Here is a 44,589-nt window from a genome sequence, read left to right as displayed (position 1 = left end):
TGTGTCATTCAATAGAGATGTTGAATGACACACCGCTATCGCGAGCAGGCTCACTCCTACAGGGGACAAACACATAAAAAAAGGGCCTGCATTTGCAGGCCCTTTTTCATTTTCTGAATTGTCTTACGGCTTGTGCGCCCGCGAAAGGAACTCGTGGGACTGCATTTCCAGCAGGCGGCTGAGGGTACGCTGGAACTCGAAGTTCAAACGACCGCCGGTGTAGAGGTCTTTGAGCTCGACTTCAGCGGAAATGATCAGCTTCACGTTGCGGTCGTAGAACTCGTCGACCATGTTGATAAAGCGTCGGGCGATGTCGTCGGTGGTGACGCTCATCTGCTCGACACCGCTAAGCAACACGGCATGGAAGATCTTGCCCAGTTCGATGTAATCGTTCTGGCTGCGCGGGCCGTCGCACAGTTCGCGGAAGTCGAACCAGGCCACGTCATCGCAAGTGCGCAAGGCGCGGATTTCGCGATTCTCGATGATCAGCACATCGTTTTCGATGGCCGCAGTGCATTCCGGCGTCAGCGCGCGGAAGCTCTTGCGCAGGCTTTCGTGGGACGCTTCGTCCAGCGGAAAGTGGAACAACTCCGCTTGTTCGAGGTGACGCAGACGATAATCAACGCCGCTGTCGACGTTGACGATCTCGGTGTTCTGCTTGATCAGCGCGATGGCCGGCAGGAAGCGCGCACGCTGCAAGCCGTCTTTGTACAGACCGTCCGGGACGATGTTCGACGTCGCGACCAGGGTCACGCCGTTCTTGAACAGTTCTTCCATCAGCGTGCCGAGGATCATCGCGTCGGTGATATCAGACACGAAGAATTCGTCGAAGCAGATCACCCGGGCTTCGTCGGAGAAACGCTTGGCGATGATGGTCAGCGGGTTTTTCTCGCCGCCGAGGGTCTTCATCTCTTCGTGCACGCGCTTCATGAAGCGGTGGAAGTGCGTCCGGACTTTTTCCTTGAACGGCAGCGCTTCGAAGAAGGTGTCGACCAGGTAAGTCTTGCCACGGCCCACGCCGCCCCAGAAGTACAGGCCCTTGACTGGCGCCTGCTCTTTCTTGCCAAACAGTTTGCCGAACAGGCCCGGTTTGCTCTCCGAGGCCGCGACCAGATCGTCGTACAGGCGCTGCAAATGGCGCACGGCCGTTTCCTGCGCGGCGTCATGGAAGAATTCCGGGCGTTTCAGATCAGCTTGATATCGTTCTAGGGGCGTCATAATTCGTTAGCAAGGCAACAAAAACGGGCCGTCACTGTAGCGATGGCCCGTGAGAATGGCAATCGGCCCTTGGTCGGACCGAGCCGCTGATTATTCCTGAACCGGCGTCAGAGCAACTCGAAGAGCGTCGATGGCAACGTCACGAGCCGCGCTGTCGGCGAAGGCCGGACTGTCGGCAACGCACTCGCCTTCCAGCCAGACACTGAAGCTCAGGTCTTCACTGCGCACATCCAGAGGCTGGCCCGCTTGCAGTTGCTTGGTCACCTGACCTGCGGTTTTGCCGTCAGCGAAGTTGCGCGACAACAGCAGTTGCTCGCCGTCGGCCGCCAGCAGACGGAAGCGGAAGCTGCCATCGTCTTCACGGAAACTGACGAAACGCGCGGCTTTCACGGCTTTCTTCTTGGTCGTGGCAGCGACTTGGGTCTGGGCGACGAAAGAACGCAGGCCAACCGCTTCGCGCAGTTCGTGGAGGAACGGCGTCGCCACGGAACGGGCCTTTTTGGCGCCGATCTGCAGGATGTCTTCCAGGTCTGCCGGGCGTTCGATCAACTGGTGATAACGCTCGCGGGATTCTCCCAGCTCGCTGTCCAGCAACTGGAACAGGCGATTCTTCGCCTCGCCCCAACCCAGGCCCTGCAACAGTTCGCTGCGGAACTCGTCGGACTGCGCCGGGGTGGCGAATGCCTGGAACAACGTGAACAGGTGCGAATTGTCCGGATCCTTGGCTTCGCCCGGCGCGCGGGAGTCGGTGACGATCCGCGAGATCGCGTCTTTCATTTCCTTGGCGCTGCTGAACAACGGAATGGTGTTGTCGTAGCTTTTCGACATCTTGCGACCGTCGAGACCTGGCAACGTGGCGACGCTTTCTTCGATCAGCGCCTCGGGCATGGTGAAGAATTCTTTGCCTTGGCCAAACAGGTGATTGAAGCGCTGGCCAATGTCGCGGGCCATTTCAACGTGCTGGATCTGGTCGCGACCGACCGGCACCTTGTGGGCGTTGAACATCAGAATGTCCGCCGCCATCAGCACCGGGTAGCTGTACAAACCCATGGTGATGCCGGCGTCCGGGTCTTCGCCGGTTTCGACGTTCTTGTCCACCGACGCCTTGTAGGCGTGGGCGCGATTGAGCAGGCCCTTGGCGGCAACGCACGTCAGCAGCCAGGTCAGTTCGGGGATTTCCGGAATGTCGGACTGTCGGTAAAAGGTCACGCGATCCACATCCAGGCCACCGGCCAGCCAGGTCGCAGCGATTTCCAGACGCGAGCGCTGGATGCGCAGCGGGTCATCGCATTTGATCAGGGCGTGGTAGTCGGCCAGGAAGTAGAACGAATCGGCATTGCTGTCGCGGCTGGCCAGGATCGCCGGACGGATGGCGCCGGCGTAGTTGCCCAGGTGCGGCGTGCCGGTGGTGGTAATGCCGGTGAGGATACGGGTACGAGTCGTCATGGGTAATCGCTTGTCAGACTGCAATCAATTCGAAAGACGCGGCAGGATCAGATCCTTGAGATCGGTCAGCTTGCCATGAAAAAAGTGTCCGCATTCTGCCACTTTCAGCAGCTCATGGGGGCGCTGGAGTTGTTCGGACCAGTCGTAGACGGCTTGCGGATCGATGACTTCGTCGGTTTCTGGCTGAATCAGGGTCAGTTCGCCCTGCTGGGGCAATTGATCGTACCCTCCCAGGCGCATTACCGCCGGGGCCACCATGAACAAATGCTTGAGCTGCTCGCCCTTCGCTTCCAGGCGTCCGCCGAGACTCGCTGCAACAAATCCACCAAAGGAGAAACCGAACAGGGTCAACGGCAAGTCGGGATGTTTCGCCCGCAGCCACGCGGCCGCTGCCTGAGCGTCGTCGACCTCACCGGTGCCCATGTCGTGCGAGCCTTCGCTGGCGCCGACGCCCCGGTAGTTGAAACGCAAGGTAATCAAACCGGCATCGCGCGCGGTGCGCTGAAGGGTCGAGACCACTTTATTGAGCATGGTGCCGCCCTGCACCGGATTGGGATGGCAGATCAGCGCCAGGCCGCGGGGCTGCTCATTGTCCAGATAAAGGGCTTCCAGTTGACCCACCGGGCCATCAATCACTACAGGGGTTTCGCGCATAAGCAAGGAAGGAACTCCGTGACCTCAAATCGGGTCGACTCGTCTAGCAAATTGTCTGTGCCAATCTATTGCGAGTGAATCGCGGTATACAGCGCAGGTTCGAGCCGTTAACGTAAAGCAAAGCCGTTTATAGAGGAAGGACTCGTGGAACACTCGCTCTTAGTTTGGTTGTTGCCGACTCTTGCCCTGGTTGTGGGTGTCGCCATTGGTTTCCTGATCGCTCGCCTGGTGCCGAACGCCGCGCCGAGCAGCACCCAGCGTCAGCTGGATGACATTCAGGAACGTTTCGACAGTTATCAGAACGAGGTGGTCACCCACTTCAACAGCACTGCCACCCTGGTCAAGAAACTGACTCAGAGCTATCAGGAAGTGCAGGATCATCTCGCCGAGGGCGCCAACCGCCTGGCGCTGGACGAGCAGACTCGCCAACGCCTGCTGGCCTCCCTGCACGCCGACGCGGCAGTGGCCCCACGGGAACGCCTGACGCCACCGCGCAACCAGGAACCGCCTCGCGACTACGCACCGAAAGCCCCGAACGCGCCGGGCATGCTCGACGAGCATTACGGCCTGAAGAAGTAATCAGGTTTAGCGCGCCATGAAAAAGCCCCAGGATGAGTGATTGTCCGGGGGCTTTTTTGTTTCTGAGGATTTTTTGTTGTCTGGACTGACGCCATCGCGAGCAGGCTCGCTCCCACAATTGGAATGCATTCCCCTGTAGGAGTGAGCCTGCTCGCGATGAGGCCAAAACAAACGACACAAAAAAAACCGCCCGATCTCCCACAGTTGGAATGCATTCCAACTGTGGGAGTGAGCCTGCTCGCGATGAGGCCAGAACAAACACACAAAAAAAACCGCCCGATCTGTTGAGGATCGGGCGGTTCTTTTTTACGTCTGGGGTTCAGTCAGAGGTAAAGGGGCTGCGCTTACTGCTGTGGATACTGCTGGCCAGGAATCGCCTTCAGGTTGACCTCAACGCGACGGTTCTGCGCCCGGCCATTGACGTCAGCGTTGCTGGCAATCGGGTTATCCGGACCGGCACCACGCGCCGACAGGTTGGCACCGCTCACGCCTTGCGAGGTCAGGTAAGTCGCCACGCTCTGCGCACGACGCTGAGAGAGGTCCATGTTGTGCTGACGGCTGCCGGTGCTGTCGGTGTAGCCAACGATTTCGATCTGGTTCTGGCTGAATTCCTTGAGCGAACCCGCCAGGCTGTTCAGCGGCTGGTAGAAGCTCGAGGCGATATTCGCCGAATCGGTGGCGAACGTGATGTTACCCGGCATGATCAGCTTGATCTGATCGCCCTGGCGCTGCACTTCGACACCGGTGTTGGCCATGCTGGCGCGCAGTTTTTTCTCTTGCTGGTCGGCGTAGTAACCGTAACCGGCGGCAGAAGCACCCACCACCGCGGCGCCGATCAGCGCGCCCTTGCCACGGTTATCGTGGTTGATGGCGGCACCGGCCAACGCACCGGCAAGAGCGCCGAGACCGCCGTACTTGGCGGTTTTGCTCATCCCCTGGGAGCCGCTGTCGGCTTGTCCCTGGCTGTCGTAAGGGTTAGGCGAGGCGCAGCCAGATAACAAGGCGACTGCCGTAGCGACAATTATCAAAGGACGCATGGTGAACATGAAGAGCTCCTACTTTTTGCATTCTGTGGTGCAACGGACTCAGGCATCGGGCCTTTGCGGGCGTTGGATCGTTTCAGACCAAAAAAATTCCGCGCGCCTGTTCACATCGACAGATCAGGCCCGAACAAAAGGGTTTTCGCGCATTTCATCGCCCAGACGTGTATCGGGGCCATGCCCGGTCACGACCGTCGCCTCCTCATCGAGGGTGTACAGCCGCTGCTTGATCGAACGCACGATGGTCGCCTGATCGCCACCCCACAAATCCGTGCGCCCTACCCCGCGACGAAACAGCGTGTCACCGGCAATCAGCAGCTTAGCCTCTTCAAACCAAAAGCTCATGGAACCGGGTGTATGACCGGGTGTGTGCAACGCTACGCCGCAGCCCCAGGCCAGTTCTTCATCGTCGGCCAGCCAGCGATCCGGCGATGGCACCGGCGTGTAAGGCACGCCGAACATCTGGCACTGCATTTCCAGGTTGTCCCACAGAAATTGATCTTCTTTGTGCAGGTGCAGGGTTGCGCCGGTTTTCTCCTTGAGCTGGCCGGAGGCCAGGAAGTGGTCCAGGTGCGCATGGGTATGAATGATGCTGACCACCTTCAGGCCCAGTGCGTCGAGCCGCGCCAGAATCAGCTCATGATTGCCACCCGGATCGACCACAATGGCCTTTTTCGTCACGGGATCGCCGATGATCGTGCAGTTGCACTGCAACGGGCCGACGGGGAAAGTTTCGCGAATAAGGGTAGGCTGCAGGGACATGGGGCACACTCTGGAAAAATCTGGATGGCCAATTCTGGCATAAAATTGCGGCAGCCCCTCTGCGGTCACCGCGCAAATCCCTAACCCAACACACCCAATTCCTTGGCCCGCGCTACGGCTTGCGTGCGCCGTTCTACCCCAAGCTTGCTGTTGATGTGACTGGCATGGGTTTTCACGGTGTGGAGGGAGATGAACAGCTGGTCGCTGATTTCCTGGTTGGAGCAGCCCTGTGCAATCAACCGCAGGACGGCCAGTTCCCGTGTGCTGAGTTGTTCCGCCGCCGACGCTGACTCCAGCGCCGGACGGCATGCCATGATCGGAAGTTTTTCGCACAGGCTCTGCGAAATAGTGGTTGGCGCATTGAGCTGGAGTTGTCCGCGCAGCCAGTCCGGGTGTTCGGCCAACAACCCCTCAAAGGGTTGCAAGATGCCCCCGGCCGCGGCTTCCAGCGCCAGACTCAAAGCCTTGCGTGCTTCAGGCTCACGCCCGCGACCCAGCAATAACGTTACTTTCTGCGCCAGCGCCATGACACTGAGCATTTGCCTGCCCGTTTGCTGGCCATTCTCGAGCAGCGCATTCAATCGCCCTTCGGCCAGCATCGGCTGGTTCTGAATAACGTCGAGCAAGGCCTGCTGCAATTCGATGTGTAACGGCAACTGCGGATGAAACTCCGGGGGGGCTGCCGCGTGCTCGCCCGTGTAGGTCTGGCCCAGTCGCGCCAACCAGGCCTCGGCCAGATCCGTGCGGCCCTGGGCCAGCCAGAGTTCGCATTTGACCAGGGTAATCATCGCCAGGTAGTAGATCGGCGGCACGTCCCAGATGTGCATCAGTCGTTCGGCTTCGGCGAGTTCGGCGAACGCCTTGGCATACTCCCCGCTGCTGCCTTCAAGCCTGGCGATCACACAATGGCCGATCAATACGCTGATATCGCGACAGGCGCGTGCCTCATTCAAACCGATCTGCAGCCGTATCCGGGCGGCATGGGGTTGCAGACGCATGGCCAGCAGGAACCCCTCGTACAGGGTCAGTCGAGCGCGCACCGCGTAAAGCCGTTGCGGGGATAACCCCTGCAAACGCTGCTGCCCCTGTCGGACTTCATCGAGCGAACGCAGGACTTCGCCGCGCGCTTGCAGCACCCGGGCGCGGTCGTAATGGGCCAGCGCTTCGAACAGCGGGTTACCGACCCGCTGCGCCAATTCCAGGGAGTCGCGATTCAACGCGCGGGCTCGCCACAAGTCGCCGTCGGCAATGGCCAGGTTGGACAGAGTCGAGAGGCACATCAGCCGCTGACCGTAACGCTTGGCCGGAAGGCTCTCCAGCGCTTCGGTGCAATAGAGCAGCGTCAGTTCGCGATTGCCGCGACCGCGCGCGACGATGCCACTCAAGGCCAGCCATTGCGCCAGCATGGATTTCTGCGCGGTGGCGGATGGCGCCGGCAGGAAGCGGCTCAAGTGGCTGGCCAACTCCTCGGCGGCGTCCAGCTGGCAAGCCAGTCCCAACGCCCAGCTGTAGAGCACGATCAGCCGTGGAGTGCTGATCAGCAGGCTGTCAGGCAAATCCATTTTCCAGCGCAGCAGCATGCCGACGTTTTGTTCGGCCAGCAGCTGTTCTTCAGAAAGGTTTTGCACCAGGTTCGCCGCGACATCCAGGTGCCCGGCGCGCAACGCCTGTTCGACCGCTTCATCGAGCAGCCCCTGGGCATTGAACCAGCGGCAGGCGCGCAGGTGCAGGCTGGCTGCCGGCACTATCGCCTGAGCTGTCGGCCGGGTGCGCAGCAGGTCGGAGAACAGATGGTGATAACGATACCAGTGACCGTTTTCGTCCAGCGGCACCAGGAACACTTGATGGGCCAGCAGGAATCGCAGGATCTCGGCGCTGTCGTGGGCTTCGCGAACGGCGTCGCACAGCTCGCTGCAAAAACGCTCCTGCGGGGCCGTGTCGTACAGGAAGGACTGCACTTCCGGAGGCAGGCAATCGATCACTTCTTCGAGCAGGTAATCGCGAATCAGCCCTTCCCCACCGTGCAACGCCTGGGGCAATGCACCCTGGGTGCCTGCTTCGGAGGCCGCCAGCAGCCAGAAACGCAACCCGGCGACCCAGCCTTCACTGCGCTGGATCAAGCTCTCCAGTGCTTCGCCGCGCAGGGAGCTGCTATGCCGATCGAGCAGGGTCAGGGCTTCGTCATGGGTCAGGCGCAGGTCCTGCTCATTCAATTCCAGCAGTTGCCGTGACAGACGCAAACGCGCGAGATGCCAGTCCGGGCGCTGGCGGCTGGTGACCATCACCAGCAAGCCATCGGGCAAATGATTGAGGAAAAATTGCAGGCAGCGATCCAGCACCGGGCCTTGGGCCAGATGGTAGTCATCGAGTACCAGCAGCAGTGGCGCCGTCGGCAGCAAATGCACGGCCAGCTCATCGAGCAAACCGTCCAGCCATTCTTCAAAGGCGAACGGTTGATGTCGCTGGCGCATTTTCAGCAGCCCGAGGGATTGCCGACCGAGCTGCGGAAAATAGTCCTGAAGGCCTTCGAGCAAGCGCTCAAGAAAGCGACCCGGGTCGCTGTCCCGTGGACTCAACCCCAGCCAAAGACTTTGCCAATGCGCCGGCAGGCTCTGACAGAACTCCACCGCCAATGAGCTCTTGCCGAACCCCGCCGGAGCGCTGACCAGCAACAACCTGCCACCGAGACCGGCACTCAGGCGCTCGCACAGGCGAGGCCGCAGCACATGGCCGTCGGGCAACGGAGGCCGAAAAAAGCGTCCGTCCAGTGCCGCGACGGCGATGCTTGCAGGGCCCGGAAGTGGGGACAGATCAGTCATGGCCGGCTCTTGTTTGGATTGCTGTTGGCGGCGTTGCAGATGTCCGCAGACTAGCGGTAAACGAAGAGGGAATGAAGGTTATTGCTACAAATGGCTACAAAAAGTCTACACACCCCGGATTGGAGCGATGCAGACCGTAGCAGCTGTCGAGCTTGCGAGGCTGCGTTGGGCTCGGTCCGGCATGGCGACTGCTTCGCAGTCGGACGCAGCCTCGCGGGCTCGGCAGCTGCTACAAGGAGGGATGTGATACAAAAAAAACCCCGAACCAGTCGGGGCTTTTTTCGAGGATGCGGCCTCGGTCAGTGCTGGTTAGCGAACACCATCCTGACGCAATGCCGCCGGGGTGAAGTCGCTGGTGGTAGCGGTGAAGCCGAAGTCATACGCGGACTTCTCTTCGTTCTTCATACCCAGTGCCAGGTAACGACCCGATTGCAGGTCGTACAAGGTTTCCAGGGTGTACCACGGCACTTGAACGTTGTAGTAGTTCTGGGAGTGAGCTTCTGCCACGCGCCAGAGTTGATTGCGACCGTCGTAGTGGTCGATCACCGCCGCCTGCCAGGTGTCTTCGTCGATGTAGAAGTCACGCTTGGCGTAGATGTGGCGCTGACCTTCCTTCAGGGTTGCAACCACATGCCAGACCCGGCGCAGCTCGTAACGAGCCAGGTCCTGGTTGATGTGGCCGGCCTTGATGATGTCGTCGTACTTGAGTTGCGGCGAGTCGAGCTTGTAGCTGTCGGAGGCGATATACATCTCTTTCTTGCCTTCGAGCTTCCAGTCGTAACGATCCGGCGCACCGTTGTACATGTCCAGGTTGTCGGAGGTACGCAGGCCATCGGCAGCGGTACCTGGCCCGTCATAGGACACTTGCGGCGCACGGCGTACACGACGCTGACCGGCGTTGTAGACCCACGCCGAACGCGGCTCCTTCACCTGGTCGAGGGTTTCGTGCACCAGCAGCACACCACCGGCCAGACGTGCCGGCGCGGTCACTTTCTGCTTGAAGTAGAACAGGATATTGCCCGGGTTCTTCGGATCGTAGTCCTTCATCTTGTCGCGGAACACGAACTGGTCCTGGAAATACACCAGGCTGTACGAGCCGTTCGGCTGCGGGGTCGCCTGGGTCACCAGACGGGTCACGCTGCCGCCGCGATAGCGGGTGATGTGGTTCCAGATGACTTCTACGCCGGTTTTCGGAATCGGGAACGGAACGGCGGTTTCGAAGTTTTCCAGCCCGTTGCCACCCGAAATCAGGTTGGTAGTGGTGGCGTTCTTCTTGATGGCGGCAAAGACGTCATCCGGCACGGTGGCGCCGCGATGGGACGGGTAGACCGGCATCTTGAAGGTTTCCGGGTAGCGCTTGAACATCGCGTACTGGCCCGGAGCAAGTTTGTCTTTGTACTGGTCGACGTTCTGCGCCGTGATGGTGAACAGCGGTTTTTCACTGGCGTACGGGTCGGACAGGAAACCTTTGCTGTCGACCGAACCGGCATTTTTCGGCAACGGTTTCCAGGCAGGAATAGAACCGTCGGCATTACCCGCCATTTCGGCGCCCATTGGCGTCAGGCTCTTGCCCAGCTTGTCCGCTTCGGCCGCAGGAACCGCCGCCATGACACCGGTCGCCAGCAGCGAAAGCCCCAGAACACCGGCGTGGAACAGACTCTTTGTTGTTTTCATAGGTGTGTTCGTCCTGAAAATACAGTGCTTAGAAGTTCACGCCGACGCTGAGCGCGACGAAGTCACGGTCATCCACGGTGGTGTACTTGCCGTCGAAGAAGTTGGTGTAGGCCAGGCTGGCGGTGTAGGTGTTCTGGTACTCGGCGTCGACACCCAGGCTGACCGCTTTGCGACCTTCCTCGAAGTTGCCGCCAGGGCCAGGCGAGTAACCGTCCACGTCATGCTGCCAGGCGATGTTCGGCTTCAGGTTCACACCCGAGAACACGTCGTTGTATTCCCAGATGGCACGAGCGCGATAGCCCCAGGAATCCGACGTGGTGAAGCCATCGTTTTCGCAGTAGCGGCTGACGTTGTTTTGCGGACCGCCCGCCAGGGTCGAGGCGTTCAAAGTCTGGCACTGACCGCCTGGCAATGGGCCCGGGCCGTAGCTCGGGTCACGGCCGTAACGGGCTTTGGAAGTGCTTTCCAGGCCACCGACGTGAGTCCAGCCCACCTCGCCCACCACGGTCAATCGCTCGGCACCCATCACCTGATCGAAGAAGTGGGTGAAGGTCGTTTGCAGCTGGCTCACTTCCTTGCGGCGATAGCCATGCTGATCCTGTCCTGGCTGCCCTTGCAGTACCGAAACGTTAGGGTTCAGTGGCGTCAGGCCGGAGAAGAGGATGTCAGTGGTGTTGAGCTGGACCGGTGCGTTCGGACGGTAGCTGAATTCACCACTCCACGCGGTACCGGAAGGCAACGTGGTGGAGAAGCTCAGGCCATACAGCCGAATGTCTTCAGGGTATTCGACGAAGTAGCTGGAGTTACCCGCGACCACCAATGGCACGGTCTGCGCCGCGAGGCCGTTCGCGCCACCCACAATGCCAGGCACGGCGGCAGCCGGAATGCCCGCACCAACCAGTGCGCCGCCTAACGCGCCACCCAGTGCCGTCGTGTTATAGGCGCTCGCCGGGGCCCCTTTGCCACTGAAAATCGGCGCACGGCTGTGGTAATTCATCATGTAGGCACCGAATTCGGTGTCCAGCGGCTCGAACATGTACTTGAAGGACAGACCAAACTGGCCGCTGTCACGCGCATCGCGATCCGGACCACGGGCAACGATCGCACCTTCATCCGGGTTGCCCCAGTTCACGCCCCGTGCAGCCAGCGTGTTGAGGACCGCGGTACGCGCCCCGGCTGGCAGACGAGCGGCCGCCAATGCGTTGTTGAGCCCGTTACGGGTTCTCAGTACGGCCAGGTTGTTGTCGCAGCCGTCGGCGATCACGTCCGGTTGCGAGAAGAACGTGCCGCAGTTGTCGACAACGGTCTGGTCCCATTCCAGTTGGTAGAACGCTTCGGTCGAGAGGTTCTCGGTGAGGCTTTGGGACACGTAGAACATGTTGACCGGGATCAGGCCTTCCTTGATCTCGGCACCTGGACGGCGGAACGCGGAAACGTCGATCGGGTTGATCGAGTTGATGCCGCCGCCGATGAAGGTACTTTCACCCCAGCTCACGACCTGCTTGCCCAGACGCACGGAACCCGGCTGATCGGCAATGGCGTAGTTGTGGTAGATGAAGGCGTCGAGGATCTGACCACCGGAAGACTTGGCGCCTTCCTTGCGGTTGTCGTTGCTGATGTTCTTGAATTCCAGGTCTTCGTCTTGCAGTACGAAGTCGTACCAGTATTTGCCCCGTACAAATACACCGGTGTCGCCGTACTTCAGTTCCAGGTCGTGGATACCCTTGAAGATTTTCGAGAAGGCTTGCCCGCTCTTGAAGTTCAAGTGACCGTCATCGGACGTCTGGGACAGGCCACGGCCTCCGTTGTTGACACCAATCAGGTTCTTGTTCGGCTGCTGGGTCGACACACTCATACCCAGGGAGAGCGACGAATCGAACTGACCTTCGATTTCACCAACGTTGAAACTGACGCCGAATGCTGGCCCGGCGAGCGTAGAAGCAAGACTGATCGCCAGAGGCAGTTTCGCCCGGCGCCAGAACTGGTTTACTGATGTCATCGACGCTACTCCATGTGCATTATTGTTATGGCATTGAGCACTTCTAAAAACGCTGTGGATGACTGGGAGCCAAGGTGTCCCTAAGTCATGCCAAAGTTGCATCGCCCCGAGTTGTGCGTTTGCTCCGTTCTTAAAAATCCTTGAGCGGACTATAGCCAGCAGGTAGTAGTGCTTGATCCCTCTAAAGTGTGATTTGCAGCTGCCGACCACTCTGGAACAGTCCTTTGCCAAGCCGACACCCGTCGGCCCGGCAAGGATGGCTGAAATTTTCGATTTAACAAGCCAAGCGCTTGCTTGGTGGGGCTGGCGTGCCATTTCTGGCACGCCGGAGGGCGCTTAAAGCGTCGAGAGGAAGGTGCTGTTGGTGGCCTGCCATTCGCTGATGTCGACGCGAATGCGCTTCTTGTCGAGCTTGCCGACACTGGTCTTGGGAATTTCAGTAACAAGGGCGATCTGGCTCGGGATTGCCCACTTGCTCAAGTGCCCCAATTCCACAAACGGCTTGAGGTGTTCCTTGAGTTCCTTGGCCCCAATCACGTGGCCTTCGCGGATCACCAGCAGTGCAAAGGGGCGCTCGCCCCACTGTGGATCGGCAATGCCCACCACTGCTACTTCGCGTACCGCCACGTGGCGACTGATGAGGTCTTCGAGGTCCAGGGACGAGATCCACTCGCCGCCCGTCTTGATCACATCCTTGATCCGGTCGCGAATGTCGATCACGCCCATGCTGTCCAGGGTCGCCACGTCACCGGTGTGCAGCCAGCCGCCGGCCCAGAGCTCGGCGCCCTTCTGTGGCTCGTTGAAATAACCCTCGGTGAGCCACGGCGCACGCAGTACCAACTCGCCCTGAGTCTCGCCGTCGGCGGGGAGGAAGTTGCCGTCGGGGTCGACGATCGCGGCCTCAACCAGGGGTCCCGGCACGCCGGCCTTGATCCGGTACGTTGTGCGCTCGTCTTCGGTGCCGGCCATCAGTTCATCGTTGAGGTGAGCGCAAGACACCAGCGGGCCGGTTTCCGACATGCCGTACGCGGCGGTCAGCTGAATGCCCTTGGCTTTTGCGGCTTCGTACAGCGTACGGTTCAGCGCGCTGCCGCCGATAACGATTTTCCAGCCACCGAAATCGGTGTTTTGCGCGGCCTTGGAATTGAGGACCATCTGCAGGATGGTCGGCACGCAATGGGAGAAACTGACCTTCTCCTTGCGCCACAACTCCACCAGGTATTCCGGGTCGTAGCGGCCGGGATACACCTGCTTGAGCCCGAGCATGGTCGCCACGTACGGCAAGCCCCAGGCATGCACGTGGAACATCGGCGTGATGGGCATGTACACGTCGTTGGTGCCCAACAGGCGCACGCTGTCGATGGCACCCATGATGGTCGACACCCCCATGGTATGCAGCACCAGTTGCCGATGGGTGAAATACACGCCTTTGGGATTGCCGGTGGTGCCGGTGGTGTAAAACGTGGTCGCGACCGAGTTCTCGTCGAAATCCTGGAAGTCATATTGCGGGCTCGCGGCCGCCAGCAACTGCTCGTATTCGCCGACGAGGTTTGGCAGGTCAGCGGTTTTTTCCGGCAGGTCGGTCAGCAGCAGGGTTTTCTCGACCGTGGTCAGATGCCCGGCGATTGCCTGGTAGAGCCCCACGAACTCGCTGTTGACCAGCACGAAGCGGTCCTCGGCATGGTTCATCGTGTAGAGGATCTGTTCCGGCGACAGGCGTACGTTGATGGTGTGGATCACGGCGCCGATCATCGGGATGGCGAACATGCACTCCAGGTAACGATGGCTGTCCCAGTCCATCACGGCCACGGTGTCGCCGGGTTTGACGCCGGCCGCCGTCAGTACGTTGGCCAGCCGTGCGACGCGTTCGATCAGGGTTGGATAGCTGTAGCGCAACTGATCGCGGTAGACGATCTCGCGGGTTTTCTCGTAACGAGCGCCAGACATCAATAACCGTTTGATCAGCAGCGGATACTGGTAAGCGCCTTCGGCTGGGGGAATAACGCGAGTCTGCAACATAAGAATCCCTTTTCTGACTACACGGTCGTGGCTGAAAGTAAGCACTTTAGTGCCCTTGTTCGCCAGCCAAATCAGCCAAAGGAATGATTTGCAGAGTCGGATAAATGCTAGCTTTGCGCCAGCATTCACCCGTATTGATTAGCCCGTGCGCCTGATGCGATTAATGCATCTCGGTAAACGCGAGCTTCACGCCGATGGCGATCAGTACCGCGCCCATGGTCCGGTCGAACCAGTGCCCCATGCGGGCGAAACCGGCGCGTACGCGTTGCTGGCTGAAGAGCATGGCCACCAGGCAGAACCAGAGCGCAGTCGCCACCGCGAGGTAAACGCCATAGCCCGCCTGCACCGCCAGTGGCGTGTGCGGATTGATGACGACCGTGAACAGCGACAGGAAAAACAACGTGGCTTTGGGGTTCAGACCGTTGGTCACAAAACCGGAGGTGAAGGCGCCACGCGCGGTGCGCTCACCCACTTCTTTGTGCAGATCGTCCGCCACCGGTTTCGCCGGTTGCGCACGCAGGGCCTTGAAGCCGATGTACAACAGATACGCAGCGGCGGCCCATTTCAGGGCGTTGAACAGTACGATCGACTGCGAGACGATCAGGCCGATGCCGAGCAGCGAATAGCCGACGTGCAGGAAAATCGCCGTACCCACCCCCATCGCCGTCCAGGTACCCGCGCGACGACCGTGGGTCACGCTCTCGCGCACCACCACGGCAAAGTCCGGGCCGGGGCTGGCCACGGCCAGAAGGTGAATCAAGGCAACGGTCAAGAACTCTGTCCAGTACATGCGGGGCTCCTTTGGGGCAGGTCGATCAATAAAAAATTCTGTACCGAACTTCTCACTTGTGGCGAGGGAGCTTGCTCCCGTTCGGTACACCTGACGAAACGCGGTTACAGATCCAGGGGCTGCTGCGCAACCCAGCGGGAGCAAGCTCCCTCGCCACAGGTTTTGTGAATCCAGCCAGTGCGTAACGATTTGTTTCATCTGGTAGGCTCGGCAGATTACGCCTTCAGTTCACCGCACAAAAGGTACAGTTGATGACGAACTCTCGCCGCGCCGTATTTCTCGACCATCCTTCGTTGGACCTTGGCGATCTCGATCTCAGCCCATTGCGCGCCTGCTTCGATGATTTGCAGCTGTTTGCGCAGACCACGCCGGATCAAGTGATCGAGCGCCTCAAGGGCGCCACTGTGGCCATCAGTAACAAGATCCTGATCGATGCCGCCGCCATCGCCGCCAGCCCCGATCTAAAGCTGATCCTGATCACCGCCACCGGCACCAACAATGTCGACCTCGCCGCCGCCCGTGCGCACGGCGTTACCGTTTGCAACTGCCAGGGTTACGGCACCCCATCGGTTGCACAACACACGATCATGCTGTTGCTCAACCTGGCAACGCGCCTGGCCGACTACCAGAAAGCCGTGGGTGAAGGCCGCTGGCAGCAGGCGAAACAGTTCTGCCTGCTGGATTACCCGATTGTCGAACTGGAAGGCAAAACCCTTGGGTTGCTCGGCCATGGCGAATTGGGCGGCGCCGTCGCGCGACTGGCTGAAGCATTTGGCATGCGCGTATTGCTCGGCCAGATTCCGGGACGCCCCGCCCGCCCGGACCGACTGCCGCTGGGTGAGCTGCTGCCGCAAATCGATGCGCTGACCCTGCACTGCCCGCTCAACGAGCACACTCGCCACTTTATCGGTGCCCGTGAACTGGCCTCGATGAAACCCGGCGCTTTCGTGGTCAACACCGCCCGCGGCGGCCTGATCGACGAACAGGCCCTGGCTGACGCCTTGCGCAGCGGTCACCTCGGCGGCGCCGCCACCGACGTATTGAGCGTCGAACCACCGACCGCGGGCAACCCGCTGCTCGCCGCCGACATTCCACGGCTGATCGTCACGCCCCACAATGCCTGGGGCAGCCGCGAGGCGCGGCAGCGGATCGTCGGCCAGTTGACCGAGAACGCGCAGGGATTCTTCAGCGGTAAAGCGCTGCGGGTCGTCAGTTGATAGACTGCGGCACTTTTTTTCAGGGAGCAGGTTATGGATCCGCGCAGTGAAGTACTGCTTCGTCAGGCTGAGTTATTCCAGGGTTCGGTGCTGCTGGCCGGTTTGCCCGCCGATGATCTGCTGGGCCGTTTGCCCGATGCCCACGGCTGGTGCTGGCATGCCGGCGATCAAGCCGCACTGGACGCTCGCTTCCCCGAGCGCAGTCATTTCGGCGTGAACGCCCCTGAGCGCGAGTTCGACAACGCCGTGCTGTTCCTGCCCAAGTCCAAGGACCTGACCGACTACATCCTGAACGCCCTCGCCTCCCGCCTGGCCGGTCGCGAAGTGTTCCTGGTCGGTGAAAAACGCAGCGGCATCGAAGGCGCGGCCAAGCAACTGAACCCCTTTGGCAAACCGCGCAAGCTCGACAGCGCGCGCCATTGCCAGCTCTGGCAGGTCACCGTGGCCAATGCGCCAGAAGCCAAATCCCTGGAAAGCCTGGCCCAGACCTACGAGCTGCCGCTGGCTGAAGGTCCGCTGAAAGTCATCAGCCTGCCGGGCGTGTTCAGCCACGGCCGACTGGATCGCGGCAGTGCGCTGCTGCTGGAGCACCTGGACAAATTGCCAAGCGGCCATTTGCTGGACTTCGGTTGCGGTGCCGGCGTGCTGGGCGCGGCGGTCAAACGTCGCTACCCGCACAACCAGGTGACCTTGCTCGACGTGGACGCCTTCGCCGCCGCCAGCAGTCGCCTGACCCTGGCCGCCAACGGTCTGGAAGCCGACGTGATCACCGGAGACGGAATCGATGCGGCGCCGATGGGTTTGAGTGCGATCCTGAGTAACCCGCCGTTCCATGTCGGCGTGCATACCGATTATTTCGCCACCGAGAATTTGCTGCGAAAAGCGGCCAAACATCTAAAAAACGGCGGCGAACTTCGCCTGGTAGCGAACAGCTTCCTGAAGTACCAACCGCTGATCGAAGAGCACCTCGGCGTGTGTGCGATCAAGGCTGAAGGACAAGGTTTCCGGATCTACCGCGCCAAGCGTGGCTAGCACTTGTTTTTAAAAAGAGGCTTGCTCAATCGGTTTTGCCTAGGCAGAATCCGCTCCGTCCTAGGGGAGTAGTCTCCCACGAGCGCCATGCTCGTCCGGCATACGTCAACATACTTGGTCCTCAGACCATGGCGTATGCGACCCAAGCGTCCGCATCAGACGGATCGCCAGGGTTTGACAAGACCTATGACACGAACACCTTACCCGGGGCGGGAAGGCTGTACGTGTCATAGCCGTGTCGACCCGCCCCTTAGGAAAACCCTGATGCTGGATTCACTTCTCGTTCCCACCGCAATCGTTGCCTTGGCCGAAATCGGCGACAAGACGCAACTGCTCGCGCTCATTCTCGCAGCCCGCTTTCGCAAACCCTGGCCGATCATCGCCGGTATCGTCGCCGCGACCCTGGCCAACCACGCAGCAGCCGGTGCGGTAGGCGCCTGGGTCGGCAGTTTCTTCTCGGACACGATGCTGCACTGGATCCTCGCCGCGAGCTTCACCGCGACCGCGCTGTGGACCCTGGTGCCGGACAAGATGGATGACGACGAAGCCAGCACCGCCCGCAAGTTCGGGCCTTTCCTGACGACGTTGATCGCATTTTTCCTCGCGGAAATCGGCGACAAAACGCAGATCGCGACAGTGATGCTCGCTGCGCAATATCCGGAGTTGTGGCTGGTAATCATCGGCACCACGCTGGGCATGCTGATTGCCAACGTGCCGGTGGTGCTGGCGGGTAACTTCGCAGCGGACAAATTGCCGTTGACGCTGATCCGTCGCCTGGCGGCCTCGGCGTTCTTCATCCTGGCGATTGTGGCGGTGTACAAGGCGATGCAGAGCAGCGGGTGGGTTTGATGCGGTAGGTCGTCAGACCGCGTTATCGTTCATCGCGAGCAGGCTCGCTCCCACAGGATCTGTGTCGATCACAAAACCAGTGTGGGAGCGGGCTTGCCCGCGAAGGCGTCAGTCGCTACATCACAAATCTATTTTTTTGCCTGCTCATACAACGGCATGACTTTCGGAATCGCCGCCTGCAAGGCAGCAGTCCGACTGCTGGAAGACGGGTGAGTGCTCATGAACTCTGGCGGCGCGCCTTCGCTGGCCTTGCTCATCTTGCCCCACAGGCTGATCGCGGCGTTCGGGTTGTAGCCGGCGCGCGCTGCCAGCTCAAGGCCGATCAAATCCGCTTCGTTTTCGTTTTCACGACTGTTGGGTAACGTCATCCCGTAGTTGGCGACCGTGTCCGCCAGCGCCAGGCTGTCCTGGCCCAACCCCAGCAAGGCACCGGCCCCCTGCTTGGCCATCTCGATCCCGTACGCCTTGGACATGGCCTCACGACCGTGCTCGCGCAGGGCGTGGGCGATTTCATGGCCCATGACCGCGGCGATTTCATCGTCGGTGAGTTGCAACTTGTCGATCAACCCGGTGTAAAAAATGATCTTGCCGCCAGGCCCGCAGTTGGCGTTGAGCTCATCGCTCTTGATCAGATTGACTTCCCACTTCCACTGCGCCGCGTCCGGACGGAAATTCGGCGCCTGGGCAATGAGCCGGTCGGCAATGGCCTGAACCCGCTTGGCATCGTTGCTGGTCTTGTCCAGCACACCTTTGCTGGTCGCTTCACCCACGGTCTTCGTATAAGACTGGGCGTACATCTGATTGACCTCTTCCGAGGACAACATGCTGAACATGTACTGTTTGCGCTCAACACCCACGGCACCGCCACTGGTGGTATTGACCGATTGGCAGCCGGCGAGCAGCAGGCTTGCGCTCAAGCCACACAACACCCATATCTTGTTCATTGAAACGCTCCTTGAAAACATGCCCGTATCCTAGGCGTGGAAATGTATCGGCGCCAGATACAACGATCGTATGACGCGCATTTCTGACAAAGCTCTCATCGCGGTACAAAAAAATTCACAAAGCGACAGGAGCCACGTCCGATAACGCCCTGCGATGATTCATTTACGACCTCGACCACGCCAATACAGTCATTTCCCCCGCCCCCGCTCATGCCCGTCGGGCGCCCGGCCGATACACCTCCGCAGACGTCCTCTTGCGTGCGGAGCACCCATGAAATTCAAGTCAATCCAGTTTTCCGTGGCGGCCCTGGCCGGCGCCATCGTTCTCAGTGTCGTGGCAGCGCTGGTGGTCTACGCGCTGTTTTCCGGCGCCCGGACGCAAGACATGGTCCAGGAACGGACCCAGGCGCAATTCGAGCAAGTCATCGAGCAACGCCTGACCTCCCTGGCGCAAACCCAGGTCAGCCAGATCCAGCGTGAACTCGAAGCGCCGCTGCTGATTGCCGGCGGGCTGGTGCGGGTCAACGCCCTGATCGGCACGCCGGGCGCCGATGGCCAGCCGCAGCTGAACTTGAGCCGTGAGCAATTGATCGGCCTGATCAAGGAAAACGTCGCCAAAAACCCGAAAATTCTCGGCACCTACATTGGCTGGGAAAAGAACGCCCTCGACCACAACGATGCGGCCTACGTCGACACCAAAGTGGTCGGCATCGACGCCAGCAACGGGCGCTTCCTGCCGTGGTGGTTCCGCAACGAAGACGGCAGCCTTGGCCTCGACAAACTGGTGGACGTCGACGACCAGAAAACCCTGTCCACCGGCGTGCGCGCCAGCGAGTACTACCTGTGCTCGAAAGAAACCAAAAAATCCTGCGTGATCGACCCGGCGCCTTACAAGGTCGGCGACAAGATCGTCATGCTCGCTTCCTTTATTGAACCCATCATGCTCAACGGCGCCTTTCAGGGCATTGTTGGCGCCGACCTGTCGGTGAACTTCATCCAGGAAATGCTGCTGGGCGCGAATCAGAAGCTGTACGGCGGCTCGGGCGTCATGGCCCTGATCGGCGGCAACGGCCGGATCGTTGCCTATACCAAAGACCCGAGCAAGTTCGGCGAGAAAGTCAGCGACATCCTCGACAGCCAGCAGATCGCCAACATGGCCAATCTCAAGCGCGGCGAAGTCACCTACACCGTCGACAAGGTCCAAGGCCGGATCGAGCTGTACCTGCCGTTCGGCATCGGCCAGACCGACGCCCGCTGGACGCTGATGCTGCAATTGCCGCTGAACGCGGTGATGGCCGACCTGCAAAAACTCCAGGCTGACCTGAACACCCAGCGCAAATCCGACACCTTCGGCATGGCCATGGTCGGCCTGTTGATCGCCGGTATCGGCTTGCTGGTGATTTGGCTGGTGGGCCACGGCATTGCCCGGCCACTCAAGCAGATGGTCGCGATGCTCGATGACATCGCCAAGGGTGAAGGCGATTTGACGCGTCGCCTCACCAGTGATCGCGCCGACGAGCTGGGCTCGATTGCCAAGGGCTTCAACACCTTCCTCGCCAAGTTGCAGGCGATGATCAGTCAGGTGGTGACCTCGGTGCAGAGCGTCAGCGACTCATCGGAACACACGGCCGACATCGCCATCCGCACCAACATTGGCGTGCAGAAACAAATGGCCGAGATCGATCAGGTCGCCACCGCCGTGCAGGAAATGACCGCCACCGCGCAGGACGTTGCGCGTAACGCGACCCAGGCCGCGCAGGCCGCCAGCCATGCCGATCAGGCGGCGGCGCAGGGCATGCAGATTGTGCGGGACACCTCGGATTCCATCGGCGTGCTCGCAATTGAAATCGGCAAGGCGGTTGGCGTGGTTCAAACCCTGGCCAAGGACAGCGAGAACATCAACGCGATCCTCACCGCCATTCGCGGGATCGCCGAGCAGACCAACCTGCTGGCCTTGAACGCGGCCATCGAAGCCGCTCGCGCCGGGGAACAGGGCCGTGGTTTCGCCGTGGTGGCTGATGAGGTGCGCAACCTGGCGCAGAAAACCCAGAAGGCCACTGAAGAAATCCAGAGCATGATCCAGCACTTGCAGCAAGGCACGCGTGATGTGGTGCGGGTGATGGAGGACAGTCAAAACCGCACCGACGAAAGCGTGCAGCATGCGGTGAAAGCGGCTGAAGCGCTGGAGACCATTACCCAGGCAGTGTCGGTGATCAATGACATGAACACACAAATTGCCAGCGCGGCGGAAGAACAGAGTGCGGTGGCGGATGACATCAACCGCAATGTGATCAACATCGGGCAAGTGGCCAATGAAGTGGCCGGTGGCGCGGATGAGTCCAGTGCGGCGAGTGCAGACCTGACCAAGTTGGCGGAGCAGCAGCGGCGGTTGATCAATCAGTTTAAGGTCTGATCCGAAGGCCCCTTCGCGGGCAAGTCGGGTCGCCGCACCGCTCGCTCCTACGGGTTAGGTGATCCCCTGTAGGAGCAAGGCTTGCCCGCGAAGAGGCCGGAACAAACAACTTTTTAGCCGGGGGTCAGGCACTCCGGCCCATTCAACTTCGGATCATTCACCAGATTCGCCAACACCCGCTCACGCAACGCCGCCGGCTCACTGGCGAGCAACGCCTGCAATGCATGCAGAGGAGTCTCGGGATTCAGCCAGGTCTCCTGCCCCGCCGCATCCAGAATCAACGGCCGGCGCTGACTCGCCGCCGATTGCGTGATCACGGCCGTGCTCAGCCACACCTGTTCCTGCACCGGATACGCTTCCCAGATCGCCGCAAAAAACAGCGCCGAGCCCTCCCCCGGCGTCAGCCAATACGGGCGTTTGCGTGTCGTGCCGCGCCATTCATAAAAGCCGTTGGCCGGCAGCAGGCAACGGCGTTCACGCAAGGCCTGGCGAAACATCGGTTGCTCGGCCACGGTTTCGGCGCGGGCATGGGCCGGCGTGCGGGACAGGTCGGTCAGCCACGGCGGCGTCAAACCCCAACGGGCACGGGCCAACTCACGCTGACCCTCGGCGCCTGCTCGCAGCATCAGCACCGAATCATTGGGGGAAATATTCCACTGGGCCTGCTGATCGGCCGGGAAGCCTGGCAGGGCCGCGAAGGCGGGGTTCCAGCGAAACAGGGCATAACGTCCACACATGGGGCAGCACGACTCTTGATAAAACGAACGCCAGCCTAACAGACCAGCGTGCCGGGAAAGCTCTCCGGTTCATCGCCGGGCAGCGGCAGCGCGGCATTGTACGCGGTGATCAACTCCCGCGCGTATTGGGCCTGGTCGTTATCCACTGCCAACCCCAGCAGGCCGAAGATCGGCAATTCGCCGGTGCCGCCAAGCAAATCACGCCCCACCAGGTGCGCTTCGATGCCTTCGCTCGCCAACATGCTTTGCAGCAACTCGCCTTCCATCAGGTTTTCCGGCTCGTAGATTCGCTGCATGGGAGGCCCCTTTCATTCGTTTTCGCTGTGAACTTCAAGTAACCATTCCTGCCCATCGGTCTGGAGCACAAACGTAATGGGGCGACAACAGACCGGACAATCTTCGATATAGGTCTGATCGCCGCCGGACAAGTCCAGTACGGCCTCAGCCTCTTCACCACAATACGGACATTCGTAGCGCTCGGTTTCCAGCATCGCGGTCTCCCAGGTGACTTGTGCGTATAATCGCCGGTCTATTTGCAGGGCTATTTTTGTCTGGCTACCTTTTCAGACCGTGCCCCGTTGGTTTTCGATCAAAACCTTTACTTACCCTAGCCGTTTCTAACAAGAGAGCATGATGGGCGAATTCGATGCCATCCGACCTTACGACGACAGCGAAGTCCCTGCAGTGCTGGACAGGCTGCTCGGCGACAAGGCATTTCTAGATATCCTCATTCACTTCCGCTTCCCGCGCTTTGCCGGTGCCTTCGGCTGGATGCTCAAACCTCTTATAGCTCATCGGCTGCGCCGTGAGTTCGCCGGCGTCACTTCGGTGGCGACGTTGCAGGACAAAGTCGAGATGTATGTCGACCACACCATCGAGCGGGCCACGGACGGTGTGACGTACACCGGCGTCGAGCAGTTCAAGTCCGGCAGTGCGTATCTGTTCATCGCCAACCACCGTGACATCGTGATGGACCCGGCCTTCGTCAACTACGCCGTGTACCACGCCGGCCTGCCGACACCGCGCATCGCGATCGGCGACAACCTGCTGCAAAAGCCCTTCGTCAGCGATTTGATGCGCCTGAACAAGAGCTTCATCGTGCACCGTTCGATCACCGGTCGCCGTGAAAAAATGGCGGCTTATCAGCTGCTGTCCGCCTACATCAACCACTCGATCCGCAACGATTGCGCCTCGATCTGGATCGCCCAGGCTGAAGGTCGGGCGAAGGACGGCGACGACCGCACCGAGTCGGCCATCCTCAAGATGTTCCACATGAGCCGCAAGGACGAGCCGTTCGGCGAAGTCATCCGCTCGCTGAACCTCACCCCGGTGTCGATCAGCTACGAGTACGACCCGTGCGACCAGGCCAAGGCTCGCGAGCTCTACATCCGCGCCACCACCGGCAGCTACACCAAAGTGCCGGGCGAGGACGATGTGAGCATTGCCAAGGGGATCACCGGCTACAAGGGCCGCGTACACGTGAACTTCGCCGCGCCGATCACCGATTTGTTCGAAGACACCAAGCAGTTGGCGATCGAGATGGACAAGCAGATTCTGGGCGGCTACCGGTTGTTCCCGGTGCATTACCTGGCTTACGCGCAATGGAAAGACGCCGATCCGCAATTGCAGGTGCCAAAAGCTGCCGAGGTGTTCCCGGCCGACGAACTGGCCAAGGCCCAGGAACAATGGCAGCAACGCCTGGACGCTTGCCCCGAGGAACATCGTCCGTTCCTGGTGCTGCAATACGCGACGCCGGTGCGCAATCAGTACCGGGTTAAAGCAGGGTTGCCGCTGTAAATTCCGGATACGAAAACGGCGCCCTTTGTGGCGAGGGAGCTTGCTCCCGCTGGGCTGCGCAGCAGTCCCTTCTTGGGGCCGCTTCGCGACCCAGCGGGACGATGCGGCGCCCCGACAAGCTCCCTCGCCACAGGGTTTGCGTAGGGGGTTAAACTCGAGTGCTGATCCACGACACCAGCAACGCCAGCCCCAGGCACGCGAAGCCGAATCGGTAGAAAAACCGGTTCATGCGCAAGGTCGCGCCGTCCAGCGTCAAGGTCGGTTCATCGATACGACGGCTCTGGGATTGCTCGTCCAGGTTGGCCAATGCGCGCTGCTCGCGGCGACGCGTAGCATGCAGCAACCAGCTCCCCGGGAACGCGAACGACAGCGCCAGCAGGTTGATCAATTTGGAGGGGTGGGCGGTAAAAAGCGTCATCAAATGCAGCGACATCGCGAACCTCAAGCAAAACAGGTGTGGCAGGCGCCGGACCAGCGACCGCGCCGCGGATTCTACCGAAAGCCTTCCCCATTGCCCTCCTGCTTTACGACAAATAACGAACCATTTGGCAGATTCCTGTCCTGCGTCACGGCACCGTCATCTGATTACGCCAGTCTGCGCTCCTCGAAACCCGCACGGAGCCCGTCATGCTGCACGCCGAAAACCAGGATCGCCTCTACCTCATCGCCCAAAGCGACGAACAACAGAACCTCGTCGGAAGCCTTGCCTTCAACGTTCAGGACCGCCACTGGCTCGTGTACTGCGCGCTGGGCGGGCATCAACACGCGGATTTGCCGGAGACGGATTTGCTGACGGGCGTGAGCGTGCTGGATTTCTATTGCGAAGCTGCCTGAACCGCAGATCCCCTGTAGGAGTGAGCCTGCTCGCTCCCACAGTTGTTTAGCATCCACCTGTAAAAAAGCCCGGGGCCATTGCTGGCACCGGGCTTTTTGATTCAAGCGAAGGTTTATTCGCCGAGAATCTGACCCACCGTCGGGTCCTTGAACAGACGCGTCAACGCATCGCTCAACACATCGCTGACCAGCTTGGTGTTGGTTTCCTGATTCGGCGCCATGCCAAAACGCTGATCCAGGGACGCACCGTAACGACCGCTGTAACGACGATTGGCATTCTGCACATCGGAGCGGAACGTCGCGCCAATGGTCGCCTCGGTGACGTACATGCCTTCTTTAGGCGACTGATACTTCAGCTCCGCCAGCGTTACGGTCAACTGCGGTGCATTCATGGCGTTGGGCACCGGGGTGAAGCCCAGCAACCGCACGGCCGCTTCGGCCTGGGCCTGCAGCTTCGGCAGAATCTGCGCGCCCTGGACCGTGATCGCGCTGGTCTCCGGGTACAGGCCACCACGGGTTCCCAGGGTTGGCGACGGACGACCGTCCACCACACGCACCACGACTTGCTGGCCGTGGCCAACCGGCGCCAGCTGAGTGGTCAGCTTCGGTTCCGGATTCAGTTGTTGCGGGCTGTGGGCGCAACCGACCAGGGTCAAACTGGTCACAGTGATCAAACCGAACAACAGGCGTTGCAACATGCTCTTCTCTCCAGAATCAGGCACAAACAGGCCGGCAGTATAGCGGTGGGCCATCGTCGCGAACCAGCGTCTGGCCGCGATTACTGAAATCTCTGACAAACCCCGCAGGCCGCGGTTCCTGTCACACATCCTTCACCCGCTTTTCACGGGCGCGTCACGTCTCATTGATAATGTGAGCCGCATATCCCACGAGGAAATGCCCATGCGCCTTCTCATCTCACTGTTCACACCACGCCCGTTGCATCGCTGCTTCGCCCTGCTCGACCACAACGGGCATTGCCAGGCGTTCAAACAGTGCAGCCTGCAGCCGATGGGCGATGGTTGGGTCGAAATCGAAGAAATCCGCCTCAACTGGCTGCACCATCCCCTGCCTCCGAGCGCTCGTGTCAGCCAGCACCAGCCCCGCGCCCGCGCGCAACATCTGATGACCAACTGACCAGACGCCTAATAAAAGTCATTAAACACGTCCATTTCCCTGCGTTTCTTAGATACAATCTCCCCCCGATTATAAGGACGTCTCCTGATCGGGCCTCGCAGCATCGTCAATGCCTCGGTATTGGCACCCCGCACCGCCCACAGAGAGCCGCCCACACAGATCGAGTGAAGCTGGCGCGCTTGCTGTTCCTTGAGCAAAACCCCCACTTTTCGCGAATCTGCAGAGCTGTCATTACGCTCGGTCACTGAGCTGTTTGCCCGTTTTGCCTGTCATGTATCCCATGGCGGCAATCCATCCGGGCACGGTGCCAGGCTGGGACAGCCCTTTTTTGAGGTTCACGTCTTCAAAAGAGCGTGAAAAAAACGGGTTTTCACAACTTCACAAGAGTGTGGCGAGCAAATGAATAGTTTTGCGTCTGAACATGCACCATTAGCGTCTGAAACAGCCCAACGACACAGGACCGAGTATTCCTCGAACACCGGAGCCTGAAGCCTGTCCGCTACGGATTTGGTTGCACAAACGGATGTCTCGGCCATAAGTCGAATTGCCAGTCGTGTGTTGAAATGAGTTCATAGCGCTCATTAACCCGGCCGGTAGCGTCCGTCGAAGTTGCGAAAAATTGCGAAGATTCGGACATGGCGACACTGCCGCGGACCCTGGGGCATCACTGACTCGCCCTGGAACGCCTGGCAGCCATGCCGACAATTTGGTGCTGCAGATTTTGGAGACGCGTTAAATGGCGCATAACGAAGCAGTCGACGTAGTACTGGTTGGGGCCGGCATCATGAGTGCCACCCTCGCTGTACTGCTCAAAGAGCTCGACCCCGCGATCAAGCTGGAAGTCGTCGAGCTGATGGATTCCGGTGCCGCGGAGAGTTCGAACCCGTGGAACAACGCCGGCACCGGGCACGCTGGCCTGTGTGAGCTGAACTACACGCCGCAGGCCGCCGATGGCACCGTCGACATCAAGAAAGCCGTGCACATCAACACCCAGTTCGAGGTGTCGAAGCAGTTCTGGTCGTACCTGACCAAAAAAGGCACTTTCGGTTCGTGCAAATCCTTCATCAGCCCGGTGCCGCACCTGAGCTTCGTGCAGGGCGACGACGGCGTTTCCTTCCTCAAGGAACGCTTCAAGGTGCTGAGCAAGCATCACGCCTTCTCGGACATGGAATACACCGAAGACAAGGCAAAAATGGCGGACTGGATGCCATTGATGATGCCTGGTCGTCCGGCTGACGAAGTCATTGCGGCCACCCGTGTGATCAACGGCACCGACGTCAACTTCGGCGCCCTGACCAATCAATTGCTCAAGCACCTGACCAGCGCACCCGATGCCCAGGTCAAGTACTGCAAGCGCGTCACCGGCCTGAAGCGTAACAACGGCGGCTGGACCGTCAGCATCAAGGACGTGAACAGCGGCAACACCCGTGAAGTGGACGCCAAGTTCGTCTTCCTCGGCGCTGGCGGCGCGGCATTGCCGCTGTTGCAGGCGTCGGGCATCGAAGAAAGCAAAGGCTTCGGCGGTTTCCCGATCAGCGGCCAGTGGCTGCGTTGCGACAACCCGGAAGTGGTCAAGTACCACCAGGCCAAGGTGTACAGCCAGGCCGCGGTCGGGTCGCCACCGATGTCGGTGCCGCACCTGGACACCCGCGTGGTCGATGGCAAGAAGTCCCTGCTGTTCGGGCCATACGCCGGCTTCACTACCAAGTTCCTCAAGCATGGCTCCTTCATGGACCTGCCGATGTCGGTTCGCGCCGGCAACATCGGCCCGATGCTGGCCGTGGCGAAAAACAACATGGACCTGACCAAATACCTGGTCAGCGAAGTGATGCAATCGATGGAACAGCGCCTGGATTCCCTGCGTCGTTTCTACCCTGAAGCGAAAGCCGAAGACTGGCGCCTGGAAGTGGCCGGCCAACGGGTACAGATCATCAAGAAAGACCCGAAAAAAGGCGGCGTCCTGCAGTTCGGTACCGAACTGGTCGCGGCCAAGGACGGTTCGCTTGCGGCACTGCTCGGCGCTTCCCCAGGCGCTTCGGTGACCGTTTCGATCATGCTTGAGCTGATCGAAAAATGCTTCGCGACCAAAGCCAAGGGCGAATGGGCCAGCAAACTGGCCGAAATTTTCCCGGCTCGGGAAAAAGTCCTGGAAACCGATGCTGCGCTGTATCGCAAGATCAACACGCAGAACAACATCGCGCTGGAACTAGTTGAAGCAAGCAGCGAGACCGAAAGCTACGCTTGATTCGGCCACATAAAAAACGCCCCGTTCTCATTGAGAGCGGGGCGTTTTTTTATGGCCGGAGATTTTCTTGCTAACCGACCTCTGTGGCGAGGGAGCTTGCTCCCGCTGGGCTGCGAAGCGGCCCCCAAATTTTTGCAAGTGCTGAAAATTTTGTGAGTGCTCCGCACTCAAGCGGGAGCGAGCTCCCTCGCCACGGGTATTTGGTGTGCTTCCGAGGGGATGATCAGCCGCGGGCTTTTGCGATCAACTCGATGTACTCAGCCGCATTACGCTGATCCTTGATCACCGCGACGAAATCATTGCCGTGCTCGTCCTTGCCGTCCAGGTCATGACCGGCTTCGACGAAGAACGTCAGAAAACGCTCGAAATCATCGATACGCAGGCCACGGTACGCCTTGATCAGTTTGTGCAGGGACGGCGAAGTGGCGTCGACCGGCTCGAAATCGAGGAACAATTTGATCTGCTCATCGCCGATCTCGTCACCAATCACTTGTTTCTTATCTTTACGCATTGCCGACTCCAGCTCGCAGACATTTCACGGGGCGGGCAGTTTACCCCTGCCCGGGCTCAAGGCTCAACGCGGACGAGTGCCACCGGTGTGCAGATCGGCCCAGATATGGCCGTTGGCGTAGCTCAGGAACTGGCAATACACGGTGTCGTTGCGCAACAAGTCGATCACCACCCGGTATTGGGCCAGCGGGTAATAGAGCGTGAGGGTTTTGTTCTTTTCGTCGTAGATCGGCTTTTTCAGGCTTTTGCTTTCGCCATCGAAGTTCACCAGCACCTGGCTGATGCTTGCGCCTTTGTTCAGGGATTTGCCCTTGAGACGGATCAGCAACGGTGAGGTGACCGGTATCGGCTGCTGGTTGGACTGGCGCTGGCTGCCGACCACCACCGAATACTCGGTGACTTGCAACAACTGTTGTTGCTCAGGCTCGGCATCACGCAGGGTCAGGTCATCCGGCGGCAGGAACTGTGCGTGCATCGGCGCCGGGGCGGCGTCCAGGGGCAGGCTGAGTGTCAGCAACAGGGCGGCGCAACTGCGGATCAAAAGACTCATGACGGGCTCCGGAGGGCGGGGCCGGGCACTCTAACATGGGCGTATGAAAATACGTCTGTGGACACAGCCCCCTGTAGGAGCGAGCCTGCTCGCGATAGCGTCGGCACACTTAACATATATGTGTCAGACAGGCCGTAATCGCGAGCAGGCTCACTCCCACAAGGGGTTTGGCGCTGGGGCTTACATGCCTTTAACGGCAAAAATCCCGTTGGCGTTGCGCCAGTAGCCTTTGTAGTCCATGCCATAACCGAAGATGTAACGGTCGATGCACGGCAAACCGACGAAATCGGCTTTCAGGTCCGGGCGAGCCTTGCGGTCGTGGTCCTTGTCGATCAGCACGGCGGTGTGCACTTTGCGCGCGCCGGCATGTTTGCAGAAGTCGATGATCGCGCCGAGGGTGTGCCCTTCGTCGAGGATGTCGTCGATGATCAGCACGTCACGGTCGATGAACGACACTTCCGGCTTGGCCTTCCAGAACAGCTCGCCGCCGCTGGTTTCGTTGCGATAGCGGGTGGCGTGCAGGTAGGACGCCTCCAGCGGGAATTGCAAATGGGTGAGCAGCTTGCCGGCGAAAATCAGGCCGCCGTTCATCACACAGAACACCACCGGGTTAGTGTCGGCCAGTTGTTCGTTGATGTGCGCACCGACGCGGGCGATGGCCGCCTCGACTTCAGCTTCGGTGTACAGGCAGTCAGCCTCTCGCATGATTTGACGGATATGCTCGAGATCAGCGGACATGGCGCTCTCCAGGGGGTTGCGGATTCGGAAAAGCGGGCAAAGGTACGCATCCCGCACGGTCAGATCAAGCGTTTGTGGACTAACGTACTCTATGTCTATAGGACAACACCCTCGGATAGATTAATCTAGGCCGGTTTTTTTGCCCGCCGCCGGAGCCTTTCCCATGCCCATCCTCGAGATCCGCCACCCGCTGATCCGTCATAAACTTGGCCTAATGCGCCGTGCAGACATCAGCACCAAGAATTTCCGCGAGCTCGCTCAGGAAGTCGGCGCCCTGCTGACCTATGAAGCTACCAAAGACCTGCCCCTGGAAACCTACGATATCGAAGGTTGGGCCGGTACTGTGTCGGTCGAGAAAATCGCCGGCAAGAAAATTACTGTAGTACCGATCCTGCGCGCCGGTATCGGCATGCTCGAAGGCGTGCTGAGCCTGATCCCGGGCGCCAAAGTCAGCGCCGTGGGCGTGGCCCGCAACGAGCAGACCCTGCAGGCCCACACCTATCTGGAAAAACTGGTTCCGGAAATCAACGAGCGCCTGGCCATGATCATCGACCCGATGCTCGCCACCGGCAGCTCGATGGTCGCCACCATCGACCTGCTGAAAAAGGCCGGTTGCCGCGATATCCGCGCGATGGTCCTGGTGGCCGCGCCGGAAGGCATCGCTGCCGTAGAAAAGGCTCACCCGGACGTGACCATCTACACCGCGTCCATTGACGAGAAACTCAACGAGCACGGTTACATCATCCCAGGCCTGGGCGATGCCGGGGACAAGATCTTCGGCACCAAGCAGAAGGACGCTTGAGCATGCAGCAGGAGTTCAACGATCCGCTCTGGCGCACGGTGTTGTCTGGCGCACAGATGCTGTTCGTCGCGTTCGGCGCGCTGGTGTTGATGCCGCTGATTACCGGCCTTGACCCTAACGTGGCGCTGTTCACCGCCGGCCTGGGGACGATCCTGTTCCAGATCGTCACCGGGCGTCAGGTGCCGGTGTTCCTGGCGTCAAGCTTCGCCTTTATTACCCCGATCATTCTCGCCAAGGGCCAGTTCGGCCTCGCGGCGACCATGGGCGGCGTGATGGCGGCCGGATTCGTCTACACCTTCCTCGGCCTGGCCGTGAAGATCAAAGGCACCGGGTTCATCGACCGCTTGCTGCCACCGGTGGTGATTGGTCCGGTGATCATCTCCATCGGCCTGGCCATGGCACCTATCGCCGCCAACATGGCGATGGGCAAGGCGGGTGATGGCTCCGAGCTGATTCATTACCAGACCGCGATGCTGATCTCGATGCCCGCGCTGCTGACCACGCTGATCGTTGCCGTGTTCGGCAAGGGCATTTTCCGCCTGGTACCGATCATCTCCGGCGTACTGGTCGGTTTCGCCATGGCCTTCTACTTCGGCGTGGTGGATACCGCGAAAATTGCCGCGGCACCGTGGTTCGCGATTCCGCACTTCACGGCGCCTGAATTCAACTGGCAGGCGATTCTGTTCATCGTTCCGGTGGCCCTGGCCCCGGCTATCGAGCACATCGGTGGCGTGATCGCCGTCGGCAGCGTGACCGGTCGCGATTACCTGAAGAAGCCCGGCCTGCACCGCACGCTGCTCGGCGATGGCATTGCCACCACCGCAGCGGGCCTGTTCGGCGGTCCACCGAACACCACCTACGCCGAAGTGACGGGCGCGGTGATGCTGACCAAGAACTACAACCCGAAAATCATGACCTGGGCGGCGATCTTCGCTATCAGTCTGGCGTTCATCGGCAAGTTCGGTGCACTGCTGCAGAGCATTCCTGTGCCGGTGATGGGCGGGATTCTGTGCCTGTTGTTCGGCTCGATTGCGGCCGTGGGGATGAACACGCTGATTCGCCACAAGATCGACCTGGGCGAAGCCCGCAATCTGGTGATTGTGTCGGTGACCCTGGTGTTCGGGATTGGCGGCGTTTTGGTCGGCACCGGCACCGGTCCGGACGATTTCGGCCTCAAAGGCATCGCGTTGTGCGCGGTGGTGGCGATTGCGCTGAACCTGTTGTTGCCGGGCAATGATAGCTGGAAGCACAAGAAGGCGGATGAGCCGTTGTTGTAACCGCACACCACTCCCTGTGGCGAGGGAGCTCGCTCCCGCTGGGCCGCGAAGCGGCCCTAAAATTTTCGCAGCCGCTGAAAATTTTGTGCGTGCTGCGCACTCAAGCGGGAGCGAGCTCCCTCGCCACAGTTTGTGTACTACAGGGCTAACGGCGCTCGTTCGCACAGCCTGTTCAACGCCCGCGCCCACCGCGGGTCATCGTTGAGACACGGCACCAAGACCAACTCATCTCCTCCCGCCTCGCGAAACAATTCCTTCCCGCGATCACCGATTTCTTCAAGCGTCTCGATGCAATCGGCCACGAAGGCCGGGCACATCACCAGCACTTTCTTCACGCCCATTCCAGCCAACTCATCAAGGCGAGCCTCGGTGTAGGGTTCGATCCATTTCGCCCGCCCCAGACGCGACTGGAACGACACCGACCACTTGCCGTCCGGGAGTCCCATGCGCTTGGCGAACTCGGAAGCCGTGCGCAGGCATTGAGCGCGGTAGCAGGTGGCTAACACTTGCGGCGATGCATGCTTGCAGCAGTCTTCATTTTTGAAGCAGTGCTGCCCCGTCGGGTCCAGCTTTGTCAGGTGCCGTTCGGGCAACCCGTGGAAGCTGAGCAACAGGTGATCATAATCCTGCTCCAGATAAGGCTTGGCGCTGGCCACCAGTGCATCGAGGTATTCCGGCTGATCATAAAACGGCTGGAGAATCGAGAACTGCACGTCGAGATTCTTCTCCCGCACCACCCGCCTCGCTTCCTCGATCACCGTGGTCACGGTGCTGTCGGCGAACTGTGGATAAAGCGGTGCGAGGGTGATTTTTTTGCAGCCTTGAGCCGCCAGTTGCAGCAGTTTCGATTCAATCGACGGTTCGCCATAACGCATCGCCAACTCGACCGGGCCCTGGGTCCACTCGGCGGTCATGGCGTGTTGCAGGCGACGGCTGAGCACCACCAGTGGCGAGCCCTCCTTCCACCAGATCGATGCGTAGGCATGGGCTGACTGCTCCGGACGCTTGATCAGGATCAGCGAAACCAGTAAACGCCGCACCGGCCATGGCAAGTCGATAACGTACGGGTCCATCAGAAATTGATTGAGGTAACTGCGCACATCCGCCACCGATGTGGAGGCAGGCGAGCCGAGGTTGACCAGAAGCAACGCGTGATCGGTCATGCAACGTCCTATTTCAAAGGCGGCTGGACAAGTCGTCCAAAGCCGCGCGCAAATCATTGAACCGGAAGGTGAAACCCGCTTCCAGCAAGCGAGCCGGCAAGGCTTTCTGGCCACCCAGCAACAGCAAAGACAATTCGCCCAGGCCGACCTTCAAGGCCAGGGCTGGCATGGGCATGAACGCCGGGCGATGCAGCACGCTGCCCAACGTTTTGGCGAACTCGCGATTGCGTACCGGTTTTGGCGCGCAGGCATTATAAGGACCGCTGGCCTCATTCTGATGCAGAAGAAAATCAATCAGGGCAATTTGATCGTCGATATGGATCCATGGCATCCACTGCCGACCACTGCCCAGAGGCCCGCCCAGCCCCAGTTTGAACGGCAGCAACAGCCGCGACAAAAAGCCGCCCTCGGCCGACAACACCAGCCCGGTGCGAATCAGGATAACGCGCACACCCAAGGCTTCGGCGCGCTGGGCAGTCTCTTCCCAGGCTATGCACAACTGACTGGCGAAATCGTCGATAACGGGCGGAGATTGTTCAGTCAGTTCGCGCTCGCCACCGTCGCCATACCAGCCAATGGCGGAGCCGGAGATCAGGACTTGAGGTTTCTGCTCGCGGGTTTCGAGCCAGGTCAGCAGGGTTTCAGTCAGGGTAATGCGGCTGCTCCAGAGCAACGCTTTGCGCCGGGAGGTCCAGGGCCGGTCGGCAATCGGGGCGCCCGCCAGATTGATGATTGCATCGACCGGCTCCTGAGCGAGGTCCTCGAGTCGGGCAATGCCACGCACCGAAGCGCCACACAGTTTCGCGACAGTGGCAGGCTTGCGACTCCAGACGGTCAGGCTATGGCCCTGACTCAGCCAGAGTCGGCAGAGTTGACGTCCTATCAAACCAGTACCGCCGGTCAGCAATATGTGCATGACTTCTTCCTCGCGTGGCGTTTTACCCTGTTCACTAGTCTATTTTTATAAGCAGGGATCTTTGGTATCGGGCAGGCTCTGTGAATAACAATAGGCCAAGCCGTCAAAACCAGAACGATAAAAGTTATACCAAAAAACAATATTGTACAGGTTTCATCCACGGCGTAGTCTGTACAGAAAGGTAAACGAGGCCCCTATGACTGTACCTATCGCAATCATTGGCACCGGCATCGCCGGGCTTTCAGCCGCCCAGGCGCTTACCGAGACCGGGTATGTCGTTCAACTGTTCGATAAAAGCCGGGGCAGCGGCGGTCGCATGTCGAGCAAGCGCAGCGATGCCGGTGCGCTGGACATGGGCGCACAATATTTCACCGCCCGTGATCGTCGCTTCGTGACGGAAGTCCAGCGCTGGCAAGCCAACGGCTGGGTCGCCGAATGGACGCCGCAGCTTTACACCTACCACGGCGGGCAGCTCAACCTGTCGCCGGACGAGCAGACTCGCTGGGTCGGCACCCCCCGCATGAGCGCCATCACGCGCGGCCTGCTCGGCGACCTGGAAGTGCATTTTGCCTGCCGCATCACCGAGGTCTATCGAGGTGAAGAACACTGGCATCTGCAGGACGCCGAAGGTTTTACCCATGGGCCGTTCAGCCATGTGGTGATTGCCACCCCCGCCCCGCAGGCGACGGCGTTGCTGGCCTCCGCGCCGAAACTCGCCGGTGCCGCCGCCGGGGTGAAAATGGACCCCACCTGGGCCGTCGCGCTGGCGTTCGATACGCCGCTGGATACCCCCATGGAAGGCTGCTTCGTTCAGGACAGCCCCCTCGATTGGCTGGCTCGCAACCGCAGCAAACCAGGGCGCGATAACAAGATGGACACCTGGGTGCTGCACGCCACCAGCGCCTGGAGCCGGCAACACATCGACCTGCCCAAGGAAGCGGTGATCGAGCAATTGCACGGTGCCTTCGCCGAACTGTTGCACGACTCCATGCCCGCCCCGACCTTCAGCCTCGCCCACCGCTGGCTCTACGCCCGACCCGCCAGCAGCCATGAATGGGGCGTACTGGCCGATGCCGATCTTGGTCTGTATGTATGCGGCGACTGGTGCCTGTCCGGTCGTGTCGAAGGTGCCTGGCTCAGTGGCCAGGAAGCCGCCCGCAGGCTGCATGCGCACCTGCAATGAACCGCATCAACCCCAGCAAGTTGCTGCTGTCGAAATGGACAGCAGCCCACCCGCAAAACCGCGAAAAACACTTTTTGGTGACTGAGTTGTTCCGTGACGAGGAAGGCGTCGTGCTGGATGTAGAAGTTCAAGCGGTGCTGACGAAACGCAGTGAACGACTCAATTGGCATGCGCTTAGAAATAGCGACGCCTGGATACTCGGCTGGAAATAAGATCCCCTGTAGGAGCGAGCCTGCTCGCGATGGTCATTAACGATAACGATATTGGCCTGACACCCCACTGCACCCTCAGGTTTTTCGCGAGCAAGCTCGCTCCTACACCTCCCCCAAAAACCTATACAAAAAATTTGACTTGTACACCTTTGAATCTATGATGAAGGTCATGTTGTACAGAACCGAAAGGCTGTACAGGTTTAGATTCGAGGTGCTCCGATGCCCCACGCCCCCGCAAAACCTAAAATTGCGATCAGCGCCTGCCTGATGGGGGCCGAAGTGCGCTACAACGGCGGGCACAAGGAATCGCGGCTGTGCAGTCGTATCCTTACCGACTATTTCGATTTCGTTCCCGTCTGCCCGGAAGTCGCCATCGGCCTGGGTATTCCCCGGGAGCCGATCCGCCTGGTAGGCAATCCCGAACAACCTGACGCTGTCGGCACGGTCAACCCCGCGCTCAACGTCACTCGGCCGCTGATTGATTACGGTCAGAAAATGGCAGCAGAACTGAGTGATCTCTGCGGCTACATCTTTATGCAGAAATCCCCTTCGTGCGGCCTGGAACGGGTCAAGGTCTACCACGCCAATGGCGCACCGGTGGACGGCGGTGGCCGTGGCCTCTATGCCCAGGCTTTTTGCGCGTTGCATCCCGATCTGCCGGTGGAAGAAGATGGCCGCCTCAACGACCCGGTGCTGCGGGAAAACTTTGTCACCCGCGTATTCGCCTACAGCGCCTGGCAACAGTTGCGGCAAAAAGGCCTGACGCGCAGCGGCCTCACCGAATTCCACTCGCGCTATAAATACCTGCTGATGGCCCACAACCCGGTGCAATACAAAGCCCTGGGGCATTTGCTGGGCAACATGGGCCAGACCGATCCCAATGAACTGGGCCCGCGCTATTTCAGCGAGCTGATGGCCGCCCTGAAAAAATGCGCGACCCGCCGCACCCACACCAACGTCTTGCAGCACATCAGCGGTTATCTCAAACAGGCCATCAGCGCCGAAGACAAACAGGAAGTACAGCACGTGATCGGCCAGTACCGCCACGGCATCGTACCGCTGGTCGTGCCGCTGACGCTGCTCAAGCATCACTTCCGCCAACACCCGGACCCGTACATCTCGCAGCAGGTTTACCTGCAACCCCATCCGGAAAACCTCAGCCTGCGAAACGCCATCTGATGAAAATTCCACTCGACACCAGCGCCGTCGAAGACCTCGGCGACGACTTCAAGAAAGCCCTCGATGAAGGCTGGTTGCCCATCCGTGAAGTGGCGCGCCAGACGGGCGTCAATGCCGTCACGTTGCGCGCCTGGGAACGCCGTTACGGTTTGATCGTGCCGCAGCGCACCCCCAAGGGGCATCGGCTGTTCAGCGCCGATCACGTGCAACGCATCCTGACAATCCTCACCTGGCTCAACCGCGGCGTGGCCGTCAGCCAGGTCAAGCAGTTGCTCGACACGCCGCAGGCTTTTACCGAAGCCGTTGAAAACGACTGGCAGGTCTTGGGCCGCACGTTGCTGCACGCCGTCACGCAACTGAACGAACGAACCCTCGACGACACCGTCAACCAGGCCATGGCGCTGTATCCGCCGCGAACCCTGTGCGAACAACTGCTGATGCCGTTGCTGACGGAACTCGAATTGCGCTGGCAAGGCCAGTTCGGCGCGCAGATGGAACGGGTGTTTTTCTATTCGTGGCTGCGCAGCAAATTTGGCGCCCGCATCTACCATAACAATCGTCAGTTGCACGCCGCGCCGCTGCTGTTGATCAACCACTCGGATGTACCACTGGAACCTCACCTGTGGCTGACCGCGTGGCTGATCAGCAGCTCCGATTGCCCGGTGGAAGTGTTCGACTGGCCGCTGCCGGTCGGCGAACTCGCGCTGGCGGTCGATCATCTGCAAGCCCGCGGCGTACTGCTGTATTCCAGCAAAGCGATGAACCTGTCGCAGCTGCCGAAACTTTTGAACGGCGTCGGTTGCCCAAAAATGATTGCCGGACCAACGGTATGCATCCACCACACCGAGTTGTCCGTAAGAACTTCCGAGATCGCTGATTTGCTCCTGGCCGAAGACCCGTTATCGGCTCATCAGGAACTGCTACAGCGCGGACTCCTTTAAATGCTGTCAACGGACACCACCATGCAATTGATCTGGCTGCGCAGCGATTTGCGCCTGCACGACAACACCGCCCTCTCGGCCGCTGCGGCTCGCGGCCCGAGTGTGGCGGTCTATCTGCTCAGTCCGCAGCAATGGCGGGAGCACGATGACGCGCCGTGCAAAGTGGATTTCTGGCTGCGCAACCTGCACGAATTGAGTCGCGCGCTGGGCGAGCTGAACATTCCCTTGCTGATCCGCATGGCACCGCGCTGGGATGAAGCACCGAAGGTGCTGCTCGACCTGTGTCAGCAGTTGAACATCCAGACGGTGCACGTCAACGAGGAGTACGGCATTCATGAAACCCGTCGTGATGCGGCGGTGGCCGAAGCGCTAAGTGCCCAAGGCATCGACTTTTACAGTTACCTCGATCAGCTGCTGTTCAAGCCGGGCACCGTACTGACCAAGACTGGCACCTACTTCCAGGTCTTCAGTCAGTTCCGCAAAGTCTGTTACGAACGACTGCACGGTTCATTGCCTGGCCGGGTGAGCAAACCCGGCGCGCAGGCACGGCTGAACATCGACAGCGACACCGTCCCGTCAGCCGTCGAAGGCTTCGAAACACCGAGCGATCATTTACGCGCGCTCTGGCCGGCGGGTGAAGATGAAGCGCTGCGTCGGCTCGACACCTTCGCCGACAGCCAGATCGACTACTACAAGAGTGAACGGGATTTCCCGGCCAAACCCGGCACCAGTCAACTGTCGGCGTATCTCGCGGCCGGGGTGATTTCCCCACGCCAGTGCCTGCATGCCGCCGTGCAAAGCAATCAGGGCGAGTTCGAAAGCGGCAAGGTCGGCGCCGTTACCTGGATCAACGAATTGCTCTGGCGTGAATTCTACAAACACATTCTGGTGGGCTACCCACGGGTCTCCCGTCACCGCGCCTTCCGCCCGGAAACCGAAGCGCTGGCCTGGCGCGACGCACCGGAAGAACTGCTGGCGTGGCAAGAAGCCCGCACCGGCCTGCCGATCATCGACGCGGCAATGCGCCAACTGCTCGACACCGGCTGGATGCACAACCGGCTGCGCATGGTGGTGGCGATGTTCCTGACCAAGAACTTGCTGATCGACTGGCGCGAAGGTGAGCGTTTTTTCATGCGGCACCTGATCGACGGCGACCTGGCGGCGAACAATGGCGGCTGGCAGTGGAGCTCGTCCACCGGCACCGACTCGGCGCCCTACTTCCGGATTTTCAACCCGCTGAGCCAGTCGGAAAAATTCGACGCCGAAGGCGTGTTCATCAAGCACTGGTTGCCGGAGCTGGCCGGGCTGAACAAAAAAGAAGTGCATAACCCGGCAAACGTGGGCGGACTGTTCGGCGTGGCCGACTATCCCTCGCCGATCGTCAACTTGAGCACCTCGCGCCAAAGGGCGCTGGCCGCATTCAAGAATCTACCTTCGCGACAACAGGCCGGAGGCGGTTATGAGTGATTTCCTGCGGCGTTTTTCCCGGCAGTTCGCGGACCTGGACAAAGACAATCTGCAACGCCTCGCCGAACTCTATACCGACGACGTGCACTTCACTGACCCGCTGCACGAGGTGCAAGGGCTTGGAAACTTGCGCATCTACTTCGCCGAGCTTTACGCCAACGTCAGCGAGCTGCGCTTCGATTTTCACGGCTTCGACCAGATTGGCGAAGGCGAAGGGTATCTGCGCTGGGTCATGAGTTATCGCCACCCACGCCTCGGCGGCGGCCGGTTGATAAGGGTCGACGGCTGCTCGCATTTGCGCTGGCGCGACAAGGTGTATCGCCACCGGGATTACTTCGATGCCGGGGCCCTGATCTATGAACATTTACCGCTATTGGGCCGGGCGATTGCCTGGCTGAAAAGGAGAATGGGATGAACCTTACGCCGCCACGACGGTATTGGTTGACCGGCGCCAGCAGTGGCATTGGTGCTCAGTTGGCCGAAGAAATTCTGAAAACCGGCGCACACCTGGCCGTCAGTTCACGTTCTGTAGCGCCACTGAAAGTCTTGTCCCAGCGTTATCCGGGGCAAGTGTTGGTGGTGGCCGGCGACCTCACCAACAGCCAACGCGTGCGCGAAATCGGCGAGCAGATTGCCGAAGACTGGGGTTCACTGGATACCGTGATTCTCAACGCCGGCACCTGCGAATACGTGGATGCCAAGCAGTTCGATGCCTCGATCATCGAGCACGTCGTGCGCACCAACCTGCTCGCCAGCAGCTATTGCATCGAGGCGGCCCTGCCCTTGTTGCGGGCCGGCACCGCGCCGCACCTGGTGGGTGTCGCCAGCTCGGTGACTTACTTGCCGTTACCTCGGGCTGAAGCCTACGGCGCGTCCAAGGCGGGCATGCGTTACTTATTCGAATCCCTGCGCATTGACCTGGCCCCGGAAGGCATCGAAGTCACCGTGGTCAGCCCCGGTTTCGTCGATACGCCACTGACCGAGAAAAATGATTTTCCGATGCCCCTCAGCTGGCCGGCGGATAAAGCCGCGAAGCACATCTTCAGCAAACTCAAGGACCGTCCGCTGGAAATCGCCTTCCCGGCGCTGTTCATGGCCGCCCTGTGGCCACTGTCGAAAATGCCTGGCCGGATAAAACTGATGATCGGCAAACGCATGGTGCGCAGCAATCCGCCGATCAAGGACCTGCCGTGAACATCGCCATTATCGGCAGCGGTATCTCGGGGCTGACCAGCGCTTACCTGCTCAACCGCAATCACGAGATCACCCTGTTCGAATCCAGCGACTGGATCGGTGGGCACACGCACACGGTGAACGTGACAGCCGATGGCGAAAATCATGCGGTGGACACCGGTTTCATTGTGTTCAACGACTGGACCTATCCGAATTTCATCCGCCTGCTGGGCCAGATTGGCGTGAGCTTCAAGCCCACCGAAATGAGCTTCTCGGTCACCGACCCGGACAGCGGTCTGGAGTACAACGGCAACAACCTCAACAGCCTGTTTGCTCAACGGCGCAATCTGCTGTCACCCGGGTTCTGGGGCATGCTGCGGGACATTTTGCGTTTCAACAAAGAAGCGCTGCGGGATCTGGAACAACAGCGCATCGCGGCCGACACCACGTTGGACCATTACCTGAAGGCGAATGCCTACGGCGAGCGTTTCATCCTGCATTACATCGTGCCAATGGGCGCGGCGATCTGGTCGATGTCCATGGCCGACATGCTCGGTTTCCCGCTGCGGCTGTTCGTGCGTTTTTTCAAGAATCACGGCCTGCTGTCGGTGAGCAATCGTCCGCAGTGGTGTGTGATCGAGGGCGGTTCAAGTGCCTACATCGCACCGTTGACCGCTACCTTTAACGAGAAGATCCGCCTCAACTGCCCGGTGACGCGGGTCGAACGCGATGACGCTGGCGTGGTAATCCACAGCGCCACTGGCAGCGAGCGCTTCGACAAAGTGGTGTTCGCCTGCCACAGCGATCAGGCACTGAAACTGCTGGCCACCCCGAGCGACGCCGAACAGTCGATCCTCGGCGCCCTGCCCTACGCCGACAACGAAGTGGTCTTGCACAAGGACACGCGCCTGCTGCCGGAACGCAAACTCGCTTGGGCCAGCTGGAACTATCGCCTCGGTGGCGCCGGTCACACGTTGGCCGCCGTCACCTACGACATGAACATCCTGCAAGGCCTGCAGAGCGACACCACCTTCTGCGTCAGCCTCAACCAGAGCGCCGCGATCAACCCGTTCAAGGTGCTCGCCAAATACACCTACGCCCACCCGCAATACAGCCTGGCGGCGGTGGCGGCACAAGCTCGCTGGGAAGAATTGAACGGCGCGCAGCACACCTACTATTGCGGCGCCTACTGGGCCAACGGCTTCCATGAAGATGGCGTGGTGAGCGCGATGCGCGTTGCCCGCGAGTTTGGAGAAGCCCTGTGAACAGCGCACTCTACAGCGGCTGGATCGCCCATCGGCGGTTCGCCCCCAGGCGCCATGAATTCCGTTACCAGATCGGTTTGCTGTATCTCGATCTTGACGAACAGGACGCCGTACTCGGCTTGTCGCCACTGTCGGGAAACGGTCGTTTTTCAGCGTTTTCATTTCGTGAAAGCGATTACCTCAAGGCCTTTACCGGCAACGGCATGCGCCTGATCGATGCGGTGCGCCAGCAAGTCGGCGAAGCGCTCGGGCACACGCCGCAAGGTTCGATCTGCCTGCTGACCCAGGCGCGCAGTTGGGGCCTTTCGTTCAACCCGGTGAGTTTTTTCTATTGCCATGAAGCCGACGGCCAACTGGCGGCGATTCTCTGCGAAGTCACCAACACTCCGTGGCGCGAGCGCTATCACTATGTGCTGCCGGCGAAAGCGCCGGCGGACTTGAGCGACTTCCATCAGCATTTTGTCGTGACCAAGGCGTTTGACGTATCGCCGTTTTTGCCGCGCGATCTCGAGTACCGCATGAGCTTCAGTCCCGCCGCGAAAAAACTCGGCGTGCACATGGCCGACTGGCAGGGCGACCTCAAACTGTTCGACGCCACCCTCAACCTGAGCCGCGAAACCCTGGACCGCGCCAGCCTGCATCGCTATGTGCGGCGCTTTCCGTGGATGACCGCGAAAACCTGCCTGGCGATCTACTGGCAAGCCCTGCGCCTGTTGCTCAAGCGTGCACCGATTTTTGCTCACAAGGTTGCCGACGGCAGCTTTCAAACAGCCACCGTTGCCCCCAGGGATCGCCGCCATGAAATCCTCTAGTCTCTCGGCCAAGACCAACCTGTTCAGCCCCAACGGCCTGACCGGATCGCTGTTGCGTCGCGCCGTGCTGCGTCAACTGACGCAGCTCAAACACGGGCAATTGGTGGTCATCGAAGACGGCGAGCGCCACGTTTTCGGCACGGCTGGCAGTCATTTGCTTGGCGAGATCCATATTCTCGACGCGGCGGCCTGGGGGCTCGTGGCGGGCAACGGTTCGATTGGCGCGGGCGAGGCGTTCATCCACGGTTACTGGAGTTCGCCGGACCTGACGGCGGTGGTTCGGGTGTTTGTCAGCAACCTCGAAGTGCTGGATGCGCTGGAAGGAGGCCTGGCGAAACTGGGCCGGCCATTCGTTCAAGGGCTGCACTGGCTCAATCGCAATACGCGCAAAGGATCACAGAAGAACATCGCCGCCCACTACGACCTGGGCAACGATCTGTTCGAACAGTTTCTCGATCCGACCATGATGTACTCGGCCGCACAATTTCTGGCCGACGACGACACACTCGAACAGGCGCAGTTGAACAAACTGGAACGGATCTGCCAGAAGCTGGCCCTTAAACCGACGGATCACCTGCTGGAAATCGGCACCGGCTGGGGCAGCATGGCGCTTTACGCCGCGCAGCATTACGGCTGCAAGGTCACCACCACGACGCTGTCGAAAGAGCAGTACGCCTTTACCGCACAACGAATCGTAGCGCTCGGGTTGGAAGATCAGGTCACGCTGTTGCTCAAGGACTACCGCGACCTTACCGGGCAGTATGACAAGCTGGTGTCGATCGAGATGATCGAAGCCGTCGGCCACCGTTTTCTGCCGACTTATTTCAAGCAGTGCGCACACTTGCTCAAGAGCAACGGCTTGATGCTGTTGCAGGCCATCACCATCCGCGAGCAGCGCTATGAACAGGCCAAGGGCAGCGTTGATTTCATTCAGCGTTACATCTTCCCCGGCGGCGCCTTGCCCTGCGTGCAGAAGATGCTTGAGATCGTCAGCCGCGACACCGACATGAACCTGCTGCACATGGAAGACTTCGGCCTGCACTACGCGCGTACCCTGCGCCTGTGGCACGAGAATTTTCGTCGCGCCCAGGGCCGTCTGAGCGAGCTGGGCTACGACGACTATTTCCTGCGGCTGTGGGAGTTCTACCTGTGTTACTGCGAGGGTGGTTTCCTGGAGCGCACCATCGGCACCGCGCAATTGTTGCTGGCCAAACCGTCGGCAATCACGGCACCACTGCTCGGTCGTTTCGATGCTTGAACGCCTGGCCAATGCTGCGCTGTTTCAACTGGGCTGGTTTGCCTGCGTAGTGGGCGGCAACAGCCTGTGGCTGTTGGTGGCGCTGGCGGCATTGGTCATCCACCTGCTGTGGATAAGTCGCTGGGCCGATGAAGGCCGGCTGATTCTCAGTGTGGTCCTGCTGGGGACGACCCTCGACAGTTCCTTGCGCTGGCTCGGGGTGTTCGATTTCAACGATGTCGCGCCGTTGATCCCGCTGTGGCTGATGATCCTGTGGGCATTGCTGGCAACGACGTTGCGCCATTGCCTGCAATGGACCGCAAACCCGTGGTGGCTGGGCAGCTTGCTCGGCGCCGTCGGTGGGCCGCTGTCGTATTACGCTGGCGGTCAGCTGGCCGGGGTGCAGTTTCCCTACGGACAACTGCCGACGCTGCTCGGTATCGGCGTGCTCTGGGCGTTGGTGTTTCCGGTTCTGCATTTCATGGCCCACCGGCTGGCGAGCGACACACAGAACTGAACGCCTGTCAGGCCTTTCACACAGCACCGACCCACTGCCTTACACTGCGCGCCATGAAAACCATTCCCCACACGCAAATCGCCGAGCCGGCCGTGACGTGCTCGACGTGCTCTGCCTGCTGCTGTCAGCTCGAAGTGATGTTGATCACCGACACGGGCGTGCCCGATCGTTTTATCGATACCGATGAGTGGGGTGGGGAAGTCATGCTGCGTCTGGATGACGGTTGGTGTGCGGCGCTGGATCGCAACACGATGATGTGCACCATCTACGAAAAACGCCCACTGATTTGCCGGGAGTTCGAGACAGGCTCGCCGGAGTGCATCGAGGAGCGTCAGGGGATTACTTCGGTGTATCGCTAACCACCTTGCCCCCTGTAGGAGCGAGCTTGCTCGCGATGGTGTGTCAGTTGACACCAAACTAACTGAACCACCATCGCGAGCAAGCT

General features: G+C 60.1%; 44 protein-coding genes, 1 pseudogene and 1 riboswitch. Of the genes and pseudogenes, 24 read left to right on the top strand and 21 right to left on the bottom strand.

Annotated elements, in window-relative coordinates; translation table 11 throughout:
• Window positions 1–123: 123 nt before the first annotated feature.
• From zapE to EJA72_RS21260, 3 genes are all read right to left on the bottom strand, one after another.
• The gene (zapE, locus tag EJA72_RS21270; protein WP_157713335.1) at window positions 124–1,218 is read right to left on the bottom strand and encodes a cell division protein ZapE; all 1,095 of its coding nucleotides are present in this window, start codon (window positions 1,216–1,218) and stop codon (window positions 124–126) included.
• A gap of 90 nt (window positions 1,219–1,308) precedes the next feature.
• Window positions 1,309–2,664: a tryptophan--tRNA ligase gene (locus tag EJA72_RS21265; RefSeq protein WP_157713334.1), complete on the bottom strand. Its 1,356-nt coding sequence runs from the start codon at window positions 2,662–2,664 to the stop codon at window positions 1,309–1,311.
• 24 nt (window positions 2,665–2,688) lie between these two features.
• Window positions 2,689–3,318 carry an alpha/beta hydrolase gene (locus tag EJA72_RS21260; RefSeq protein WP_157713338.1) on the bottom strand — a complete coding sequence of 210 codons (630 nt, stop codon included), beginning with the start codon at window positions 3,316–3,318 and terminating at the stop codon, window positions 2,689–2,691.
• Window positions 3,319–3,462: 144 nt separating this feature from the next.
• On the opposite strand from EJA72_RS21260, the gene EJA72_RS21255 reads away from it, so the two are divergent.
• Window positions 3,463–3,897 (top strand): YhcB family protein, encoded by a 435-nt coding sequence (locus tag EJA72_RS21255; RefSeq protein ID WP_046048272.1) that lies wholly within the window; start codon window positions 3,463–3,465, stop codon window positions 3,895–3,897.
• Window positions 3,898–4,241: 344 nt separating this feature from the next.
• Here the strand turns inward: EJA72_RS21255 and EJA72_RS21250 are convergent, their stop codons facing one another.
• From EJA72_RS21250 to EJA72_RS21220, 7 genes are all read right to left on the bottom strand, one after another.
• Window positions 4,242–4,943, bottom strand: coding sequence for an OmpA family protein (locus EJA72_RS21250; protein ID WP_157713333.1), 702 nt, complete (start codon window positions 4,941–4,943; stop codon window positions 4,242–4,244).
• A 114-nt stretch (window positions 4,944–5,057) separates the two neighbouring features.
• Complete coding sequence (locus tag EJA72_RS21245; protein ID WP_157713332.1) at window positions 5,058–5,699, bottom strand: MBL fold metallo-hydrolase; 642 nt, start codon at window positions 5,697–5,699, stop codon at window positions 5,058–5,060.
• An 80-nt stretch (window positions 5,700–5,779) separates the two neighbouring features.
• Window positions 5,780–8,518, bottom strand: coding sequence for a LuxR C-terminal-related transcriptional regulator (locus tag EJA72_RS21240; RefSeq protein WP_157713331.1), 2,739 nt, complete (start codon window positions 8,516–8,518; stop codon window positions 5,780–5,782).
• Window positions 8,519–8,827: 309 nt separating this feature from the next.
• On the bottom strand, window positions 8,828–10,192 hold the full coding sequence (locus EJA72_RS21235; RefSeq protein WP_157713330.1) for a DUF1329 domain-containing protein: 1,365 nt from the start codon (window positions 10,190–10,192) through the stop codon (window positions 8,828–8,830).
• 28 nt (window positions 10,193–10,220) lie between these two features.
• A complete protein-coding gene (locus EJA72_RS21230) occupies window positions 10,221–12,191 on the bottom strand; it encodes a DUF1302 domain-containing protein (protein ID WP_157713329.1) in 1,971 nt (656 codons plus the stop codon).
• A 336-nt stretch (window positions 12,192–12,527) separates the two neighbouring features.
• A complete protein-coding gene (locus EJA72_RS21225) occupies window positions 12,528–14,210 on the bottom strand; it encodes a fatty acid--CoA ligase (RefSeq protein ID WP_157713328.1) in 1,683 nt (560 codons plus the stop codon).
• Window positions 14,211–14,370: 160 nt separating this feature from the next.
• A complete protein-coding gene (locus EJA72_RS21220) occupies window positions 14,371–15,000 on the bottom strand; it encodes a LysE family translocator (protein ID WP_157713327.1) in 630 nt (209 codons plus the stop codon).
• Window positions 15,001–15,251: 251 nt separating this feature from the next.
• Here EJA72_RS21220 and EJA72_RS21215 point away from each other — a divergent pair, with 251 nt between their 5' ends.
• The 3 genes from EJA72_RS21215 (at window position 15,252) to EJA72_RS21205 (ending at window position 18,098) form a co-directional block, all read left to right on the top strand.
• Window positions 15,252–16,217 carry a 2-hydroxyacid dehydrogenase gene (locus EJA72_RS21215; protein ID WP_157713326.1) on the top strand — a complete coding sequence of 322 codons (966 nt, stop codon included), beginning with the start codon at window positions 15,252–15,254 and terminating at the stop codon, window positions 16,215–16,217.
• A gap of 33 nt (window positions 16,218–16,250) precedes the next feature.
• Window positions 16,251–17,249, top strand: a complete 999-nt coding sequence (locus EJA72_RS21210; RefSeq protein WP_157713325.1) for a class I SAM-dependent methyltransferase — start codon at window positions 16,251–16,253, stop codon at window positions 17,247–17,249.
• A gap of 51 nt (window positions 17,250–17,300) precedes the next feature.
• Window positions 17,301–17,424: riboswitch (yybP-ykoY riboswitch) on the top strand.
• Between the two features lie 89 nt (window positions 17,425–17,513).
• Window positions 17,514–18,098 carry a TMEM165/GDT1 family protein gene (locus EJA72_RS21205; RefSeq protein ID WP_157713324.1) on the top strand — a complete coding sequence of 195 codons (585 nt, stop codon included), beginning with the start codon at window positions 17,514–17,516 and terminating at the stop codon, window positions 18,096–18,098.
• Window positions 18,099–18,226: 128 nt separating this feature from the next.
• Here EJA72_RS21205 and EJA72_RS21200 read toward each other — a convergent pair whose 3' ends face one another.
• Window positions 18,227–19,042 (bottom strand): M48 family metallopeptidase, encoded by an 816-nt coding sequence (locus EJA72_RS21200; RefSeq protein ID WP_157713323.1) that lies wholly within the window; start codon window positions 19,040–19,042, stop codon window positions 18,227–18,229.
• Between the two features lie 154 nt (window positions 19,043–19,196).
• Here EJA72_RS21200 and EJA72_RS29820 point away from each other — a divergent pair.
• Together EJA72_RS29820 and EJA72_RS29815 are read left to right on the top strand one after the other, a co-directional pair.
• Window positions 19,197–20,600, top strand: a pseudogene (locus tag EJA72_RS29820) (HAMP domain-containing protein); the annotation flags it as partial.
• Between the two features lie 12 nt (window positions 20,601–20,612).
• Entirely contained in the window at window positions 20,613–21,455 is an 843-nt protein-coding gene (locus EJA72_RS29815) for a methyl-accepting chemotaxis protein (protein WP_372240729.1), read from the top strand.
• 113 nt (window positions 21,456–21,568) lie between these two features.
• Here EJA72_RS29815 and EJA72_RS21190 read toward each other — a convergent pair whose 3' ends face one another.
• Genes EJA72_RS21190 through EJA72_RS21180 form a run of 3 tightly spaced genes read right to left on the bottom strand, consistent with a single transcriptional unit; the run spans window position 21,569 to window position 22,683 of the window.
• On the bottom strand, window positions 21,569–22,192 hold the full coding sequence (locus EJA72_RS21190) for an SOS response-associated peptidase (RefSeq protein WP_157713321.1): 624 nt from the start codon (window positions 22,190–22,192) through the stop codon (window positions 21,569–21,571).
• A 35-nt stretch (window positions 22,193–22,227) separates the two neighbouring features.
• Window positions 22,228–22,488 (bottom strand): putative signal transducing protein, encoded by a 261-nt coding sequence (locus tag EJA72_RS21185; protein WP_157713320.1) that lies wholly within the window; start codon window positions 22,486–22,488, stop codon window positions 22,228–22,230.
• A gap of 12 nt (window positions 22,489–22,500) precedes the next feature.
• A complete protein-coding gene (locus tag EJA72_RS21180) occupies window positions 22,501–22,683 on the bottom strand; it encodes a CPXCG motif-containing cysteine-rich protein (protein WP_008153387.1) in 183 nt (60 codons plus the stop codon).
• Between the two features lie 142 nt (window positions 22,684–22,825).
• On the opposite strand from EJA72_RS21180, the gene EJA72_RS21175 reads away from it, so the two are divergent.
• A complete protein-coding gene (locus EJA72_RS21175; protein ID WP_178129507.1) occupies window positions 22,826–23,989 on the top strand; it encodes a 1-acyl-sn-glycerol-3-phosphate acyltransferase in 1,164 nt (387 codons plus the stop codon).
• Window positions 23,990–24,137: 148 nt separating this feature from the next.
• Here EJA72_RS21175 and EJA72_RS21170 read toward each other — a convergent pair whose 3' ends face one another.
• Complete coding sequence (locus tag EJA72_RS21170) at window positions 24,138–24,422, bottom strand: hypothetical protein (protein WP_157713318.1); 285 nt, start codon at window positions 24,420–24,422, stop codon at window positions 24,138–24,140.
• Between the two features lie 194 nt (window positions 24,423–24,616).
• Here EJA72_RS21170 and EJA72_RS21165 point away from each other — a divergent pair, with 194 nt between their 5' ends.
• Window positions 24,617–24,823: a hypothetical protein gene (locus EJA72_RS21165; protein WP_157713317.1), complete on the top strand. Its 207-nt coding sequence runs from the start codon at window positions 24,617–24,619 to the stop codon at window positions 24,821–24,823.
• Window positions 24,824–24,936: 113 nt separating this feature from the next.
• Here EJA72_RS21165 and EJA72_RS21160 read toward each other — a convergent pair whose 3' ends face one another.
• Entirely contained in the window at window positions 24,937–25,521 is a 585-nt protein-coding gene (locus tag EJA72_RS21160) for a YajG family lipoprotein (protein WP_157713316.1), read from the bottom strand.
• A gap of 202 nt (window positions 25,522–25,723) precedes the next feature.
• Here EJA72_RS21160 and EJA72_RS21155 point away from each other — a divergent pair, with 202 nt between their 5' ends.
• Both EJA72_RS21155 and mqo read left to right on the top strand, forming a co-directional pair.
• Window positions 25,724–25,957, top strand: a complete 234-nt coding sequence (locus tag EJA72_RS21155; RefSeq protein ID WP_157713315.1) for a hypothetical protein — start codon at window positions 25,724–25,726, stop codon at window positions 25,955–25,957.
• Window positions 25,958–26,693: 736 nt separating this feature from the next.
• Window positions 26,694–28,202 (top strand): malate dehydrogenase (quinone), encoded by a 1,509-nt coding sequence (gene mqo, locus EJA72_RS21150; protein ID WP_157713314.1) that lies wholly within the window; start codon window positions 26,694–26,696, stop codon window positions 28,200–28,202.
• 223 nt (window positions 28,203–28,425) lie between these two features.
• Here the strand turns inward: mqo and EJA72_RS21145 are convergent, their stop codons facing one another.
• The 3 genes from EJA72_RS21145 to EJA72_RS21135 form a co-directional block, all read right to left on the bottom strand.
• Complete coding sequence (locus EJA72_RS21145) at window positions 28,426–28,713, bottom strand: PA4642 family protein (RefSeq protein ID WP_157713313.1); 288 nt, start codon at window positions 28,711–28,713, stop codon at window positions 28,426–28,428.
• 63 nt (window positions 28,714–28,776) lie between these two features.
• Window positions 28,777–29,262 (bottom strand): hypothetical protein, encoded by a 486-nt coding sequence (locus EJA72_RS21140; RefSeq protein ID WP_157713312.1) that lies wholly within the window; start codon window positions 29,260–29,262, stop codon window positions 28,777–28,779.
• Window positions 29,263–29,442: 180 nt separating this feature from the next.
• Window positions 29,443–30,000, bottom strand: a complete 558-nt coding sequence (locus EJA72_RS21135) for a hypoxanthine-guanine phosphoribosyltransferase (protein ID WP_046030190.1) — start codon at window positions 29,998–30,000, stop codon at window positions 29,443–29,445.
• 163 nt (window positions 30,001–30,163) lie between these two features.
• On the opposite strand from EJA72_RS21135, the gene upp reads away from it, so the two are divergent.
• A complete protein-coding gene (gene upp, locus EJA72_RS21130) occupies window positions 30,164–30,802 on the top strand; it encodes a uracil phosphoribosyltransferase (protein ID WP_064675925.1) in 639 nt (212 codons plus the stop codon).
• 2 nt (window positions 30,803–30,804) lie between these two features.
• The gene (locus EJA72_RS21125; protein ID WP_157713311.1) at window positions 30,805–32,079 is read left to right on the top strand and encodes a uracil-xanthine permease family protein; all 1,275 of its coding nucleotides are present in this window, start codon (window positions 30,805–30,807) and stop codon (window positions 32,077–32,079) included.
• A gap of 137 nt (window positions 32,080–32,216) precedes the next feature.
• On the opposite strand, the gene hemH is transcribed toward EJA72_RS21125, so the two are convergent.
• Window positions 32,217–33,242, bottom strand: a complete 1,026-nt coding sequence (gene hemH / locus EJA72_RS21120) for a ferrochelatase (protein ID WP_157713310.1) — start codon at window positions 33,240–33,242, stop codon at window positions 32,217–32,219.
• 13 nt (window positions 33,243–33,255) lie between these two features.
• A complete protein-coding gene (locus EJA72_RS21115; RefSeq protein WP_157713309.1) occupies window positions 33,256–34,158 on the bottom strand; it encodes a TIGR01777 family oxidoreductase in 903 nt (300 codons plus the stop codon).
• 196 nt (window positions 34,159–34,354) lie between these two features.
• Here EJA72_RS21115 and EJA72_RS21110 point away from each other — a divergent pair, with 196 nt between their 5' ends.
• The 12 genes from EJA72_RS21110 (at window position 34,355) to EJA72_RS21055 (ending at window position 44,503) form a co-directional block, all read left to right on the top strand.
• On the top strand, window positions 34,355–35,341 hold the full coding sequence (locus EJA72_RS21110) for an NAD(P)/FAD-dependent oxidoreductase (RefSeq protein WP_157713308.1): 987 nt from the start codon (window positions 34,355–34,357) through the stop codon (window positions 35,339–35,341).
• Window positions 35,338–35,553, top strand: coding sequence for a TIGR02450 family Trp-rich protein (locus EJA72_RS21105; protein WP_157713307.1), 216 nt, complete (start codon window positions 35,338–35,340; stop codon window positions 35,551–35,553). Before EJA72_RS21110 ends, EJA72_RS21105 begins: the two co-directional genes overlap by 4 nt.
• A 219-nt stretch (window positions 35,554–35,772) precedes the next feature.
• Window positions 35,773–36,732 (top strand): DUF523 and DUF1722 domain-containing protein, encoded by a 960-nt coding sequence (locus EJA72_RS21100; protein WP_157713306.1) that lies wholly within the window; start codon window positions 35,773–35,775, stop codon window positions 36,730–36,732.
• Window positions 36,732–37,673 (top strand): MerR family transcriptional regulator, encoded by a 942-nt coding sequence (locus EJA72_RS21095; RefSeq protein WP_157713305.1) that lies wholly within the window; start codon window positions 36,732–36,734, stop codon window positions 37,671–37,673. The genes EJA72_RS21100 and EJA72_RS21095 overlap by 1 nt, the downstream gene beginning before the upstream one ends.
• Window positions 37,674–37,694: 21 nt before the next feature.
• Window positions 37,695–39,140, top strand: a complete 1,446-nt coding sequence (gene phrB, locus EJA72_RS21090) for a deoxyribodipyrimidine photo-lyase (RefSeq protein WP_157713304.1) — start codon at window positions 37,695–37,697, stop codon at window positions 39,138–39,140.
• Window positions 39,133–39,555, top strand: coding sequence for a nuclear transport factor 2 family protein (locus EJA72_RS21085; protein ID WP_157713303.1), 423 nt, complete (start codon window positions 39,133–39,135; stop codon window positions 39,553–39,555). Before phrB ends, EJA72_RS21085 begins: the two co-directional genes overlap by 8 nt.
• Entirely contained in the window at window positions 39,552–40,334 is a 783-nt protein-coding gene (locus EJA72_RS21080) for an SDR family oxidoreductase (protein ID WP_157713302.1), read from the top strand. The genes EJA72_RS21085 and EJA72_RS21080 overlap by 4 nt, the downstream gene beginning before the upstream one ends.
• On the top strand, window positions 40,331–41,578 hold the full coding sequence (locus EJA72_RS21075) for an FAD-dependent oxidoreductase (protein WP_178129506.1): 1,248 nt from the start codon (window positions 40,331–40,333) through the stop codon (window positions 41,576–41,578). The genes EJA72_RS21080 and EJA72_RS21075 overlap by 4 nt, the downstream gene beginning before the upstream one ends.
• Window positions 41,575–42,390 (top strand): DUF1365 domain-containing protein, encoded by an 816-nt coding sequence (locus EJA72_RS21070; protein WP_178129502.1) that lies wholly within the window; start codon window positions 41,575–41,577, stop codon window positions 42,388–42,390. Before EJA72_RS21075 ends, EJA72_RS21070 begins: the two co-directional genes overlap by 4 nt.
• Window positions 42,377–43,648: a cyclopropane-fatty-acyl-phospholipid synthase family protein gene (locus EJA72_RS21065; protein WP_157713301.1), complete on the top strand. Its 1,272-nt coding sequence runs from the start codon at window positions 42,377–42,379 to the stop codon at window positions 43,646–43,648. The genes EJA72_RS21070 and EJA72_RS21065 overlap by 14 nt, the downstream gene beginning before the upstream one ends.
• Window positions 43,641–44,144, top strand: a complete 504-nt coding sequence (locus EJA72_RS21060) for a DUF2878 domain-containing protein (RefSeq protein ID WP_157713300.1) — start codon at window positions 43,641–43,643, stop codon at window positions 44,142–44,144. Before EJA72_RS21065 ends, EJA72_RS21060 begins: the two co-directional genes overlap by 8 nt.
• Before the next feature lie 53 nt (window positions 44,145–44,197).
• A complete protein-coding gene (locus tag EJA72_RS21055; RefSeq protein WP_157713299.1) occupies window positions 44,198–44,503 on the top strand; it encodes a YkgJ family cysteine cluster protein in 306 nt (101 codons plus the stop codon).
• Window positions 44,504–44,589: the final 86 nt, after the last annotated feature.

Source organism: Pseudomonas sp. PB120, assembly GCF_009761815.1.
In the GTDB taxonomy this organism is placed as follows: Bacteria; Pseudomonadota; Gammaproteobacteria; order Pseudomonadales; family Pseudomonadaceae; genus Aquipseudomonas.
This window is presented reverse-complemented; position numbering and strand designations above follow the sequence as displayed.

Coding starts and splice junctions, on each gene's coding strand:
- zapE (WP_157713335.1), bottom strand. CDS start 1,218: ATGACGCCCCTAGAACGATATCAAGCTGATCTGAAACGCCCGGAATTC.
- EJA72_RS21265 (WP_157713334.1), bottom strand. CDS start 2,664: ATGACGACTCGTACCCGTATCCTCACCGGCATTACCACCACCGGCACG.
- EJA72_RS21260 (WP_157713338.1), bottom strand. CDS start 3,318: ATGCGCGAAACCCCTGTAGTGATTGATGGCCCGGTGGGTCAACTGGAA.
- EJA72_RS21250 (WP_157713333.1), bottom strand. CDS start 4,943: ATGTTCACCATGCGTCCTTTGATAATTGTCGCTACGGCAGTCGCCTTG.
- EJA72_RS21245 (WP_157713332.1), bottom strand. CDS start 5,699: ATGTCCCTGCAGCCTACCCTTATTCGCGAAACTTTCCCCGTCGGCCCG.
- EJA72_RS21240 (WP_157713331.1), bottom strand. CDS start 8,518: ATGACTGATCTGTCCCCACTTCCGGGCCCTGCAAGCATCGCCGTCGCG.
- EJA72_RS21235 (WP_157713330.1), bottom strand. CDS start 10,192: ATGAAAACAACAAAGAGTCTGTTCCACGCCGGTGTTCTGGGGCTTTCG.
- EJA72_RS21230 (WP_157713329.1), bottom strand. CDS start 12,191: ATGACATCAGTAAACCAGTTCTGGCGCCGGGCGAAACTGCCTCTGGCG.
- EJA72_RS21225 (WP_157713328.1), bottom strand. CDS start 14,210: ATGTTGCAGACTCGCGTTATTCCCCCAGCCGAAGGCGCTTACCAGTAT.
- EJA72_RS21220 (WP_157713327.1), bottom strand. CDS start 15,000: ATGTACTGGACAGAGTTCTTGACCGTTGCCTTGATTCACCTTCTGGCC.
- EJA72_RS21215 (WP_157713326.1), top strand. CDS start 15,252: ATGACGAACTCTCGCCGCGCCGTATTTCTCGACCATCCTTCGTTGGAC.
- EJA72_RS21210 (WP_157713325.1), top strand. CDS start 16,251: ATGGATCCGCGCAGTGAAGTACTGCTTCGTCAGGCTGAGTTATTCCAG.
- EJA72_RS21205 (WP_157713324.1), top strand. CDS start 17,514: ATGCTGGATTCACTTCTCGTTCCCACCGCAATCGTTGCCTTGGCCGAA.
- EJA72_RS21200 (WP_157713323.1), bottom strand. CDS start 19,042: ATGAACAAGATATGGGTGTTGTGTGGCTTGAGCGCAAGCCTGCTGCTC.
- EJA72_RS29815 (WP_372240729.1), top strand. CDS start 20,613: ATGATCAGTCAGGTGGTGACCTCGGTGCAGAGCGTCAGCGACTCATCG.
- EJA72_RS21190 (WP_157713321.1), bottom strand. CDS start 22,192: ATGTGTGGACGTTATGCCCTGTTTCGCTGGAACCCCGCCTTCGCGGCC.
- EJA72_RS21185 (WP_157713320.1), bottom strand. CDS start 22,488: ATGCAGCGAATCTACGAGCCGGAAAACCTGATGGAAGGCGAGTTGCTG.
- EJA72_RS21180 (WP_008153387.1), bottom strand. CDS start 22,683: ATGCTGGAAACCGAGCGCTACGAATGTCCGTATTGTGGTGAAGAGGCT.
- EJA72_RS21175 (WP_178129507.1), top strand. CDS start 22,826: ATGGGCGAATTCGATGCCATCCGACCTTACGACGACAGCGAAGTCCCT.
- EJA72_RS21170 (WP_157713318.1), bottom strand. CDS start 24,422: ATGTCGCTGCATTTGATGACGCTTTTTACCGCCCACCCCTCCAAATTG.
- EJA72_RS21165 (WP_157713317.1), top strand. CDS start 24,617: ATGCTGCACGCCGAAAACCAGGATCGCCTCTACCTCATCGCCCAAAGC.
- EJA72_RS21160 (WP_157713316.1), bottom strand. CDS start 25,521: ATGTTGCAACGCCTGTTGTTCGGTTTGATCACTGTGACCAGTTTGACC.
- EJA72_RS21155 (WP_157713315.1), top strand. CDS start 25,724: ATGCGCCTTCTCATCTCACTGTTCACACCACGCCCGTTGCATCGCTGC.
- mqo (WP_157713314.1), top strand. CDS start 26,694: ATGGCGCATAACGAAGCAGTCGACGTAGTACTGGTTGGGGCCGGCATC.
- EJA72_RS21145 (WP_157713313.1), bottom strand. CDS start 28,713: ATGCGTAAAGATAAGAAACAAGTGATTGGTGACGAGATCGGCGATGAG.
- EJA72_RS21140 (WP_157713312.1), bottom strand. CDS start 29,262: ATGAGTCTTTTGATCCGCAGTTGCGCCGCCCTGTTGCTGACACTCAGC.
- EJA72_RS21135 (WP_046030190.1), bottom strand. CDS start 30,000: ATGTCCGCTGATCTCGAGCATATCCGTCAAATCATGCGAGAGGCTGAC.
- upp (WP_064675925.1), top strand. CDS start 30,164: ATGCCCATCCTCGAGATCCGCCACCCGCTGATCCGTCATAAACTTGGC.
- EJA72_RS21125 (WP_157713311.1), top strand. CDS start 30,805: ATGCAGCAGGAGTTCAACGATCCGCTCTGGCGCACGGTGTTGTCTGGC.
- hemH (WP_157713310.1), bottom strand. CDS start 33,242: ATGACCGATCACGCGTTGCTTCTGGTCAACCTCGGCTCGCCTGCCTCC.
- EJA72_RS21115 (WP_157713309.1), bottom strand. CDS start 34,158: ATGCACATATTGCTGACCGGCGGTACTGGTTTGATAGGACGTCAACTC.
- EJA72_RS21110 (WP_157713308.1), top strand. CDS start 34,355: ATGACTGTACCTATCGCAATCATTGGCACCGGCATCGCCGGGCTTTCA.
- EJA72_RS21105 (WP_157713307.1), top strand. CDS start 35,338: ATGAACCGCATCAACCCCAGCAAGTTGCTGCTGTCGAAATGGACAGCA.
- EJA72_RS21100 (WP_157713306.1), top strand. CDS start 35,773: ATGCCCCACGCCCCCGCAAAACCTAAAATTGCGATCAGCGCCTGCCTG.
- EJA72_RS21095 (WP_157713305.1), top strand. CDS start 36,732: ATGAAAATTCCACTCGACACCAGCGCCGTCGAAGACCTCGGCGACGAC.
- phrB (WP_157713304.1), top strand. CDS start 37,695: ATGCAATTGATCTGGCTGCGCAGCGATTTGCGCCTGCACGACAACACC.
- EJA72_RS21085 (WP_157713303.1), top strand. CDS start 39,133: ATGAGTGATTTCCTGCGGCGTTTTTCCCGGCAGTTCGCGGACCTGGAC.
- EJA72_RS21080 (WP_157713302.1), top strand. CDS start 39,552: ATGAACCTTACGCCGCCACGACGGTATTGGTTGACCGGCGCCAGCAGT.
- EJA72_RS21065 (WP_157713301.1), top strand. CDS start 42,377: ATGAAATCCTCTAGTCTCTCGGCCAAGACCAACCTGTTCAGCCCCAAC.
- EJA72_RS21060 (WP_157713300.1), top strand. CDS start 43,641: ATGCTTGAACGCCTGGCCAATGCTGCGCTGTTTCAACTGGGCTGGTTT.
- EJA72_RS21055 (WP_157713299.1), top strand. CDS start 44,198: ATGAAAACCATTCCCCACACGCAAATCGCCGAGCCGGCCGTGACGTGC.